This window comes from Azospirillum tabaci (assembly GCF_014596085.1).
Taxonomy (GTDB): domain Bacteria; phylum Pseudomonadota; class Alphaproteobacteria; order Azospirillales; family Azospirillaceae; genus Azospirillum; species Azospirillum tabaci.
The window spans coordinates 115,344-170,774 of sequence record NZ_JACCJY010000007.1 but is presented as its reverse complement, the minus strand read 5'-3'; the positions used below and the strand labels follow the sequence as shown (position 1 = coordinate 170,774).

The 55,431-nt window shown below is 69.3% G+C and carries 53 protein-coding genes (2 of these 53 running past the window's edge); 19 read left to right on the top strand and 34 right to left on the bottom strand.

Annotation, left to right across the window (positions count from 1 at the left end; genetic code table 11):
- Positions 1-208, bottom strand: partial view of a BON domain-containing protein gene (locus H0B54_RS11160; protein WP_188260353.1) — the start only. Its footprint begins 1,088 nt before the window's first position; only the first 208 of its 1,296 coding nucleotides appear in the window; the start codon lies at positions 206-208; the stop codon falls past the left edge of the window.
- A gap of 556 nt (positions 209-764) precedes the next feature.
- Between H0B54_RS11160 and H0B54_RS11155 the strand changes: the two genes are divergently transcribed.
- Both H0B54_RS11155 and H0B54_RS11150 read left to right on the top strand, forming a co-directional pair.
- Complete coding sequence (locus H0B54_RS11155) at positions 765-2,375, top strand: ribonuclease J (protein ID WP_246472467.1); 1,611 nt, start codon at positions 765-767, stop codon at positions 2,373-2,375.
- Between the two features lie 125 nt (positions 2,376-2,500).
- The gene (locus H0B54_RS11150; RefSeq protein ID WP_188260352.1) at positions 2,501-2,830 is read left to right on the top strand and encodes a hypothetical protein; all 330 of its coding nucleotides are present in this window, start codon (positions 2,501-2,503) and stop codon (positions 2,828-2,830) included.
- A gap of 27 nt (positions 2,831-2,857) precedes the next feature.
- Here the strand turns inward: H0B54_RS11150 and H0B54_RS11145 are convergent, their stop codons facing one another.
- Positions 2,858-3,187 (bottom strand): hypothetical protein, encoded by a 330-nt coding sequence (locus H0B54_RS11145; protein WP_188260351.1) that lies wholly within the window; start codon positions 3,185-3,187, stop codon positions 2,858-2,860.
- A gap of 159 nt (positions 3,188-3,346) precedes the next feature.
- Here H0B54_RS11145 and H0B54_RS11140 point away from each other — a divergent pair, with 159 nt between their 5' ends.
- On the top strand, positions 3,347-3,961 hold the full coding sequence (locus H0B54_RS11140; RefSeq protein WP_188260350.1) for a class I SAM-dependent methyltransferase: 615 nt from the start codon (positions 3,347-3,349) through the stop codon (positions 3,959-3,961).
- Between the two features lie 24 nt (positions 3,962-3,985).
- Here H0B54_RS11140 and H0B54_RS11135 read toward each other — a convergent pair whose 3' ends face one another.
- The 3 genes from H0B54_RS11135 to H0B54_RS11125 all read right to left on the bottom strand — a co-directional run bounded on the left by H0B54_RS11135 (position 3,986) and on the right by H0B54_RS11125 (position 8,297).
- Positions 3,986-4,951, bottom strand: a complete 966-nt coding sequence (locus H0B54_RS11135; RefSeq protein ID WP_188260349.1) for a hypothetical protein — start codon at positions 4,949-4,951, stop codon at positions 3,986-3,988.
- Between the two features lie 107 nt (positions 4,952-5,058).
- Positions 5,059-5,247 carry a hypothetical protein gene (locus H0B54_RS11130; RefSeq protein WP_188260348.1) on the bottom strand — a complete coding sequence of 63 codons (189 nt, stop codon included), beginning with the start codon at positions 5,245-5,247 and terminating at the stop codon, positions 5,059-5,061.
- 146 nt (positions 5,248-5,393) lie between these two features.
- Positions 5,394-8,297, bottom strand: coding sequence for a PAS domain-containing protein (locus H0B54_RS11125; RefSeq protein WP_188260347.1), 2,904 nt, complete (start codon positions 8,295-8,297; stop codon positions 5,394-5,396).
- A gap of 102 nt (positions 8,298-8,399) precedes the next feature.
- Between H0B54_RS11125 and H0B54_RS11120 the strand changes: the two genes are divergently transcribed.
- Positions 8,400-8,537, top strand: coding sequence for a hypothetical protein (locus tag H0B54_RS11120; protein WP_188260346.1), 138 nt, complete (start codon positions 8,400-8,402; stop codon positions 8,535-8,537).
- Positions 8,538-8,726: 189 nt separating this feature from the next.
- Here H0B54_RS11120 and H0B54_RS11115 read toward each other — a convergent pair whose 3' ends face one another.
- Positions 8,727-10,127 carry an amidase gene (locus tag H0B54_RS11115; RefSeq protein WP_188260345.1) on the bottom strand — a complete coding sequence of 467 codons (1,401 nt, stop codon included), beginning with the start codon at positions 10,125-10,127 and terminating at the stop codon, positions 8,727-8,729.
- Entirely contained in the window at positions 10,118-11,347 is a 1,230-nt protein-coding gene (locus tag H0B54_RS11110; protein ID WP_188260344.1) for an MFS transporter, read from the bottom strand. The genes H0B54_RS11115 and H0B54_RS11110 overlap by 10 nt, the downstream gene beginning before the upstream one ends.
- A 29-nt stretch (positions 11,348-11,376) precedes the next feature.
- Between H0B54_RS11110 and H0B54_RS11105 the strand changes: the two genes are divergently transcribed.
- Positions 11,377-11,733, top strand: coding sequence for a hydroxyisourate hydrolase (locus H0B54_RS11105; RefSeq protein WP_188260343.1), 357 nt, complete (start codon positions 11,377-11,379; stop codon positions 11,731-11,733).
- Position 11,734: 1 nt separating this feature from the next.
- Here H0B54_RS11105 and H0B54_RS11100 read toward each other — a convergent pair whose 3' ends face one another.
- The 4 genes from H0B54_RS11100 to H0B54_RS11085 all read right to left on the bottom strand — a co-directional run bounded on the left by H0B54_RS11100 (position 11,735) and on the right by H0B54_RS11085 (position 15,821).
- Positions 11,735-12,550 carry an ABC transporter permease gene (locus H0B54_RS11100; protein WP_188260342.1) on the bottom strand — a complete coding sequence of 272 codons (816 nt, stop codon included), beginning with the start codon at positions 12,548-12,550 and terminating at the stop codon, positions 11,735-11,737.
- The gene (locus tag H0B54_RS11095; RefSeq protein WP_103039463.1) at positions 12,543-13,433 is read right to left on the bottom strand and encodes an ABC transporter permease; all 891 of its coding nucleotides are present in this window, start codon (positions 13,431-13,433) and stop codon (positions 12,543-12,545) included. Before H0B54_RS11095 ends, H0B54_RS11100 begins: the two co-directional genes overlap by 8 nt.
- A 137-nt stretch (positions 13,434-13,570) precedes the next feature.
- Positions 13,571-14,617 carry an ABC transporter substrate-binding protein gene (locus tag H0B54_RS11090; protein WP_035679667.1) on the bottom strand — a complete coding sequence of 349 codons (1,047 nt, stop codon included), beginning with the start codon at positions 14,615-14,617 and terminating at the stop codon, positions 13,571-13,573.
- Positions 14,618-14,657: 40 nt separating this feature from the next.
- The gene (locus H0B54_RS11085; protein WP_211109312.1) at positions 14,658-15,821 is read right to left on the bottom strand and encodes an ABC transporter ATP-binding protein; all 1,164 of its coding nucleotides are present in this window, start codon (positions 15,819-15,821) and stop codon (positions 14,658-14,660) included.
- Positions 15,822-16,107: 286 nt separating this feature from the next.
- On the opposite strand from H0B54_RS11085, the gene H0B54_RS11080 reads away from it, so the two are divergent.
- From H0B54_RS11080 to H0B54_RS11065, 4 genes are all read left to right on the top strand, one after another.
- Entirely contained in the window at positions 16,108-16,374 is a 267-nt protein-coding gene (locus H0B54_RS11080; RefSeq protein WP_188260341.1) for a hypothetical protein, read from the top strand.
- Between the two features lie 308 nt (positions 16,375-16,682).
- Positions 16,683-17,864 (top strand): OpgC family protein, encoded by a 1,182-nt coding sequence (locus tag H0B54_RS11075; RefSeq protein WP_211109311.1) that lies wholly within the window; start codon positions 16,683-16,685, stop codon positions 17,862-17,864.
- Entirely contained in the window at positions 17,861-18,622 is a 762-nt protein-coding gene (locus tag H0B54_RS11070; RefSeq protein ID WP_188260339.1) for an SGNH/GDSL hydrolase family protein, read from the top strand. The genes H0B54_RS11075 and H0B54_RS11070 overlap by 4 nt, the downstream gene beginning before the upstream one ends.
- On the top strand, positions 18,619-19,434 hold the full coding sequence (locus tag H0B54_RS11065; protein ID WP_188260338.1) for a GDSL-type esterase/lipase family protein: 816 nt from the start codon (positions 18,619-18,621) through the stop codon (positions 19,432-19,434). Before H0B54_RS11070 ends, H0B54_RS11065 begins: the two co-directional genes overlap by 4 nt.
- A gap of 10 nt (positions 19,435-19,444) precedes the next feature.
- Here H0B54_RS11065 and H0B54_RS11060 read toward each other — a convergent pair whose 3' ends face one another.
- From H0B54_RS11060 to H0B54_RS11030, 7 genes are all read right to left on the bottom strand, one after another.
- Positions 19,445-20,857: an amidase family protein gene (locus H0B54_RS11060; protein WP_188260337.1), complete on the bottom strand. Its 1,413-nt coding sequence runs from the start codon at positions 20,855-20,857 to the stop codon at positions 19,445-19,447.
- Positions 20,858-20,888: 31 nt separating this feature from the next.
- Entirely contained in the window at positions 20,889-22,325 is a 1,437-nt protein-coding gene (gene hydA / locus H0B54_RS11055; protein ID WP_188260336.1) for a dihydropyrimidinase, read from the bottom strand.
- A gap of 218 nt (positions 22,326-22,543) precedes the next feature.
- Positions 22,544-23,275 (bottom strand): maleate cis-trans isomerase family protein, encoded by a 732-nt coding sequence (locus H0B54_RS11050; RefSeq protein WP_188260335.1) that lies wholly within the window; start codon positions 23,273-23,275, stop codon positions 22,544-22,546.
- 17 nt (positions 23,276-23,292) lie between these two features.
- The gene (locus H0B54_RS11045) at positions 23,293-24,624 is read right to left on the bottom strand and encodes an amidohydrolase family protein (RefSeq protein ID WP_188260334.1); all 1,332 of its coding nucleotides are present in this window, start codon (positions 24,622-24,624) and stop codon (positions 23,293-23,295) included.
- On the bottom strand, positions 24,621-25,403 hold the full coding sequence (locus tag H0B54_RS11040) for an ABC transporter ATP-binding protein (protein ID WP_149649003.1): 783 nt from the start codon (positions 25,401-25,403) through the stop codon (positions 24,621-24,623). Before H0B54_RS11040 ends, H0B54_RS11045 begins: the two co-directional genes overlap by 4 nt.
- Before the next feature lie 3 nt (positions 25,404-25,406).
- Positions 25,407-26,213 (bottom strand): ABC transporter permease, encoded by an 807-nt coding sequence (locus H0B54_RS11035; RefSeq protein WP_040136228.1) that lies wholly within the window; start codon positions 26,211-26,213, stop codon positions 25,407-25,409.
- A gap of 52 nt (positions 26,214-26,265) precedes the next feature.
- Positions 26,266-27,279, bottom strand: coding sequence for an ABC transporter substrate-binding protein (locus H0B54_RS11030; RefSeq protein ID WP_188260333.1), 1,014 nt, complete (start codon positions 27,277-27,279; stop codon positions 26,266-26,268).
- A 224-nt stretch (positions 27,280-27,503) separates the two neighbouring features.
- On the opposite strand from H0B54_RS11030, the gene H0B54_RS11025 reads away from it, so the two are divergent.
- The 3 genes from H0B54_RS11025 to H0B54_RS11015 all read left to right on the top strand — a co-directional run bounded on the left by H0B54_RS11025 (position 27,504) and on the right by H0B54_RS11015 (position 29,872).
- The gene (locus H0B54_RS11025) at positions 27,504-28,238 is read left to right on the top strand and encodes a GntR family transcriptional regulator (RefSeq protein WP_246472466.1); all 735 of its coding nucleotides are present in this window, start codon (positions 27,504-27,506) and stop codon (positions 28,236-28,238) included.
- Positions 28,239-28,819: 581 nt separating this feature from the next.
- The gene (locus H0B54_RS11020) at positions 28,820-28,987 is read left to right on the top strand and encodes a hypothetical protein (RefSeq protein WP_172428473.1); all 168 of its coding nucleotides are present in this window, start codon (positions 28,820-28,822) and stop codon (positions 28,985-28,987) included.
- A 150-nt stretch (positions 28,988-29,137) separates the two neighbouring features.
- Positions 29,138-29,872: a proteasome-type protease gene (locus tag H0B54_RS11015; RefSeq protein ID WP_188260332.1), complete on the top strand. Its 735-nt coding sequence runs from the start codon at positions 29,138-29,140 to the stop codon at positions 29,870-29,872.
- An 11-nt stretch (positions 29,873-29,883) separates the two neighbouring features.
- On the opposite strand, the gene H0B54_RS11010 is transcribed toward H0B54_RS11015, so the two are convergent.
- The 13 genes from H0B54_RS11010 to H0B54_RS10950 all read right to left on the bottom strand — a co-directional run bounded on the left by H0B54_RS11010 (position 29,884) and on the right by H0B54_RS10950 (position 44,232).
- Positions 29,884-31,986 (bottom strand): molybdopterin-containing oxidoreductase family protein, encoded by a 2,103-nt coding sequence (locus tag H0B54_RS11010; RefSeq protein ID WP_188260331.1) that lies wholly within the window; start codon positions 31,984-31,986, stop codon positions 29,884-29,886.
- Between the two features lie 27 nt (positions 31,987-32,013).
- Entirely contained in the window at positions 32,014-33,159 is a 1,146-nt protein-coding gene (locus H0B54_RS11005) for a THUMP domain-containing class I SAM-dependent RNA methyltransferase (RefSeq protein ID WP_188260330.1), read from the bottom strand.
- A gap of 58 nt (positions 33,160-33,217) precedes the next feature.
- A complete protein-coding gene (locus tag H0B54_RS11000; RefSeq protein WP_188260329.1) occupies positions 33,218-33,895 on the bottom strand; it encodes a GDSL-type esterase/lipase family protein in 678 nt (225 codons plus the stop codon).
- Positions 33,892-35,103, bottom strand: coding sequence for a hypothetical protein (locus H0B54_RS10995; RefSeq protein ID WP_188260328.1), 1,212 nt, complete (start codon positions 35,101-35,103; stop codon positions 33,892-33,894). The genes H0B54_RS11000 and H0B54_RS10995 overlap by 4 nt, the downstream gene beginning before the upstream one ends.
- Before the next feature lie 139 nt (positions 35,104-35,242).
- Positions 35,243-36,283: an SIS domain-containing protein gene (locus H0B54_RS10990; protein ID WP_188260327.1), complete on the bottom strand. Its 1,041-nt coding sequence runs from the start codon at positions 36,281-36,283 to the stop codon at positions 35,243-35,245.
- A gap of 49 nt (positions 36,284-36,332) precedes the next feature.
- Complete coding sequence (locus H0B54_RS10985) at positions 36,333-37,532, bottom strand: lipid II:glycine glycyltransferase FemX (protein ID WP_188260326.1); 1,200 nt, start codon at positions 37,530-37,532, stop codon at positions 36,333-36,335.
- 57 nt (positions 37,533-37,589) lie between these two features.
- Positions 37,590-38,678 carry an acyltransferase family protein gene (locus tag H0B54_RS10980; protein ID WP_246472465.1) on the bottom strand — a complete coding sequence of 363 codons (1,089 nt, stop codon included), beginning with the start codon at positions 38,676-38,678 and terminating at the stop codon, positions 37,590-37,592.
- Between the two features lie 470 nt (positions 38,679-39,148).
- Positions 39,149-39,889 (bottom strand): beta-ketoacyl-ACP reductase, encoded by a 741-nt coding sequence (phbB, locus tag H0B54_RS10975; RefSeq protein ID WP_188260324.1) that lies wholly within the window; start codon positions 39,887-39,889, stop codon positions 39,149-39,151.
- A gap of 291 nt (positions 39,890-40,180) precedes the next feature.
- On the bottom strand, positions 40,181-40,873 hold the full coding sequence (locus H0B54_RS10970; RefSeq protein WP_246472464.1) for a hypothetical protein: 693 nt from the start codon (positions 40,871-40,873) through the stop codon (positions 40,181-40,183).
- Positions 40,815-41,666: a hypothetical protein gene (locus H0B54_RS10965; protein WP_188260323.1), complete on the bottom strand. Its 852-nt coding sequence runs from the start codon at positions 41,664-41,666 to the stop codon at positions 40,815-40,817. The genes H0B54_RS10970 and H0B54_RS10965 overlap by 59 nt, the downstream gene beginning before the upstream one ends.
- A gap of 79 nt (positions 41,667-41,745) precedes the next feature.
- Entirely contained in the window at positions 41,746-42,222 is a 477-nt protein-coding gene (locus tag H0B54_RS10960; RefSeq protein WP_188260322.1) for a hypothetical protein, read from the bottom strand.
- Positions 42,223-42,356: 134 nt separating this feature from the next.
- Positions 42,357-43,214, bottom strand: coding sequence for a ParB/RepB/Spo0J family partition protein (locus tag H0B54_RS10955; RefSeq protein ID WP_188260321.1), 858 nt, complete (start codon positions 43,212-43,214; stop codon positions 42,357-42,359).
- Entirely contained in the window at positions 43,204-44,232 is a 1,029-nt protein-coding gene (locus H0B54_RS10950; RefSeq protein ID WP_188260320.1) for an AAA family ATPase, read from the bottom strand. The genes H0B54_RS10955 and H0B54_RS10950 overlap by 11 nt, the downstream gene beginning before the upstream one ends.
- A gap of 215 nt (positions 44,233-44,447) precedes the next feature.
- Here H0B54_RS10950 and H0B54_RS10945 point away from each other — a divergent pair, with 215 nt between their 5' ends.
- From H0B54_RS10945 to H0B54_RS10920, 6 genes are all read left to right on the top strand, one after another.
- Positions 44,448-45,083 (top strand): class I SAM-dependent methyltransferase, encoded by a 636-nt coding sequence (locus H0B54_RS10945; RefSeq protein ID WP_014242457.1) that lies wholly within the window; start codon positions 44,448-44,450, stop codon positions 45,081-45,083.
- A 315-nt stretch (positions 45,084-45,398) separates the two neighbouring features.
- A complete protein-coding gene (locus H0B54_RS10940) occupies positions 45,399-46,670 on the top strand; it encodes an ABC transporter substrate-binding protein (protein WP_188260319.1) in 1,272 nt (423 codons plus the stop codon).
- On the top strand, positions 46,667-47,569 hold the full coding sequence (locus H0B54_RS10935) for a carbohydrate ABC transporter permease (protein WP_425490027.1): 903 nt from the start codon (positions 46,667-46,669) through the stop codon (positions 47,567-47,569). The genes H0B54_RS10940 and H0B54_RS10935 overlap by 4 nt, the downstream gene beginning before the upstream one ends.
- 4 nt (positions 47,570-47,573) lie before the next feature.
- Positions 47,574-48,395, top strand: a complete 822-nt coding sequence (locus H0B54_RS10930; protein ID WP_094304652.1) for a carbohydrate ABC transporter permease — start codon at positions 47,574-47,576, stop codon at positions 48,393-48,395.
- A 4-nt stretch (positions 48,396-48,399) separates the two neighbouring features.
- On the top strand, positions 48,400-49,488 hold the full coding sequence (locus H0B54_RS10925; protein WP_188260318.1) for an ABC transporter ATP-binding protein: 1,089 nt from the start codon (positions 48,400-48,402) through the stop codon (positions 49,486-49,488).
- A 74-nt stretch (positions 49,489-49,562) separates the two neighbouring features.
- Positions 49,563-50,360, top strand: coding sequence for a DeoR/GlpR family DNA-binding transcription regulator (locus tag H0B54_RS10920; RefSeq protein ID WP_014242462.1), 798 nt, complete (start codon positions 49,563-49,565; stop codon positions 50,358-50,360).
- Between the two features lie 18 nt (positions 50,361-50,378).
- Here H0B54_RS10920 and H0B54_RS10915 read toward each other — a convergent pair whose 3' ends face one another.
- Both H0B54_RS10915 and H0B54_RS10910 read right to left on the bottom strand, forming a co-directional pair.
- The gene (locus H0B54_RS10915) at positions 50,379-51,878 is read right to left on the bottom strand and encodes an L-lactate permease (protein ID WP_188260317.1); all 1,500 of its coding nucleotides are present in this window, start codon (positions 51,876-51,878) and stop codon (positions 50,379-50,381) included.
- A 104-nt stretch (positions 51,879-51,982) separates the two neighbouring features.
- On the bottom strand, positions 51,983-52,573 hold the full coding sequence (locus H0B54_RS10910; protein WP_188260316.1) for an NADPH-dependent FMN reductase: 591 nt from the start codon (positions 52,571-52,573) through the stop codon (positions 51,983-51,985).
- Between the two features lie 368 nt (positions 52,574-52,941).
- Between H0B54_RS10910 and H0B54_RS10905 the strand changes: the two genes are divergently transcribed.
- Complete coding sequence (locus H0B54_RS10905; protein ID WP_211109309.1) at positions 52,942-54,948, top strand: methyl-accepting chemotaxis protein; 2,007 nt, start codon at positions 52,942-52,944, stop codon at positions 54,946-54,948.
- Positions 54,949-55,024: 76 nt separating this feature from the next.
- Here the strand turns inward: H0B54_RS10905 and H0B54_RS10900 are convergent, their stop codons facing one another.
- On the bottom strand, positions 55,025-55,431 hold the 3' portion of the coding sequence (locus H0B54_RS10900) for an L-2-amino-thiazoline-4-carboxylic acid hydrolase (protein ID WP_425490026.1). It continues 100 nt past the right edge of the window; the window shows 407 of its 507 coding nt (coding positions 101-507); the start codon falls outside the window, past its right edge — the gene reads right to left on this strand; it ends in the stop codon at positions 55,025-55,027.

Here is a 55,431-nt window from a genome sequence, read left to right as displayed (position 1 = left end):
GGCCCCCGCCACCCATCATGCTGGAACGGCCAGACTGGCCCGATCCGGATTGGCCCCAATTCGATTGACCGAACTCGTCACGGCCACGGTTCTGGTAAGAACCGGCGCTCCACTCGCGGCTTTCGCCGCGTCCGCGGTCGCGCTCCCACCGGTCGTCGTCGCGGCGGTAGCCCTGATCGTTCCTCCACCTGGATTCATAGTCGGACATGGGATGCTCCCCACTTGGACGGTGCCCGTTCGCCGGGCGTTCGAAAACAACAGGGGAGGCGGCGAAGGATCGCGGCCCGGCGGTGGCTTTGCCATGTCTTTGGCCACGTCTTTGGCCACGTCTTTGGTTATGTCTTTGCCATGCGCCCAGAACAGGCCAGCCAACCGGAGCGCTCTGAGGAGCCCGCAACCCCAGCATCCACGCCGCCTGCGCCGTTCCGCGCGAACGCAGCGGACGATCGGGGTCCAGCGCCCCCTTGAACGCCGCGGCGAAGGAAACATATGTGCAACATCGCCGGCGGATGGCCGTAACCTTCGGGTGACCGACCGGCGAACCCCTTTCCGGGTCATGATTCAGCGGTTGACCGGCGTCTTCATCTGGATTACTGGCTCGAACACCGCTCTCCCTGGCCGGTTCGGCCGGCCGCCTCGACCCATCCCCACGGTCCTGGCGCCGCCGATGGCCGGGGAGACCCCCGAGATCCGCATCGACACGCGATGCACGCCCGTCCGGCAGCGTTGAATGCCGGCTGAGATGTTGTGAAGCAGAAGGACGAATGACGTTTGATAACAAGCGCCGCCGCGCGGCGCCCAAGGGCGGCAACCGCCCGAACTCGAATTTTGGCGGCAACCGCCCGAACACGATTGTTGGCGATGTGCGCAGCGGCAAGTCCGGCGGCCCGCGTTTCCAGAAGAACCAGAACCCCAAGCCCTACGAGCGCCCAAAGGCGACCCGTCCGCCCGGCGCGCCGGTACCCGGCCCGGTGCCGGGCAACGACGAAATCCTGTTCATCCCGCTCGGCGGCTGCTCGCGCATCGGCATGAACATGGCGCTCTACGGCCATGCCGGAAAATGGCTGATCGTGGACGCCGGCGTCGCCTTCATGGGCGACGAGGCGCCGGGCATCGACAGCCTGATGGCCGATCCCTCCTTCATCGAGGAGCGGATGGACGAGGTGGTCGGACTGGTCGTCACCCACGCCCACGAAGACCACATCGGGGCCATCCACCATCTGTGGCCGGGGCTGGAATGCCCGATCTACGCGACTCCCTTCGCCGCGCACGTGATCCGTGACCGGCTGAAGGAGACCGGCGGCCTGCGCCACGCCCGCATCCGGGTGTTCGAGCCGGGCGCCTCCTTCGAGATCGGCCCCTTCGGCATCGAGACGATCACCGTCACCCACTCGATCCCCGAGCCGGTGTCGGTGGCGATCCACACCAAGGCCGGCACGGTCCTGCACACCGGCGACTGGAAGTTCGATCCGCACCCGCTGGTCGGCCCGACCATGGATCTGGACGCGCTGAAGCGGCTGGGCGACCGGGGCGTGCTGGCGATGATGTGCGACAGCACCAACGCCAACGTCGACGGCACCACGGGGTCTGAGGCGGACGCCCGCGCCGGCCTGATCGAGGCCTTCGCCGGGCGCAAGGGCGCCATCGCGGTGACCGGCTTCGCGTCCAACGTCGCCCGCATGCAGGCGGTGGCGGAGGCCGCGGCGGCCCATGACCGCAAGGTGGTGCTGGTCGGCCGGTCGATGCTGCGCATGGAGAAGGCGGCCCGCGCCAGCGGCTATCTGGAGAAGGCTCCGGAGTTCATCTCCATCATGGAAGCCTCCTGGACGCCGCGCCGGAACCTCGTCTTCCTGTGCACCGGAAGCCAGGGCGAGGAACGGGCGGCGCTCAGCCGGCTGGCCCGCGACGGCCATCGCGACCTCTGGCTGGAGAGCGGCGACACGGTGATCTTCTCCGCCCGCGCCATCCCCGGCAACGAGGTGGTGCTGGCCGACGTGCAGGACCATCTGAAGGCCAAGGGCGTGACGGTGGTGACCCCGGCCGACGCGCCGGTGCATGTGTCGGGCCACCCGAAGCGGGATGACCTGATCCGCATGTACGACCTGATCCGCCCGCGCTTCTCCGTGCCGGTGCACGGCACCATCGAGCATCTGGAGGCCCACGCCCGCCTCGCCCGCGCCTGTGGCGTGGAGCGGGCGCTGGTTCCGGAGGACGGCGACATCCTGCGGATCGCGCGGGAAGGCACCGCGGTGATCGGCCATATGGAGGCCAAGCGCCTCGCCAACACCGGGCGCGAACTGATCCCCTGGACGGGTCTCCCCGTCGCGGAGGATGCGGACGCCTTGGCGGAAGCCCTGGAATCGATGGCCGCCTGACGCGGCCATCCTTCCTTACCGTCACGTTTCATAGGGCCACGAAACACCAGAAGGGGGACACCCGCCCTCCGTTCGCGCGCACCAGGGGCCGGTTCACGGCCCTGTTTTTTCTTGGAGAGTTGCCCATGGCTGGCTATCCCGCCGACCGGCTTTCCTTTCCCGACATCCTCGATCCGGTGCTGGAAGCGCCGGAGGGGGATGACACAGCCCTCGATCGCGCCATCAACGAGGTGGCCGAGGCGCTGGCCGACAGCGGGACCCTGATCGTCGATGCTTTGGGCCAGGCGGCCTACGGCGTGACGGACGAGGAGGCCGTTCTCGGCCTGATCGACACCTACATCCGCGTCCTCCTGCATCTCGGCGAGGTGGAAGAAGCGGCGGACATGGGCGAAGTGATCGAGCGCATCCAGCGTTTTCAGCGCCGCCGCAAGCGCCGCGGTTCGCGCGCCTCCTGACCCTATGCCCTCCTTGGACCGGCCCTCTCAGACTGGTGGGACGGTTCCGCCGGTCAGCCAGCGGGTCGCCAGGGCGCGCAGCCGCGCGGTCTGCTGCCGCTGGCGGTAGACGGACACGGCGTAGCCGATCCAGGTGAAGCCGACGATCACCACCCAGAAGCCGAACAGATAGCGCCAGTCCGCCCCCGCGGTCAGCAGCACCAGCAGGACCAGCGTCACCACCCCCGCCACCACCCCGCCGATGATGCGCATCCGCAGGAAGGCGGCCTCGTCGCTCTGTTCGAAATCCTCGGCCAGCGCCTGGATTTCCAGTCCGGCCTGACGGCGGGCCTCCGCCGCCGGGTTCAGCGCATCCATGCCATCTCCATTCCGTTTTCGGGCTTTGGACCCCAGGCGCGATGATCCGTCACATTCGCCTGCTATGAAAGGAAGAACAGGCGAAACGCGCTTCCGGCCCTCCGCCTCTGAGGGGTGGGGTTGTGGCGCGCGTGGGCCGCTTCGGGGGAGTCTCGAACCATGCAGACCGGCTATGTGCGCACCTACGAACGCATCGCCCCGCTCTACGACGCCCTGGACCTCGGCTACGAGGTGATGTGGAAGCGGCGCCTGCGGCAGGGCACGTTCCGCGGCCTGTCCGGGCGCATCCTCGACGCCGGGGCGGGCACCGGCTGCAACATCCCCTTCTACCCCGCCGGCGCCCGCGTGACCGCGGTGGACGCCAGCCCGGCCATGCTCGCCCGCGCCGCGAAGCGGGCGGACAAGCTGGGGCGGGCGGTGGAGTTCCGGGTGCTGGATCTGGCCGCCACCGGCTTCCCCGACGGCCATTTCGACCATGTGGTGGCGACCTTCGTCTTCTGTGTCCTGCCGGAGGAGCTTCAGGTGCCGGTGTTGCGCGAGATGCGGCGCATCCTGAAGCCGGAGGGGACGCTGCGCATCCTCGACTACACCCAGTCGGAGCGCTCGGCGGCACGGCTGTGGATGCGCGTGGTGTCGCCCTGGCTGAGCTTCGCCTTCGGCGCCCGCTACACCGCCGGGTACGAGGCCCATCTGCCGCAGGCGGGCATGGGGGCGATGGACAGCCGCTTCGTGATGGGCGACTACGTGAAGCTGGTGGAGGCCCGCGCGGCCTGACCCGCCGGGCCTTTTCTCAGCCGCTCAGCCGGCGCGCCGTTGCTCGTGCGCCGGGCCGCCGCCGAAATGGTCGAGCGCCTGGGCGAGCGCGTCGTCGAACACCTCCGCCTTCTCGGTGAAGTAGTCGAAGTAGCCGTAATGGCGGCGCAGCGGCAGTTCGGTCAGGGAGCGGATGCGGTAGGCCGGGTCGTTCAGCGTGCCGCGCTCCATCAGTTCGATCACCCGGTGCAGCCGCGCCACTTCCGCCTTGTAGGAGTTGGCGAACCACTGGCGGATCTTCCAGTTCTCCACCTCCAGCTGGTTGCGCGGCACCGGCCCGATCCAGGAGACGGGGAAGGGGGCGGCCACCGTCACCTCGTCGAAGCCGTGCAGTTCCGACAGAATGATGCTGCGGTGGTAGGCGCCGTCGATCAGCCCGCCGGGGGCTTCCTCGAAACCGTAGAGATAGAGCCAGAGGGCGCTTTCCACCGCGTCGGCGGTGATGTCCTCCAGCCCGACCTCCCCGGCCATCAGGCGCCGGGCGGCGGCGTTGCCGTGAAGCAGCCCGTTGCCGGAGCGGAAATCGTAGGTGTTGAAGACGACGCCGACCTCGGCCTCGTTCAGGGTGCGGGCGATCTCGGCCACGGTGTCGCGGTCGCGCACCGGGGCGTATTGGCGGGCCGGCATCAGCCGTTCCAGCACCGCCGAGGGCGACAGCGGGACATCCAGCCAGCGCCGCGCATGCTCGCCCAGCACCGGGCGGAACACGCCCTTGTGCCCGAACATGGCGGTCTGCCAAGCCTGGAGCAGCCCGCCCGACGCCCCGGTGTGTTCGAGAAGCAGGCGGCGCACGTCCTCGCCGCGCAGCCAGGCGGCCAGCACGACGATCTGCCCGGAGGTCACCGTGAACAGGTCGGGCATCCGGTCCAGGCGGTCGAGCGCCGTCAGCACGCCCGCGCCGTGCAGGTTGAACCCACCGAAGCCACCCAGGGCGACCGCTCGTTTCTGCATGTCAAAAACTCCAACCAAAGACCAAACGTCCCGCGAGGCGCCGCTGTCGCGGATCGCCTGCGGGCCATTACTGCCGCTATGTCAGGGAAAATGAGGGCCGTCCGTCGTCAGCCGGCGGCCCGGCCGCCATCCAGGCGGTGAGGATCGAGGTCAGCCGTCCGCCCTGTCAGAAACGCGGCCAGCCGGCCCAGCAGGGACCGGACATGGTCGGCGCGCATCCGCGCGGCCTTGCGGCGGATGATCTGCATGTCGCGTTCGGAGGGAAGGGCGGAAGCGATAGTCGAAGGCGTGTTCATAAGGGACCTCCTCAAAGGATTGAGAAGGCGTCTCCCCCTCGGGAAAGGGCTTATCGTTATGTTGCAGTGCACAATGTAGGGCAGCGCCACTGCCCGGTCAAGGCTGGTCCGCTTTTTGTCCATCGCTCCCCGGCCGGGACAGGGGCTCAGTCCCCGGCCTGGCTCAACGGATTGTGGTTCAGAAGATCCTGGATGGCGCTTTGAAGCTGCCTCGGGGTGACCGGCTTGCGCACCACGGCCAGCCCGAGCGCCGCCGCGTCGCGGTCGCAGTCGGTGCCGATCTCGCCGGTCAGGATGATCGCCGGAATCGACGATCCGACGAACCCGCGGATTTGCACGATGGCTTCCGTCCCGATCCGGCCGTTGCGCAGCCGGTAGTCGGCAACGATCAGGTCCGGGCGGCGGTCCAATCCGCGCAGCCGCTCCATCGCCTGCTCGGCGGATCCGGCGATGGCCACCTCGTACCCCCATTCCTGGAAGATGGTCCGCAGCCCCATCAGGACGATGACGTCGTCCTCGATCAGAACGGCCAGCCGCCCTTCTCCGGATGGGGTGGCCTCGGCTTCGGGGGCAGGAAGGGGGACGGTCGGGGCGGTGGCGCGCGGCGCCTCGATGGAGAAGACCGACCCATGGGCCGGTTCGGAGCGAACCGACACCGGATGGTTCAGCAGCCTGGACAGCCGTTTCACGATGGCGAGTCCCAGGCCGAGGCCCTGGCTGCGGTCGCGTTCCGGGTTGCCGACCTGATGGAATTCCTCGAAGACCTTGGTCTGTTGCTCCGCCGAGATGCCGATTCCGCTGTCCTGCACGGTGATGCGGATCATGCCGTTCTGGGCTTGGCAGGACACGCGGACATAGCCCACCTCGGTGTAGCGGATGGCGTTCTCCACCAGATTGCGGAGCATCCGGCCGAGCAGCAGCCGGTCGCTGCGCACCGCCAGATCCAAGGCGGGGGGGACCACTGTGAACTCCAGCCCCTTGCTGGCGGCGATGGGGACATAGGCGGCCTCGATCTCCTCCAGCATCGGGCGCAGGGGAACCGTGCCAATCTGCGGAGTGATGACGCCGGCATCCAGGCGCGACACGTCCAGCAGGCTGTCGAGAAGATTTTTCAGCGTCTCCAGCGCGCGTTCCAGCGACGCCAGCGGGGCGCGGCCCTTGTCGGGATCGACGTGGCGTTGCAGGACGCCGGCGAACAGCAGGGCGGATTGCAGCGGCTGGCGCAGGTCGTGGCTGGCCGCGGCCAGGAACTTCGACTTGGAGACGTTGGCATCGTCGGCCTTGGCCTTGGCGTCGCGCAGGGCCTCCTCCATCGCCTTGCGCCCGGTGATGTCGATGTTCAATCCGCTGAGCCGGACCAGGCGTCCGTTTTCGTAGACGGGGCGCCCGATGGCCATGATCCAACGCACCCCATCGCGCGGATGGAGGATGCGGAACTCCCCCCGGTAGTCGGAACGCCGGGCCTCCAGCACGTCATTCAGAATCCGGCGCATCGAGTCCCGGTCCGCCGGGTGGACCAGATCGAAGAAGCTGTCCTCGTTGGGCGTGAAGCTTTCCGGGCTGACGCCGTACAGCCGGTACATGCCATCCGACCAGGCCAGCGTCCGGTCGCGCTGGTCGAAGTCCCAGATTCCGGCTTCCGACGCGGTCAGAGCAATGGTCAGCCGCTCCTCGCTGCGGCGCAGCGCCTCCTCCAGCGCCTTGCGCTCGGTGATGTCGAGGTTCAGGCCGCTGAAATGCAGAGGCGTGCCGTCGGGACCATAGTTGACGCGCCCGATCGAGGAGACCCAACGGACGGCGCCGCCGGGCTGGATGATCCGGTATTCCAGCCGGACGTAGGTCTGCTGCTTGGCAAGGATGTCCGACTGCGCCTTCAAGGTGGCGATGTCGATATCGTCGGGGTGGACCACCGACCGCCAAACGGCGCTTGTCGCCTCGTGCACGGCGGGATCGAGCCCGAAGATGCGGTAGGTTTCCTCCGACCAGTGGCCTTGGCCGGACGTCAGGTCCCAGTCGAAGGAGCCCGCCATGGCCGATTCCAGAGCGAGGCTCAGCCGGTCCTTGCTCTTGCGCAGATCGTCCTCGGCCTGACGCCGCCGGGTGATGTCCAGCAGATAGACCGACATCCCGTTCGCGTTGGGAAAGGCCCGCATCCAGAACCAGCGCCCGGTGCGCATGCCTCGGAACTCGGCGTCGGTGGGCACCTGCTCGGCCATCGCCTGATGGGCCTTGTGCCACAGCGGCGTGTCGACCAGTTCCGGAAAGGCATCCCACAGCGACCGGCCGCGCAGGTCGCGGCCCTGGGCGACCAGGGAAACCGCCTTGTCGTTCAGGTAGGTGAAGCGCCAGTCGCGATCCAGTTCGATCACGCCGTCCACCGTGCTCCCGAGCACCGCCGCCATGCGCAGCGCGTTGCTGCGCGCCAGCTCATGCGCGCGCAGGAAGCGCCAAAGGCTCCAGCCCGCGGTCAGCCCGGCGAACAGGAACAACCCGGCGAAGATGACGAGCGTGCGCCGGGCCGCCGCATTGACCGGCCGCATGGATTCGTCCTTGTCCAGGCTGACATGGACGTAGAGGTTCGGAACACCGGCGGCCAGCGGCGACACCGCGGTGATCCGCATCCGGCCATCCGACCCAGGCGCTTCGACCACGCGCCTCTCGCCCCGCTCCAGCAGAGCCTGATAGGGAGTGTGCAGCGGCCTGCCGACGGTGCCCGGTATTTCCGGCTGGTGCGCCAGCACGATGCCGGAGCGGTCGGCGATCACCACCTCCGCGTCGTCCGGCAGGCTCTTTTCGCGAAGGAACAGGTTCAGCCACGTGGTGTCGAGGAGCACCGTCACCACCCCCGCCGCTGCGCCGTTCTCATCCTTGTAGGCCAGGGCGAAGGGGATGGAGGGGCGCCCTGTGGTGCGGGAGGTCAGGGTGGCCCCGTTGGTCTGCTCCCCGGTGGTCAGCGCCTCCCGCCAATAGCTGCGGTCGGCGACCGAAAAGCCACGCGCCTGCGGTTCGGTGGAGCACCAGATGATCCCGGAGCGGTTGCTGACGCTCACCGCCAGATACGGGGGAAACTTCCCCTTGATCCGAAGAAGCGTATCCTGGCAGGCCGTTGGGGACAGCCGCCCTAAGCCCATCTCTGTAAGGGCAACCAAAACGTGTCCGATATCGTCGGCGATGCGCTGCTGTTCGGACTCGACCTGATCCAGAAGCTGCATCGACTCCAGACGGATTTCCGTTTCCCGGGACTTGCGCAATTCCAGGATGTTGTGCACTTCGAAGGCGATCAGTGGTAACGCAACCACAAGGAAAAGAATCGACAACCGACGCGCCGACCATCCAGGCCGCTGGTCCGGCTCGCTGGTCTTCACCCGTATCCCCCTACTCCACCTTTCCGCGGGCAAAGATTGCCAGAATACGATGGTGATTAAAACAGGCTGTCCGTTCTATCCCAATCGCCCTTTCTCCTTTTCTTCGCAGGGCTGTCAGGATACCAGGGCAGTGTAACCGCAGGTGGCTTCCGCCACGGCGGCCAGCCGCAGCACCGCAGCGTCGGACAGGCGCGGGCCGGCGATCTGGAGCCCCACCGGAAGCCCGCCGCTCTCCGTCAGCCCGCAAGGGACCGAGCAGGCGGGCGCGTAGCAGTGATTGAACAGCGGCGTGAAGACCGCGTGGCCGCGCGGCGTCACCGGACGCCCGTCGATGGTGGCAGGGCCGAGCCGGTCGAACGGCCATGCGGTGACCGGCGTCGTCGGGCAGACCAGCAGGTCGTAACGCGTGAAGAGGGCGGCCAGCGCGCGGTACGCCTCCTCCCGCAGATGCAGGGCGCGGGCGACCTCCGCGCCGCTGGTGCGCAGGCCGGCCTCAATCTGCTGCCCGATGTCCGGGTCGAACAGCTCCGGCGCGGTACGGTAGCGTTCGCCGTAAAGCGCGGCGAGGCCGGCGAACTGGAGGGGCATCAGGCCGCTTTCCCCGGCTCCGTCAGGCCAGACCGGGTCCGCCTCCTCGACGATGGCCCCCGCGTCGGCAAGGCGGTGGACGGCGCGCTCTACGCAGGCCGCGACCTCCGGATCGACCGGGGCGTCCAGCCCCAGCCGCCGGCTGTAGGCGACGCGCAGGCCCGCCGGGTCGGGATTGGCGGCGGCATGGGCGAAGGGGCTGGACAGGACCACGGATTGCGGGTCGCGCGGGTCCGGTCCGGCCAGCGCGTCGAGCATCAGCGCCACATCGGCGACGGAGCGGGCCATCTGGCCGATCACCGAGTTGCCGAACACCGGTTCGGCGAAACCGACGGGGTGGGGGACGATTCCGGCCGACGGCTTCATGCCGACCACCCCGACATGGGAGGCGGGCCGGCGCGTGGAGCCGCCGCCGTCGGTGCAGAGCGCCAGCGGTCCCAGACCCGCCGCCACGGCGCTGGCCGCCCCGCCGGAGGAGCCGCCGGGCGTCAGCGAGAGGTCCCAAGGGTTCCGCGTCGGGCCGTGGAGGAGATTGGTCGTCACCCCCTTGCAGGCGAACTCGGAGCAGTTGGTGATTCCGGCGAAGACGGCGCCCGCGGCGCGCAGCCGGGCCACCGCCACCGCGTCCTCCGGCGCCACGAAGTCCTCGAACAGCCGCGATCCCTGGCGGACCGGCTGGCCGCGCACCCAGATGTTGTCCTTCACCGTGAAGGGCACGCCCAGCAGGGGCAGCGCCTCTCCCCGCGCGGCGCGCGCGTCGGCGGCCCGCGCCTCTGCCCGTCCGGCCTCCGGGTCGAGATGGACGATGGCGTTCAGCCGCGGATTCTCCGACGCGATCCGCTCCAGCAGGTCGTCGTAGAGGGCGACGGCGCTGACCTCGCGGGCGGCGACCTGTTCGGCGATCCGGCGGGCGGTCATCATGCGCATGGGGTGTCCTCGGCAGCGGTGGAAAGGACCGGGGTGGGGGCCGGAGGAAGGGGGACGACCAGTGCCGCGGCGCCGGCCAGCGCGGCGGCGGCGGCGGCCAGATAGCCGGCGGAATAGCCGAAGCCCCCCGCGACCAGAAGGCTGAACAGCGCCGGTCCGGCGACCAGGCCGGCGTAGGCGATGGCAAGCATGCCCCCCGTCGCCTCGCCCGCCCGGCCCGGCGGGGCGAGACGGGCGACCTCCGCGACGAACAGGCCGTTCCAGCCGCTCGCCGACAGGCCGAAGGCCGTGCAGACGGCCAGGAAGGCGGGCACCGGCCAGCCGGGGGAGGCGATGGCGACGAGGGCGGCGGCCACGCTCATGGCGACGCCCAGCCCGGCGAGGATGACGCGGGGCGGCGCCCAGCGCGTCGCCACGAGGCCCCAGCCGACGCGCCCCACCAGCCCGGCGCCCTGCGCCACCGCCAGCGCCGTCCCGGCCAGCGGCAGGCTCCAGCCCAGGATCGTCACCGCGAAGCTGACCAGGAAGCCGTTCAGGCAGAGCTGCATGGCGGAGAAGGCGCAGACCGCCATGGCCAGCCGGCGCAGCGCCGGCTCCCCGGCGACCAGATCGAGCGCGCGCTTCAGCGTGCCGCGGCCGGCGGGGCGGGGGGCGGCGCGGTCGTCGCCGTCGTGGCGGCGGGCCAGCGGCTCCAGGGCGAGCGCCAGCACGGCGGTGGCGCCCGCCACCGCCAGCAGGCTCGCCTGCCAGCCGAAGGACAGGACCAGCAGCGGCACGGCGAATCCGGCGGCCATGCCGCCGAACTGGTTGCCGGTCTGGCGCAGGGAGAAGACCAGCGGCCGCTTCTCCGGCGGGGTCAGCCGGGACAGCAACTGCGTGCTGGCCGGCGTCTCCGGCCCGAAGGCGAAGCCCAGCGCCAGCGCCCCCAGCAGGAAGGCGGCGGGAACGGCGCTGGCCGACAGCAGCGCGGCCCCGGCGGCGGCGAGCAGGCAGGCTTGGCAGGTGCGGATCGCCCCCCAGCGCGCGATCAGCCCGCCCGCCCCCAGCGACGCGGGGATGGCGGCGGTGAAGACGACCGCGGTATAAAGGCCGAGCAGCCCCGGATCGACCCCAAGGTCGGGCGCCGCCTGCGGCGCGATCACCGGGATGGCGAAGAGACACAGCCCGACGAACGCCTGAACCGCCGCCATGGCGATCAGAGGCAGCAACCAGACGTTCATGGGGACTCCACAAGGAAAGGGACGGGCCGATGGCCGGCGGGATTTCGTTGCATGCGGTGGATGTGGCGCGCGGGGTGCCCGCCGAGGGGATGCGGGTGGAACTCTATGCTTTGCGGAACGGACAGCGGGACAGGCTAGCGGAAAGCCGTTTGTGTGCCAATGGTGCGCTTGACCATCCGGTGGTCGGCGGCGCGGGCGTGACGGCGGGCGTCTACGAGGCGGTGTTCCACATCGGCCCCTGGCTGCGCGCGCAAGGCGTGGGATCGGCGGAGCCGGCCTTCCTGGAGGAGGCGCCGTTCCGCTTCACCGTCACCGACGTGGCGCAGCACTATCATCTGCCGCTGAAGTTCACCCCCTGGGGCTACTCGCTGTTCCGGGGAGCGTAAGCTAGCGGAGCTGGCGCGACAGGCCGGCGACCCGTTCCATCACCACCATCGCCAGGACGGTGACGGCGATCAGCACGCCGGACACCGCCGCGGCGCGGACGTCCAGGCTGTTTTCCAGGATCTGCCACATGCGGATGGGCAGCACCTCGTTGCGGGCGTCGGCCATGAACAGCGACACCGGGATGTTGTCGAAGCTCGACATGAAGGCGATGAAGGCGCCGGCGCCGATGCCGTTGCGGATGGTCGGCAGCGTCACCCGGCGGAAGGTGTAGAGGCGCCCGGCCCCCAGGCTCTCGGAGCTTTCCAGGAGCGCGGGGTCGAGCTGGGCGAGGCTCGCCAGCGTGGTGCGCAGGACGTAGGGCACGCTGACCACGATGTGGCCGATCGCCAGCGTCAGGAAGGACAGCTCCACCCCCGCCGTGCTGAAGAACACCAGCGAGGCGAGGCCGAAGGCCAGCGCCGGCAGGACCAGCGGCGACATGAACAGCGCGTCCAGCCCGCGCGCCCAGGCGCGTTGGCTGCGTCCGATGGCGAGCGCTGCGGCGGTGCCCAGCACCACCGACACGGCGGTGACCACGGCGCCCAGCTTCAGGCTGACCAGCGCGGCGTCCTGGAGCTGCCACGCGTCGATCAGCGAGGCGTACCAGCGCAGGCTGTAGGACGGCGGCGGGAACTTCAGCGAGTAGCCGTCGGTGAAGGAGGTGACGAGCACCACCAGCGTCGGCGCTGCCAGCAGCAGCAATGCCGCACCGGCGAGCGTGCCCATGACGAGGCCGAAGGAGGCGCTTCCCAGGGTCGGGCGCTGCATGTCAGGCATGGACGTACCCCTTGCTGGCGCGGCCAAGCAGGTTGAACAGCATCACCACACCCAGCACCGACACCATGAAGACGATGGAGATGGCGGCGGCGAAGGGCCAGTTGTGGAGCGTGATCGTCTGTTGATAGATGTATTGCGGCATGAACAGCATCTGCCCGCCGCCGACCAGCGACTGGGTGATGAAGGCGGTGACCGCGGCGGCGTAGGTCAGCAGGCACCCCGCGACGATCCCCGGCAGGCTCAGCGGCAGCGTCACCTTGAGGAAGCCCCGCCACGGCCCGGCGCCCAGAGCCGCCGAGGCATCGAGCAGATTGGGGTCGAGGCGCGACAGGGTGGTGATGAGCGGCAGCACCATCAGCGGCATCTGCACCTGCACCAGAGCGGCGACCAGACCGCCTTCGGTGTAGAGCAGGCGCAGCGGTGTCTCCGCCAGCCCCAGCGACAGCAGCAGGTTGTTGACGATGCCGTCCCGCCCCAGGATGACGATCCAGGCGAAGGTGCGCACCACGACGGAAGTCAGCAGCGGCAGGATGATGACCAGGATCAGCGCCGACTGCATCCGCGGCCCGCTGCGGGTGTAGAGCCAGGCCAGCGGGTAGCCGAACAGCAGCGTCAGCGCCGTGACCTTCACCCCCAGCAGCAGCGTGCTGCCGAGCACGGCGAGATTGAAGGCGTCGCCGAAGAAGCGGATGTACTGGTCCAGCCCGAACCGGGTCATCTCCGCGTCGGCGTAGAGGCTGACGGCGACCAGCAGCAGCAGCGGCGTCACGAAGAACACCGCGAAGAAGGCGGCCAGCGGCAGCGCCAGCGTCCATTCCCGCCCGATGCGGGGCCGTGCGGCGGTCGCGGGTCCGGCGAGGCCGGGGGCGGTGATGGCGGTCATGGGGTGGGGTCCTGTGGGGGAATGGGGAGTGGCCGCGCCGGGCCCCCCTCCCAGCCTCCCCCCGCTTCGCAGGGGGAGGAGAAGAGCCCTCCCCTGCGAGAGCGGGGGAGGGTTGGGTGGGGGCCCGTTTCCCGCGCTTAAACCTTGATTTCCTTGTTGAACCGCTCGATCCAGCCGGCGCGGTTCTGGTTGATCACCGACCAGTCGTGGAACACGAAGGAGGCCTTCAGCTCCTCCTGGTCCTTGGCGATCATGCGGGCGATATCGCCGTCCATCTGCACCTTCGAGTTCGTCGGGATGACGTAGAAGGGCGCCTGCATCAGCTTGGTCTGGACCTCCGGCGCCATGGCGGATTCGATCAGCGCCGCCGCCAGCTTGGCGTTGGGCGAGTTCTTGGTGATGTGGGCGGTGGTCAGGAAGGCGATGGTGCCGGTCTTCGGCTTGGCGAACTCCACCGGCACGCCGCGGGCGCGCAGGATCTGGATGGCGTTGAAGTTGCCCGGCGAGATGTCGATCTGGCCCTGTTGGAAGAGCGTGGCAAGCGCGCCGGGGTTCGGCGCCACGGCGCCGAGGTTCGGCTGAAGCTCCTTGAGCGCGGCGAAGGCCGGCTCGATGTCGTTCTCGCCGCCGCCACGGGTCTTCGCCAGCTCGACCATGAAGGCGGTGCCGAGCGTCGAGTTCATGTTGGTGATGCCGACGCGGCCCTTGTACTCCGGCTTCCACAGGTCGTCCCAGCTCGTCGGCGGGGTCTTGACCTTTTCCGGGTTGTAGGTGATGCCGACCGCCTGGAAGAAGATGCCCGGCCCTTCGGGCAACTGTGCCACCGGCAGCAGGTCCTGGTAGTTCTTGCTGTCCGCGACGGGGAAGGGGGCGGCCAGATCCTGGCCGATCACCGACAGGCGCGGGCCGGGGTCCATCAGCATCACGTCGATCGGCGGGTTCGCCTTGGCGGCGGACACCTTGGCAATCATGTCCACCGACAGCATCGGGTCCAGCGCGATGTCGGCGTTGCCCGTGGCCTTGCGGAAATGCGGGACGATGACGTCGCGGTGGGCTTCCTCCCAGCTTCCGGTGAAGGTGGCGAACACCAGCTTGCGCGCCTGCGCCCAGCTCATGCCGGGGAACAGGGACATGGCGCCGAGCGTGAGGCCGGCGGCGAGGATCTGGCGGCGGTCGAGGGTCATCGGCAGGCACTCCAGGGGGGAGGAGAGGAGAGGGATGGGGTCAGGCGCCCGCGGGAACGGCGAAGGCGCGGCAGGTCTGGGGGGAAATGGGCTGCAGCCGGACCGCCGTGCCGGGCGCGCGCAGAGCGGCGCCGGCGACGCGCGGCTCGGTCACCTTCACCTGCCCGCCGTCGGCGGTGCGCACCTCGTAGACGACCACAGGGCCGAGCGGCAGGGCGAGTTCCACGGTGCCGGCGATCTGCTGGGGCGCCGCCTCGGTGGCGAGCCGCAGATTCTCCGGGCGCACGCAGAGGATGGCGGGGTCGCCGGCGGTCAGCACGGCGTCGGGGGTGACGGCGGAGAGCACAGTGCCGGCCTCCAGCGCCACCTCGGCGACGCCGCCGGAGGTGCGGACGACGCGGCCCCGCAACTGGTTGGCGCTGCCGACGAAGCCGTTGACGAACAGGGTCTCGGGGCGGTCGTAGACGTCTTCCGGCGTGCCGAACTGCTCCAGCTTGCCCCGGCTCAGCACGGCGATGCGGTCGGCCATGCTCAGCGCCTCCTCCTGGTCGTGGGTGACCATGATGGTGGTGATGCCGAAGCGGCGCTGGAGCTGCTTGATCTCGATCTGCATGTCCAGCCGCAGATTCTTGTCGAGCGCGGCGAAGGGCTCGTCGAGCAGGAGAATGCTCGGCTGGATCGCCAGGGCGCGGGCCAGCGCCACGCGCTGCTGCTGCCCGCCGGACAGCTGCTTGGGGAAGCGGTCGCGCATGGCGTCCAGCTTCACCAGACCCAGCATGGCCTCAACCCGCGCCCGCACCGCGTCGCGTGCGGCACCCCGTGCCTCCAGCCCGTAGGCGACGTTCTGCGCCACGGTCATGTGCGGGAACAGCGCGTAGTTCTGAAACACGATGCCGACGCCACGCCCGGCGGGCGGCAGGCTGTCGACCACCCGGTCGCCGATGACGACGCGGCCCAGCGTCTGCGCCTGGAAACCGGCAAGGATGCGCAGCAGCGTGGTCTTGCCGCAGCCGGATGGCCCCAGCAGCGCCACCAGCTCGCCCGCCTTGATCTCCAGCGTCACGTTGTCCACGGCGGTGGAGGCGCCGAAGCGGTGGGTGATGCCGTCCAGCGTCACCGCGACGCCCGCGGGCACGGCGGAGTCCTCCTCGGCGGGCTGCGGGGCCGGGTGGCGGTGTGAACGGGCGGACTGGAGTGCGGCCATGGGGCGTATCCTGGTGGGGCGCACCGGCGGGGACCCCCGGTGGCGCAGCGCAGGACACGAGGGTAGCAACCCGCGTGCCACTCCGGCGCGTTCAAGGACGGTCCGGTCCTGGCTTCCCACATACTCTGGTGTTCGCCCGGACAGCCCTGTTCGGGCGCGGCGCGAAGCTGGGCACTCTGCCCGCCAAATGTGCCTAAAATTTGAACAGGGCCTGGATCGTGGTCATGATGCCTGAAGCATGTGCAAAGCGGTGTGGTCAAAGGGGAGAGGATTGCGCCTTGAGGTCATGACACAACTCCGTGTCGCCTTCGGCGCCGCGACGGTGTCGCCACGCTTGCCTGGGGTCCTGCCGTTCAATGCGAATCTGGACGGTTGCTATCTCCCCTGTGACGACGGGTATGAGGATCTGACTTCCGTGATCGCCAAAGCGGATGACGTGACCCTGGAGGCGATCGGGCGCAATGCGGCGGACGTCTTCGAGCGCGCCTGCACGCCGGCCCGGCTGGTCGAATGGGTCGAGCGCTGCATCCATGCGCATGAGCGCTGCAATTGAAGGGAGCCTCGTGGCGTCGTTGCGATCCCAGGTATCGGGAGCGACCGGTCGGCGAAGCTGAGCGGCCAGTGGCGCAAAGCGGAACAGCCCGCGGGCGGTGGGTGCAAACACCAAGCTGGCGGACGAAGCGTTCGGCGGGCTCGGGATTGCCGGTCCGGCACGGTGCTGCAAGACGGCGTGGATATGTGCCGGGCGTCGGCGCGGGGCCGCTGTGCACCCTCCGCCGAGCGATTGCCAAGGCGGATACACCGTGCCACGGTGCGCCGCACGCGAAACCAGAGTGGGACGAGGCGGTGGCGTCGGGCGGGATGCGCGATCTTCGATTGGACTTTTTCCGCGGGCTGGCCCTGTGGTTCATCTTCGTGGACCACATTCCGGGCAACCAGATCGCCTGGGTGACGATGCGCAACTTCGGTCTCAGCGACGCGACCGAGGTGTTCGTCTTCATTTCCGGTTACACGTCGGCGCTGGTCTATTCCCGAATACTGGACCAGCACGGCTGGCGGTTCGCCGCGGCCAAGGTGCTGGACCGCTGCTGGACGCTCTACATCGCCTATCTTTTCCTGTTCATCGCCTTCACGGCGCAGGTCGCCTACACCGCGCGGGTCTTCGACAACCCGCTGTTCACCGAGGAAATGGGCATCGCCGGATTCTTCGCCGATCCCGCGGTGTCGCTGGTCCAGGCGCTGGCTCTGAAGTTCCGTCCGGCCAACCTGGACATCCTGCCGCTCTACATCGTGCTGCTGTTGTCCCTCCCTGTGCTGCTGCCGGTGCTGCGGCGCTGGCCGCTGGCCCTGCTGGCCGGGTCGGTCACGCTCTACGCGGCGGCGCGCGTCCTGGACTGGAACCTGCCGACCTATCCGGACGGGGGCGTCTGGTTCTTCAACCCCTTTGCTTGGCAACTCCTGTTCGTGCTGGGAGCCACCATGCAGCGGCTGCCCAAGGTGGCGGCGGCGCTGACGAAGCGCCGGGGGACGCTGCTGTGGCTGGCGGGGGGGTATCTGTTCGCCTCGCTGCTGCTGGTGACCTCCTGGCAGATCGCGCCGATGGCCGCGCTCATGCCGATGTGGCTGGCGGAGATCCTCTACCCGATCAGCAAGACCGACCTCGACCTGTTGCGGCTCGCGCATTTCTGCGCGCTGGCCTACGTCGTCCTCCAGATCGCGCGGTTCGACAGCGCGTGGCTGCGCTGGCCGGCGCTGGCCCCGGTGATCCTGTGCGGGCGGCAGTCGCTTCAGGTCTTCTGCCTCGGCATCTTCCTGTCCTTCGCCGGCCAGACCGTGCTGAACCACTGGTCCGCCTCGCTTTTGGCCCAGTTTTCGGTCACACTCGTCGGCATCGCCGTGATGGTGGCCGCCGCGCGGGTGCTGACCTGGTATCAGTCCGTGGGACGGCCGCCGCGCCAACCGGCGTCCGCCCCGCCCGCGGCACCTGCCGCTCCACTGGCCCCTGCCGCCCCAATGGCCCCTGCCAAGGACCCGAGCGCATGACGCGCGCGACCGTCTTGACCCTGGCCGTCCTTGCGGGACTGACCGCTCCTATCTCCGCAGGCATCGCTCACGCGGCGCCGGAGACGCCCGCCGATCCCTGCGCCGTTCCGGAAACCGTCTACACCGTCGATGGCGCCCTGCCGCGCGCCTGGGAGCGGCTGAGGCACGGCGGCGCGCTGCCCATTCTGGTGCTGAATTCGGCAAGCTCGCGCTCCGACACCGCCTATCCGGCATTGCTGGAAAAGGAGCTGGCGGCTCGGCTGCCTGACCGCAAGGTCAGCGTGACCGTCCGCAACGCGCCGGGGGCGACCGCGCAGGAAATGCTGCCCGTCCTGAACCGGGAACTGGCCTCCTCCTCCGCCTCCCTGCTGGTCTGGCAGGTGGGGACGGCGGACGCCATGCGGAACATCGGACCCGACAGCTTCGGGGAGGCGCTGGGCCAGGGCATCGCGGCGGCCCAGGGGCGCGGCGCCGACGTGATCCTGATGGACATGCAGTACAGCCCGCAGACGGCGCAGCTCATCACGTTCCAGCCCTACCTGGACTATATGGAGTGGGTGTCGCAGGACAGCGACGTGGTCCACTTCCCCCGTTTCGAGATGATGCGGCATTGGTTCGAGGACGGCCGCGTCGGCTTCACCCCCGATTCCAAGGAGGAAAAGCTGCAGGCCTACCAGTTCGTCCACCGCTGTCTCGGCCGCATCCTGGCCGACACCGTGTCCACCATGATCGACCGTGCCGGGAGACCCGCTCCGTGATCGGCGTCCACGCCCCCCGGACCCGTGGCCGGAGGGCCGCCGTCCTCTCCGCCGCCCTGCTTTCCCTCGCTCCATTCCTCGCCGGCCTGACGGCCGGGCCCGATCCGGTGAAGGGGGCGGCCTGCGCCGTGTCCGTTCAGACGGCCGACCTTGCCGGGCCGCTGCCGCGCAGCGCGCGGGCGCTGACCGCCGGTGGGCCGCTGCGCATCGTCGCCATCGGTTCCTCCTCCACGGCCGGGGCGGGTGCCAGCAAAGCGGAGCACAGCTACCCGGCGCGGCTGGCCGAGCATCTGGGGGCGCGCTACCCTGGTCTCGCCCTGACCGTTCTCAACAAAGGCGCCAACGGGGAGACCGGGCCCGACATGCTGAAGCGATTCCAGCGCGACGTGCTGGACGAGGCGCCCGATCTGGTGATCTGGCAGGTGGCGGCCAACACCGTCCTGCGCGGCGACGATCCCGACGCGGCGGAACAGGTGATCCGCAGCGGTGTGCGGATGCTGAAGGACGCCGGTCTGGACGTCGTGCTGATGGACCTGCAATACGCCCCGGCCATGCTGGCGAAACCCCGGCACGAGGAGATGGAGGCCCGCATCGCCCGCGTCGCGGCGGAGGAGGGTGTGGGCCTGTTCCACCGCTACGCGGTGATGCGCCAGTGGGTGGAGACGCGGCAGGCCGCCATGAGCGATCTGGTCGGGCCGGACGGCATCCACCAGAACGACTTCGGCTACGACTGCGTGGCCCGCACGCTGGCCGCATCGCTGCACGACGCGCTCAATTTGCGGACCGCGGGGACGGTGTCCGGGCGTCCGTGAGGGGCCGCCGTTACATCCCCTCCGGCCAGCGATGGCGGAACCCCAACTCCCGCTCCAGGAAACGGGCGCAGCGCAGCAGCCGGTCCTCCTCGTAGGGGCGGGCGATCAGTTGCAGGCCGATGGGCAGGCCGTCCGCCGTCCAGCCGCAGGGAATCGACAGGCAGGGGAAGCCGACCAGCGACACCGTGTAGGTGATCGCCAGATAATCGATGATGGTCGACAGGCGGAAGCCGTTGATCTCCGTCACGTCGCCCTGGGCGTTGGGGAAGGGCGGCACGCTGGCGCTCAGCGTCATCAGGATGTCGTGGTTGCGGAAGAAGGCGGCGAAGCGGCGGTAGAGCGCGCTGCGCTGGGCCTCCGCCCGCAGATAGTCGGCGGCGGTCAGCCCCTTGCCCCGCGCGATGTTCCAGGCGACCGACGGGCTCAGCCGGTCGCCGTCCTGCTCCAGCGTCCGGCCGTAGGTGTGGAAGATGTGCGCGGCGCGCAGCGTGCCGAAGGCGGCGCCGGCCTCCCGGCAGTCGGGCGTGGCCTCCACGAACTCCCCGAAACGGCCCTCCAGCCCGCGCATCACCGCCTCGAACCGCTCGGCCAGCCCGAGGTCGATCAGGGCGGAGCCGAGGTCCGTGCTCCAAGCCACCCGCAGCGACATCGGGTCGAGGGCGTCGAGGTCCGGCACCGTCCATTCCGGCACGGGGAGGGAGGTCGGGTCGCGCGGGTCCGGTCCGCTGACGGTTGCCAGAGCCAGCGCGGCGTCGGCCACGTCGCGGGCGAGGAACCCTTGAGTCGCCAGCCCGTCCCAGGCCAGCGCGCGGCCCGGGCTGGGGATGCGTCCCGGCGTCGGGCGCAGCCCGACCACCCCGCAGAAGCTGGCCGGCGTGCGCACCGAGCCGCCGAAGTCGGTCCCCTGGGCCAGCGGCACCAGCCCGGCGGCCACCGCGACAGCACTCCCGCCGCTCGACCCGCCGCTGGTCTTGTCGAGGTCGTAGGGGTTGGCGGTCGGGCCGCACAGCTCGTTCCCGGTGATGGCGCCGAAGCCGAACTCCGGCGTGTTGGTCTTGCCGACGACGATGGCGCCCGCCGCCTTCAGCCGGGCGACGCTGAGGTCGTCGGTGTCGGGGATCAGGTCGGCGTAGAGGGTGGAGCCGTAGGTGGTGCGCAGCCCCGCCGTCAGCGTCAGATCTTTGACGCCCACCGGCACACCGTGCAGCGGGCCGAGCGGCGCCCCCGCCTCGACCCGCCGGTCGGCCTCCTCGGCGGCGAGTGCGGCGTCGGGGGCGACGGTGATGAAGGACTTCAGCCCGCCGTCCAGCGCCGCGATGCGCTCCAGGCTCGCCGCCACGAGGTCGCGCGCCCGGAAGCGGCGGTTGCGCACGCCTTCCGCCATCTCGGAGGCGCTGAGGCGGAACAGGTCGGGTGTGCTCACGGGCAGGGTCTCCGGTTGCGGCGGGCCGAGTTTAGAACGGCAGAACGGGGGCCGGCGAGCCCTTGGGTCGCGCCGGGGCGGGCAGGCCGCAGGGCAGGAATTCGCCGCGGCCCGGCTCGGCCAGCAAGGCGCCGTCGCGGCAGATCACGTCGCCGCGGGAGAGCGTGACGACCGGCCAGCCGGTGACCTCGATCCCCTCATAGGGCGTGTAATCCACATTGTGGTGCAGGATGCCGTTGGTGATGGTGACCGTGCGCGACGGGTCCCACAGGGCGATGTCGGCGTCCGCCCCCACCGCGATGGTGCCCTTGCGCGGGTGCAGGCCGTACATGCGGGCGGGGTTGGCGGCGGTCAGCTCGACGAACTTGGTCAGCTCCATCCGGCCCTTCATCACGCCCTCGGAGAACAGCAGAGGCAGGCGCGTTTCCACGCCGGGGATGCCGTTGGGGACGCAGCGGAAGGACGCCTGTTCGCCATGGACCTTCTTGCCGCCCGGCCCGTCGAAGCGGAAGGGCGCATGGTCGGAGGAGAAGACCTGGAAGGCGCCGCCGGTCAGCCCATCCCAGATCACCTTTTGGTTCGCAGCGTCGCGCGGCGGCGGCGAGCAGATGCACTTGGCGCCCTCGAACCCCTCACCGCCCAGGTCGTCGGCGGTCAGGAACAGGTACTGCGGGCAGGTCTCGGCGTAGATGCGCAGGCCGCGCCCCTGCGCCCAGCGGATCTGCTCCACCGCGTCGGCGCCGGAGACGTGGACGATCAGGATCGGCACGTCCACCAGCTCCGCCAGGGAGATGGCGCGGTGGGTGGCCTCGCGCTCCGCGACGCGGGGGCGGGAGACGCCGTGGAAGAACGGCGCGGTCTGGCCGGCGCGCTCCAGCTTCTCGGTCAGCCAGGCGATGCAGTCGGCGTTCTCCGCGTGCATCATGACCATGGCGCCCTCGGCGCGGGCGATGTCCAGCACCTCCAGGATCTGGCGGTCGTTCAGCTTCAGCGCGTCGTAGGTCATGTAGATCTTGAAGGACGTGTAGCCCTCGCGGATCAGCGCCGGCAGCTCCTGGCCCAGCACCTGCTCGGTGGGGTCGGTGACGATGAGGTGGAAGGCGTAGTCGATCAGCGGCTTTCCGGCGGCCCGGCGGTGATAGTCGTCCACCGCGGCGCGCAGCGTCTTGCCCTTCTCCTGGCAGGCGAAGGGCAGCACGGTCGTGGTACCGCCGAAGGCCGCCGAGCGGGTGCCGGTCAGGAAATCGTCGGCCATGACAGAGTCATCGCCGGTCGGCTGGTCGAAATGGACGTGGCCGTCCACCCCGCCCGGCAGGACGAGCAGGCCGGCGGCGTCAATCTCCTCCCGCCCGGCGGCCAGCCCCTCGCCCAGCGCGGCGATCCGACCGCCGCGCACGCCGACGTCGGCCTTGAACACGTCCGACGCGGTGGCGACCGTGCCGTTGCGGATGACCAGATCGAAGTTCATGGCAAACCCTCACGTTGAATGACCCGTTTGTTCCCTCTCCCCTCCGGGGAGAGGGTTAGGGTGAGGGGGCAGCATGGGCGAAAGCCCATGCCAGGGGATGGCGAAGGGGCAGTATGCCCCTTCGCGGTGCGCACGCGCACCGGCCCCCTCACCCTCCCCGCCGCTTGCGCGACGGGTCCCCTCCCTCTCCCCGGAGGGGCGAGGGCATTTTCAGGCCTTCAGCCATGCAACTCGCGGAACAGGCTGCCCCAGCCCGCGACGCGGCGGGTGTCCACGCCGGTCATGCGCAGCGCCTTCCACACCACCGTGGACACCGTGTCGTACACGGGGATGCCCAGCGCCTTCTCCATGCGCTCCGCCACCGGGGCACCGCGCATGTTGGTGCAGATGATGGCGATGGCCTCCGGCTTCGCCTCCGCGACCTCCAGGCACATCCGCTCGATGGTCTCCTCGGTGACCTCGGAGAAGGAGAAGTTGCCGCGATCGTTCAGGTGCCGCTCCGCCACCACCTCGAAGCCGGCGGCGTTGTAGTTGGCGACCATCTTGTCCTGGATCTCGTCCAGATAGGGGCTGACGATGGCGAAGCGCTTGCGCCCGGTCGTCTCCAAAATCTCGTTCAGAGCGAGCATGGAGGTGCAGGCGGGAATGCCCGTCTCCGCTTCGATGGAGGCGCACAGCTTCTCGTCGGCCGCGAAGCCCAGCCAGCCGGCCGAGGTGCCGTTCCAGCCGATCACGTTCAGCCGGGCGTCGGCGAGCAGCCGGGCGGCGTCCAGGAAGGGCGCGTCGGTGAACTGGTCCAGCGCCGCGGCGCGCAGGGAAATCTCCTTCACCGTGAAGCGCCCGAAATGGGCGGTCACCTCCGGCAGGCCGCTCAGCATCGCGGAGGTGACGGGCTCCAGCACCGTGTTGGAGGAGGGGGTCAGCATGCCCAGAAGGACGCGGTTGCTCATATCCATGGTTCTCTCGGTCAGGCGCGCGCCCACAGCGCGCGGGCGGCCTTGTCGGCCTCGGTGCAGATCTCGTTCAGGTCGGCGCGGACGGGGCGCCCGTCCTCGACCAGCGTTTCGCCGTCCACCAGCACCATCTCCACGTCGCGGCCCTGCGCGGTGTGGACGAGCGTGCCGAGCGGGTTCATCAGCGGGCGCAGATGCGGGCGTCGGGCGTCGAAGACCACGAGGTCGGCCAGCTTCCCCACGGCCAGCGTGCCGATCTCGTCGGCCATGCCGACCGCCTGTGCGCCGCCCAGCGTCGCCATGCGGAAGACGTCGGCGGGCTGCCAGGCGGCGGTGACCCCGCCCTGCTGGATGCGCGCGGTGGCGAGCGCCCAGCGCATCGCCTCCACCATGTCGCCGTGCTGCGTGTCGGTGCACAGCGCGAGGTTCACGCCGGCATCCTTCAGCTTCGGCGTCGGCGCGAGCCGGCCCGAGGCGGCGTTGCACTTCGGCACATGCACCGCGTGCGCCCCGGCGCGGGCGAGGCGGGCGATGTCGGCGTCCTCCACATAGAGACAGTGGGTGGCGAGCAGCCGGTCGTTCATCAGCCCGCACTCGTCCAGCAGTTCCGCCGGGGTCAGGCCGGTGGAGGTCTTCACCCGCTCCACCTCCACCCGGCTCTGCGCCAGATGGGTGTTCACGCGCATGGAGCGCGCCGCAGCCTCGTCCGCCAAGGTGCGCAGGAAGGCGGGGGAGCAGGTGTCCGGCGCGTGGGCGGCCATCTGCACGCGGATGCGCCCGCCGTTGGCGCCGTTCCAGCGGGCATGCAGGTCCAGCGTCCGCAGCAGCAGGTCGCTTCCGATGGCCGGGTCGAAGCGCCATTCGCCCTGGGCCACGCGGGCGAAATCCACGTCGTGGACACGCCAGCTCGCATGGACGCGCAGGCCGAGGTCGGCGATGGCGTCCAGCGTCGCGTCGGCGTGGACGAAATGGTCGCAGATCAGCGTGGAGCCGGACAGCAGGGCCTCCACCGCGCCCAGCCGGGCCAACGCGCGGGCTTCCTCCGGCGTGGCGTCGGTGCCCTTGGGCACGCCCGGCGTGTAGGAGGGCGCGAAGCCGAGATCGGCGGCCACGCCGCGCACCATCACCAGGACGGCGTGCAGATGCGCGTTGACGAAGCCCGGCGTGACCACCCGCCCCGGCAGGTGGCGGACCTCGACGGCGGCGGGAAGCCCCTCCGATGCCGGGGCGAGATGGACGATGCGCCCGTCGCGGATGCCGATGGCGGCGTCGTCCACGACGCTGCCGATCGCCTCCCCGGTCAGGGCGGTGATGCCGGTCAGCAGCAGATCGAGCCGGCCGGTCACGCGACGGCGGCCTGCCGTTGCTGCATGCCCTCCTCACGGATCAGGTTGAGGATGTGGCGCTTGTGGTCGTTGAAGCGTGGGCCGGTGGTGTCGCGCGGGCGCGGCAGATCGAGCGCGATCAGCTCGCGGATGCGGCCCGGACGGCTGGTCATCACGGCGACGCGGGTGCCCAGCACCAGCGCCTCGTCCACGCTGTGGGTGACGAAGACGACGGTGCAGCGCTGCTTTTGCCAGATGGCGACCAGCTCCTCCTGCATGTCCATCTTGGTCTGGGCGTCGAGCGCCGCGAAGGGCTCGTCCATCAGGATGACCTGCGGGTTGAGCAGCAGGGCGCGGGCGATGCCGACGCGCTGGCTCATGCCGCCCGACAGCTCCGCCGGGAAATGGTTCTCGAAGCCGCGCAGGCCGACCATGTCGATGTATTCCTGGGCGGCGTCGCGCCGGTCGGCCTTGCGCCAGCCCTTCAGGCGCAGGTGGAAGGCGACGTTCTCCCACACCGGCAGCCAGGGCATCAGGTTGGCCTGCTGGAAGACCATGCCGCGGTCGGCGCCGGGGCCGTCCACCGGCTTGCCGCCCACCGTCACGGTGCCCTCGGTCGGCTTCTCGAAGCCGGCGATCATGTTCAGCAGCGTGGACTTGCCGCAGCCCGACGAGCCGAGCAGGCAGAGAAACTCGTTCTTCTCCACCGACAGGCTGACGTTATCGATGGCCAGCAGGTCGCGCTTGCGCTTGGCGTCGCGGAAGATCTTGGTGATGTTCTGAAGGTCGATGGAAGCCATCGCTCAGCCCTCCCGGCTCTGGAGCGTGGAGCCGTGCTGCCAGTGCAGCGCGGCGGACATCAGGACTTTGATGAGCGCGTCGGTCGCGTAGCCGAGCAGGCCGATGCTGGCCATGGCGGCGAGCACGAGGTCGTAGCGCAGGAAGTAGTAGCTGTCCCACAGCACGTAGCCGAGGCCGCTCTTCACCGCGACCATTTCCGCCGTCACGGTCAGCATCCAGGCGGCGCCGATGCCGATGCGCAGGCCGGCGAAGATGCTGGGCAGCGCCGCCGGGAAAACGACGTGGCGCAGCAACTGCTGTTCCGTGGCGCCCATCATCGAGGCGGCGCGGATCAGGTTGCGGTCGGCGGTCTTCACCCCGTGAATGGTGTTCATCAGGATCGGGAAGAAGGCGCCCAGGAAGACCAGGAAGATGGCCGGCTTGTTGGCGATGCCGAACCAGATGATCGCCAGCGGAATCCACGACACCGGCGGCACCGGGCGCAGCATCTGGATGGTCGGCTCCACCGTCCGCTCGACCCAGCGCCACCAGCCGATGGCGATGCCCAGCAGCACGCCGCTGACCACCGCGATGCCGTAGCCGGCGGCGACGCGCGTGGCGCTGGACAGGGCGTCGGCGAACCAGCGGCCGGTGTTGCCCTGCGAGGTCTCGTCGAAGCCGAAGATCCAGTCGCCCCAGGTGTGCAGCACCACCGACGGGGCCGGCAGCAGGGCCGCCGGCAGGAAGCCGGACCGGGAGAACACCTCCCAGGCGGCAAGGATGAAGAGGGGAACGACGGCGCGCTCCCATGATTTCGACAATGCCGTCATGGCCCGGTTTCCCTGTCCCGTCAAAAAAACAATCGTGATGTAAAAGGCGCTCTTAGAAGCCCAGCTCGCTCTTCGGCTTCTTGGTGACGGCTTCGAGGAAGGTGTAATTCAGGTTCTTCTCCGCGGCGGCGGTGACGTCGTTGGAGATGTACTTCAGCTCGCGCATCATCGTGGCGATGGCCAGCGTGCTGTCCTTGTGGATGGCATAATCCGGGGAGGCGTTCTTCAGCGCCTCGCTGGCGACGGCCTTGTCCATGCCGGTGTATTTGTTGATGACGTCCACCCACACGGTCTGGTCGGACTTCAGCTTGTCGACCAGGGCGACGACCGAGCCGACGGTGGCCTCGACCGCCTTCGGGTGGTCCTTGATGACGTCGGAGCGGGTGACGATCAGGTTGGTCAGGTTGCCGGCGGCTTGATCATAGGGCAGGGCGAAATGCGTGCCGACGCCGGTCTGGCGGATCTGCGAGGCGAAGGGCTCCACCGTGCAGATCACGTCGACCTCGCCGCGCTGGAGGGCGGCGGCGTGGTCGGACGGGTTCGGGATGTTGATGAACTGCACGTCCTTGTTGACGTTGATGCCGTGCTTCTGGAGGGCGCCGCGCATGTGGATGTCCTGCGCGTTGCCGCGGGACGCCGCGACGCGCAGCGGCTCGCCCTTTTCCTTGCGCTCGGCGATCAGCTTTTTCAGCCCGTCCCAATCATCGGCCTTCAGGGTGATGCCCTTGCCGACGACGATCTCCGACCCACCGTTCACCTGACCGGATACGGCCACCACGTCGAAGCCCTTATCGAGCGCCGTGATGTAGTGCAGGTAGGTGACTTGGGCCATGTCGATGCTCTTCGACACCAGCGCGGTCAGCACGTCGTTGCCGGAGTTGAAGTTGATCGCTTCGATCTCCACGCCCTTGGCGAGTTCCGGGGTCAGCGCCATCGGCAGGCAATGGGCGCATTTGGCGAAGCCCAGCTTCAGCTTCTCCGCGTCGGCCGCCTGGGCGGTGGCAGCGGCGGAGAGGGCGAGGAAGGCGGCGGTGACGGTCGTCAGGGTGAGGGACCGGAACGTCATGAAAGGAGTGCTCCCGATGCGGTTGCGTCCCTGAACCTTTCGCAAGGTCCGTGCCAGATTGTATACAATATTATAACCGCCAATTTATTGGCTACTTTCAGCCGTTTAGGGCATAGTAACGGCGGGTGGCCGCACGGGAGCGAGGCTGCCTTAATTTTGGGCATGACGCACCATTTCGGTATGCATGCCGAATTATGAAGCACTTTCGGGGGTGGTGGGTCAGGATGGACAGGATCAAGACCATGAAGGCGCCGGCCCGGCCGATCCGCCGCGCGACGCTGCATCATTCCGCGGTGGAGGAACTGCGGGCGATGATCCTGGACGGGGAGCTGCCGCCCGGCGTCCGCGTGCCGGAGGTGCAGCTGTGCGAGCAGTTGGGGATCTCCCGCACGCCGCTGCGCGAGGCGCTGCGGGTCCTGTCGTCGGAAGGGCTGGTGGAGCTTCGCCCGCACCGCGGCGCCATCGTTGCTCCGGTGGACCCCGGCGAGATCGGCGCGATCTTCGAGGTGATGGATGCGCTGGAGCGGCTGGCCGGGACGCTCGCCTGCCGCAACGGCTCGGACGCAGAGTTCGCGAAGCTCGACCGGATGCACGACCAGCTCGTTACCCAGCACGAGGCGGGGGAGCGCGCGGCCTACTTCCTGACCAACCGGCAGATCCACACCCAGATCGTCGCCATGGCCCGCAACCCGGCGCTGGACGCGACCTATGCAGGCTTCGCCGCCAAGATCCTGCGCGCCCGCTCGCTCGCCAATTACGACACCGGCCGCTGGCAGGAGTCCGTGGACGAGCATGAGGGCTTCATGAAGGCGTTCCGCCGCCGTGATGCCGAGGAGGCCGGCGCCTTGCTGGCCGATCACAGCCGCCGCACCGCGGTCGCGGTCATTCAGGCCTTGCGCCAGCCGTCGGTTCAAGAGGGCGGGGCGGTCACCGATGCCGAGCCGATGGACGTGGAATGATTCGTTCGATTAAGGCTTGAATTATGCTGCACTGCAGAATATATTAGTTCCACTGACGCCTTTTCGGGCGTTTCCTCCCTAGACTCAGGCCGCCGGAGCAATCCTGGCGGCCTTTTTCTTTGCGCGCCGGGCAGCCGTTGTCCCAATGCGCCGCAGCAAAAAAACCGCAATGTCTGGTGGAAAGCACGACCCTGAAAGTGAAACACGCTGCCGCCGTCAAAGCCCTGCGGGGGTGCTGGGGCTTGAGGCATGCAGCGTGTTGCATTGTGTGCGCGCCTTTGTTTTTGTGCGGCGCGCCCCTGCTTTCACGGACTACCGAGTCCTCCCTAGACTCCGGCCTGACGCTGTTCGCAGCGCTACGAAAGATAGACCATACGTACCCGCATGATGTCAATGGGCATGGCGGCCGGAGGAGTATATTTTTCAGCCTATGACCTTGCGGCGCGGCCCGCAGGCTCCAAGCGAATCGGGACATGATCGACTGCAAACGTAGGATCAGGCCGATCGCAGCGCGTACCATCGCCTTCTTGGTTCACGTCATGCCCGCCGGGCATCGGAACCGACAATGCGGAGGAAGCACCATGGCCGACGAACGGAACCCGAACCAGATGGGCAGCCAGGACGAGCGGAAACAGGGGCAGCAGACTCAGGACAATCCGAAGAACCGGCAGCAGGGGCAGGACCAGGCAAACCGGCGGCAGCAGGACATGGACCTTGATCGGGACGAGAAGGGCGGTCAGCAGCGCTGACCTCCACGTCGCGCGGAGGCGGGACATGATGTCCCGGTCCGTGCGACGGGTTTGCGGCTTACTGGTTTTTTCGGCATACACTGGGGCGGCCGGTCGGTCGCCCCTTTTCGTGTGGGCGGTCCGGCTTCCGCTGGGACGAGAGGACGGACCATGACCTACTGCGTCGCCCTGTATCTCAAGGACGGCTTGGTGATGCTGTCGGACACGCGCACCAACGCGGGGGTGGACCACATCTCCATCTTCAGCAAGATGCATGTCTTCGAAGAGCCGGGCGACCGCATGATCGCCTTGATGACCGCCGGGAACCTGTCGCTGACCCAGTCGGTGGTCGCGCTGATCCAGGAGGGGGTGGAACTGGACGGCGAGGTCCGGACCATCTCCAGCGTGAACGGCATGTTCCAGGCGGCCCAGCTCGTCGGCGCCGCCGTTCGTCAGGTGTGGAAGCGGGACGGCCACGCGCTGAAGGAGCAGCGGGTGGATTTCGACCTGTCGATCATCCTCGGCGGTCAGATCCGAGGCGACCGGGTGCGGCTGTTCCACGTCTACGCCGCCGGCAACTTCATCGAGGCGACCGCCGACAACGCCTTCTTCCAGATCGGGGAGCACAAGTACGGCAAACCGATCCTCGACCGGGCGTTGACCCACAACACGCCGCTTGAGGAGGGGATGAAGCTGGTGCTGATCTCCATGGACAGCACGCTGCGCTCCAACCTGACGGTCGGGTTGCCGCTCGACCTGATGGCCTACCGCCGCGATTCGCTGAAATTGGAGACGCGGCGGCGGATCGGTGAGGACGATCCCTGCTTCAAGGAGATCAGCGACGGCTGGTCACAGGCGCTCCGCGAGGCCTTCCGCTCCCTGCCGCCGCCCAAGTGGGCCGATTGAGACTGGACTGATTAAGCGGCGGCGTCCGCCTTGCGCACCCGCACATGGTTGTCGTGGAAGGCGGCCCCGCCGAAGGGCGCCACCGGGTCGGCGCCGGTCAGGCTGTTGATCCCGCGCCCGCCCTCGTGCGCGGCGTTGGGCCAGATGGATTCGGCGATGACCACGCCGGGTCGCACCCCGTCGAACAGCCGCGCGTGCAGGAGCACCGCGCCACGTCCGTTGGCGGCCTCCACCCGGTCGCCCTCCGCGATGCCCAGCGCCGCCGCGTCGTCGGGGTGCAGCATCAGGCTCGGGCGGCGCTCCCGCCCAGCGGAGGTCGGGGTCTCGGTGAAGCTGCTGTTCAGGAAGTTGCGGGCCGGCGCGGTGACCAGCCGGAAGGGATGCTCGGCGTCCGCCTCCTCGGTCACCGCCCAATGGTCGGGGAAGGTCGGCATGGAATCGACGGGGCCGAAGGTGGACGGGGCGGCGTAGGGCACCGTCGGCCAGTCCGGCTTCAGGCGGAACTTGCCGTCTGGCCAGCGGAAGCCCTTCACGAAATGCGCCGTCTCGAAATCCGGCTGCACGTCGAGGAAACGCGCGGTCTCCAGCGCCTCCAGCGTGCCGTGGCCGGACGCGCGCAGCGTGGCGTCGATCAGCTCCCGCTCGGTCATGCCGAAGCCGGGGTGGGAGTCGCTGCCCAGCCGCCGCGCCAGTTCGCCGATGACGGCGTGGTTGGGCCGGCAGTCGCCGGGGGGATCGACCAGCTTGGGCCCGAGCAGGATGTGCTGGTTGCCGCCGGCCTGATAGAGGTCGTCGTGTTCCAGGAACATGGTGGCGGGCAGCACGATGTCGGCCATGCGCGCCGTCTCGGTCATGAACTGCTCGTGCACGCAGACGAACAGGTCGTCGCGGGCGAAGCCGCGCCGCACGCGCGCCTGATCGGGGGCGATGGTCACCGGGTTGGTGTTCTGGATCAGCAGCGCCGTCACCGGCGGGCCGCCGGCCAGCGCGTCCGGGTCACCCTCCAGGATCGGGCCGATGCGCGACTGGTCGAGCATGCGCACGGTCGGGTCGCGCAGGTCCAACCCCTCGATCAGCGTCTTGTTCCAGCCGTAGATGCCGCTGTTGGAGTGGAAGGCCCCACCGCCCTCGACTTTCCAGGCGCCACTGACCACCGGGATGCAGGAGGCGGCGTGCATGTTCACCGCCCCGTTGCGCGAGCGGGTGAAGCCGTAGCCCAGCCGGAAGTAGCTGCGCGGCGTCTGTCCGACCAGCCGGGCGAAGGCCTCGATCTCCGCCGCCGGCAGGCCGGTGATGGCCTCAGCCCATTCCGGCGTCCGGCTGGCGAGATGTGCCTCCAGCCCGGCGGGGTCGTCGGCGTGGCTGGCGAGATAGGCGCGGTCGGCCAGCCCGTCGCGGAACAGCACATGCATCACCGCGCAGGCCAGTGCCCCGTCGCTGCCTGGACGGATCAGCAGGGGTATGTCCGCCTGCTCCATGGTCGGGGTGCGGTAGACGTCGACCACGGCGATCTTGGCCCCGCGCTCCTTGCGGGCTCGGACCGCGTGGGTCATCACGTTGACCTGGGTGGAGACGGCGTTGGTGCCCCAGATCACCACGAGGTCGGACTTGGCCATCTCGCGCGGGTCGGCCCCGGCCAGCTTGCCGGCGCCGGCCAGCCAGCCGGCCCAGGCCGGGTTGGTGCAGATGGTGGCGAAGAAGCCCGACCAGCGCCGGGCGTGGCGCAGCCGGTTGATGCCGTCGCGCTGCACCAGCCCCATGGTGCCCGCGTAGTAGTAGGGCCACACCGTCTCCGGCCCGTGTTGCCGCTCGGCCTCCAGGAACCGGTCGGCGACGATGTCCAGCGCCTCGTCCCAGGAGATCGGCGCGAACTGGCCGGAGCCCTTGGGGCCGGTGCGGCGCAGCGGCCGGGTCAGCCGGTCGGGATGGTGCACCCGCTCGGCGTAGCGGGCGACCTTCGCGCAGATCACCCCGGCGGTGTAGCTGTTGTCGGCCGCCCCGCGGATGCGCCCGATGCGGCGCTCGTCCAGCACCTCGACCTCCAGCGCGCAGGTGGACGGGCAATCGTGCGGGCAGGCCGAGGCTTGCAGGCGGGGAGCGGTGCGGTTGGACATGGTTCTACAGATGGGTGCGGGAGGGGGTCAGGGAAGGGCGGCGGTGCTGTGCAGCGTCACGCGCAGGCCGCCGTGCGACACCGACGGGCCGGACGGTTGGAAGGGCAGGCCGGTCGCCTGGGCGAGCGACGCCTCGTTGGTGACGAGGCCGACCCGCCAGCCGGAAAAGCGCGACAGCAACGTCTGGCCCAGCGCGCCGTAAAGGGCGAACAGCGGCTTCTTCTCGCCGATCCGCGCGCCGTAGGGCGGGTTGACGATGACGAGGCCCGGCGGCCCTTCCGGCGGCATCAGGTCGCTGACCGCGTGCTTCTGGAAGTCCGTCAGGGCGGCGACGCCCGCGCGCTCGGCGTTGGCGCGGCTCATGGCAACGGCTCCGCCATCGCGGTCGCTGCCATAGAAACGGACAGTGGGCGCGGCGCCCGTGCCGCCCGCCGTGCGCATCGTCTGCCACGCCGCGTCGTCGAAGGAGGCGAGCTGTTCGAAGGCGAAGCGGCGGCTGCGTCCGGGATGCAGGCCCGCGGCGATCTCCGCGGCTTCGATGACGAAGGTGCCGGACCCGCACATCGGATCGACCACCGGCTCGCTGCCGTCGAAGCCGCAATGGCGCAGGAACAGGGCGGCCAACGTTTCGCGCAGCGGCGCCTTGTGGATCTCCTCCTTGTGGCCGCGCTTGTGCAGGGACTCGCCCGAGGCGTCGACGCTGATGGTGCAGAGGTCGTCGTCGATGCGGGCCTTGATGGAAACCTCGGCCTCCGCGGAGATCGGAGCGCCCAGTTCCTCGGTGATGGCGCGCTCGATGCGCTGGGCGGTCGCCCCGGCGTGGTAGATGCGCGAGCCCTTGCAGGACGCCTCGACGCGGACCGGCACGTCGGGGCGCAGGAACTCGGCCCAGGGCACCCGGCGCGCCCGTTTGTCGAGCTGGGCGAGGTGGAAGGCGCGGAAGGAGGCGACGCGCGCCAGCACGCGGGTCGCTCCGCGCAGTTCCAGGTTCGCCCGCCAGACCTCCGGCCAGCCGCCGCGGACGGTGACACCGCCCTTGATGGCGGTGGCGTCGCGGAAGCCCTTGGCCTTCACCTCGTCGCAGAGCACGGCTTCCAGGCCCGGCGCGGTGACGATGAAGATCTCGAAATCGGTGCCGGTACGGTCGGCGGCGGCGGCGGTGTCGCTGGTCATGGCCCCTAGATATCCCGAAGCCCCGCCGTCTTCGACATCTTTCTAGCAACCGGCCCCCTTAACAACCGGCCTTGCCGATGGCGGTGGTCAGACGCTCATAGCCGGCGCGGGTGAGATGCACCGGGTCCTTGTAGAGCGGGCAGGCGCCCTCCGCAGGGCAGGCGTCGCGCAGCGGGGTGCTCGCGTCCACCACGCGCAGGCCGGGGCCGGCGAGAGCGGTCAGCCGCCGGTTCACGTCCATAATGCGTTCGGCGAAGGCGGCGTTGCCGTCGCGCCGCGGCAGCAGGGTGAGCAGCATGACGCAGGCGCCGGGAGCGGTTCGCTTCACCTCCGCCGCGATGGTCCCGATGGTGCCGGCGATCTCCGCCGCGGAGCGGTTCGGCAGGTCGTTCGTCCCGACCAGGACCAGCGCGGACTCCAGCCCCATGCCCGGCCCGAAGGAGTGCCGCACCCGCCACAGCAGGTTTCCCGTCGTGTCGCCCCCGGCCCCGAAATTCATCGGCTCCGCGTCGAACAGCCGGCGGGAGAGGTCGGGCGGCCAGCCGGCGATCAGGGAATCCCCCAGCAGCATCGCCTTCGGGTCCTGCCGCCGCAGCGTCTCCATGCGCTTGGTCAGCCAGTCCGGGTAGGGAGGCTGCGTGCGCGGCCCGATGGTCGTCTCGCCCTGCGCCGGAATGGACAGGAACGCCAGCAGTGCGGCGACCCCGGCCCAACCCGCTCGGGTGATCCGACTCACGCCGCCTTCGCCGGCAGGGCGACGGCCGGGACCTGCTCCGGATGCAGGGCGGGCGGCGAGAGGTCCAGCACGGCGCGCTCCCCCTCGGCCAGAGCGCGCAGGGCGTTCACGGTCAGCGCGACGGTCAGCGGACCCTTCGGCGCGGGGGCGTCGAGCACGAGGTCGGTGGTCCGGCCGGGATGCACCTCGAACCGCTCCTCGGCCAGCGTCGCGCCGTCCTCCGCGGCGATGGTCACGGCGACGCGGAGCGGGACGGAGTCCCGCAAGGGGCAGCGCAGGGTGGCACCGAGATGGAAGGCGCCGGGCGCATGCACCCCCGTCCAGCGCAGCGTGGTGCCGGGCCGCTCCGGATCGGGGCCGTGCAGGCGGAACAGGCCCTCATAGGGGCGGCACCAGCTGTTGCCGTTCAGCAGGCGGGCGGTTCCGGCGCGCAGGTCGCCCGCGATGGGCTTGCTCATGTCCTGATCCGGAGCGAAGGGGAAGCGGAGCTGAACCAGCGCGTCCGGCGTGCCGATGCGCAGGGCGGCGTGGCGTTGCGCCCAGTCGTGGCAGGGGAACAGGCGCAGCGCTCCCTGGACGATGGAGAACCACGCCGCGGCGTCGATGTCGTCCGCCCGATGATAGGGGGCGAAGCGGGTGACGTAGCCGCGCATCAGGCCGGGCCGCTGCCAGTCCACGTTGCCGATCCGGGCGGGGTCGTCCGTCGCCTGCACCTCCAGCAGGGCGAAGTCGTCGTGGCCCGCCAGGGCGGTCAGCGCCTCGTAGAGGCCGTCGATGGTCGCGGGGGCGATGCCTGGGTTTGACTTCACGACGAAGATCACCCCGCCCATCGCCGTCCGCGCGGTGAACTTGGCCTGGAGATACTGGATCTTGCGCGTTTCCCGGCGGTGCAGGGCGCGCCGCGTCGCCTCGTCGTCGCAGAAAAGCAGCCGCCCGCCGCTCATGTCGGACTTCATGTCGCTGTGCCAGCCGATGCCGTAGGCGGAATCCAGCACCATGCCGGTGCGCAGCGGCGACAGGTTCTCGAACCGGTACATGCCTTCGAAATTGGCGCGCAGCTTGGCCAGAAGCTGGTCGGGCTTCATGGAGGCCCAGCGGAACAGGCTCCCCGCCTCGCAGGACAACCGGCGCAGGACGAAGCCGAACTCGCAATTGTCGCCGAGACTCTCGAACCGCAGAAGGTCGTCCGCACCGATGCCGATGGTCATGCTCTTGTCCCGTCTCACTGCCAGGCCGTGGTTTCGACAAGCCTAGCGCGAGCCGGTCGGGCTGCGTCAACGGGCGGTGGCGGCGGCGCCGAAATGATCACCGCGAATTCGAGGCAATCCGTTCAGACTGTCCGGCCGTTCAGACTGTCCGGGTGACCTTGCGCAGATGGCGGGGCCGGTCCGGGTCGAAGCCGCGCGCCACCGCCAGCCGGGCCATGAAGGGGTAAAAGCCTTGGATCGCCGCGATGGGGTCCAGCACCGGATGCAGCGGCGGCGGCAGGGGCAGGGGGGTGTCGGCCAGATCGAGCGCCCGCTCCTCGGATGAGGCGACCAGCAGATGGGCGCCGGCCCGCTGCAACGCGCGGGCGGTGTCGAGCACGCCGTCCAGCGTCTCGTCCCGCACCGCGACGACCAGCACGGGGAAGCCCGGCTCGACCAGCGCCATCGGGCCGTGCATCACCTCCGCCGCGCTGAAGGGTTCGGCGTGGGCGGCGGCGGTCTCCTTGAACTTCAGCGCCATTTCCTGGGCGATGGGGTAGCTGCGGCCCCGCGCGACGATGAGCAGGCTGGACACGCCCTCCAGCACGGGCTGCGCCGCCGACCAGTCCGCAGCACCGGCCCGTTCCAGCCTCTGGGGCAGCCGGGGAAGGGCGTCGAGAAGCGCTTCGTCGCCTGTCCAGACGGCGGTCAGCCTAGCGATGGCGGCGAGGCTGGCGACGAAGCTCTTGGTCGCGGCGACGCTCAGTTCCGGCCCGGCGTGGAGCGGCAGGGGATGGACGACCCGCTCCGCCAGCGGCGAGTCCCCGACGTTGACCAGCGCGGCGGTCAGAGCGCCGCCGGCCCGCGCCGCTTCCGCGACGCGCAGCAGGTCGGGGCTCTGGCCCGATTGCGAGATGGCCAGAACGAAGGCGTCCTTCACCCGCAGGTCGGCGCCGTAGGCCGTGAGCACCGAGGGCGCCGCCGAGGCGGTGACCAGCCCCAGCGCCGTCTCGAACAGGTAGCGGGCGTAGCCGGCGGCGTGGTCGCTGCTGCCCCGCGCGATGGTCATCGCGAAGGGCGGCGGCACGGCCCGCAGACGGTCGGCGAGGGCGGCCACCGCCTCGGCGCCGGAGTCCAGCAGGCGCCGCACCGCCGCGGGGGCGGCTGCGGCCTCCTGCATCATCAGGGGAGTGCTGGTCATGGGTCGGCCTCCGTTCCAGGCCGATCATAACACGGTCTTCCGGCCAACCTCACGCCGGGCCGGTCGGGGCCTTCGCCAGCACGGCGGCGGCGGCGGGGTCCATCTCCTCCGCCGGGGTGGGCTCGGCCTGGGGTGGCTTCCAGTTGCGCAGCCGGTTCACCATGGCGCCGGCCTGGGTCTTCCAGCGGTCGGCGTGGATGCGCATCGATTCGCCACTCTGGACCAGCAGGCGGCTGGGCAGGGGACCGGGCGTCTCGAAGGTGCCGAGATGGACCGTCTCGACCGGATGTTTGCCGGCGAGTCCGCGCTTGAACTGGTAGACGCCGGGGTTGGTCTGGGCATTCACCCCGTGCAGGTCGTAGCGCAGTCCGCCGTTCGCCTTGATCCACAGGAGCGCCCGCCATTGCAGCAGATAGGCGGCGTTGACCCGCAGACCGGCCTCCAGCGTGGCGGAGTTCTGCATCTGCCCGGTGGTTCCGAACAGCGACACGACGACCCCGGCCACCGGCCGCCCCTCGTGCATGGCGAGGAAGGCGCGCATCTTCCGCCGCGGCGGCAGCGCCTCGTTGATCCGGGTGAAGGTGCGGCTGTCGTACGCCTTGAAGCCCTTGCGGCGCTGCGTCTCGACGAAGATGTCGTCGATGGTTTCCAGCAGTTCGGCGTGGGAGCCTTCAACGACCTCGATCCCCATCCGCTCGGCCTTGTTCAGCCCGCGCCGCCAGTGGTGGGACAGGTTGGAGCGCAGGCCCGCCTCGTCCGCGGTCAGGTCGGTGATGAAGGTGCGGTAGGGAGCCTTCTCCTCCCGGAACTGCATCCCCAGCGAGGCCAGGGCCTCCGTGACCGCTCCCCCGTCCGCCTGAGAGACATGGGGCAGCAGGCGCAGCAGCAGGCCGCGCCGGTCGGTGTATTCCGCCTTCAGCGCGTGCAGCGCGGTCATCAGGGCGGCGTGGTCCGGCCCCTGGCCGCGCGGATGCCACATCGGCCCCCACATGACCAGCGCCAGGCCGCCGATGCCCGGCACGCGGCGCAGCAGCACCTGGACCGCAGCCACCGGGCGCCCGTCGCGCCGCACGACGAGGTGGCTCAGCTCGCGCCCGGCATGGGCGATGCGGCCATAATCCCATGTCTGGAAGATGTTGGCGTCGTCGAAGCCATCGAGGATGGCGTACCAGCCGCTGCGGTCGACCCGGTCGATCTCGATGGAGGACGCGGGGCACAGGACATCGCCGCCAAGCGCGTCGGTGTACATTCAGTTTCTCCCCTGGAGTTCACGGCGATCGTTTTTTGTGGAAGTGTTCGGTAACGGTCAGACGGTTCCGCCGGAGCGGTAGAGGGTGCTGAAGGCGGGGCGGGCCGAGAAGGCGGCCTGCGGAATGTCGAGCAGACGGCGCAGCCGGTCGCGCACCGCCGGTTCCAGGACCGCGGCGACCAGCAGGGCAACGGCGATGGACAGGGCGCCGCCCGTCACCGCCCCGGCCATGGAGGAGGCCCCGGCCTGCATCGCCAGCGCCTTGGCCGAGCCGCCGATCACCTCGTGCAGCAGGTAGAGCGGGTAGGTGGCGAGCCCGACCACACGCAGCAGGGACAGGATGGACGGCGGCAGCGTGGCGATCTCCGCCCGCCAGCGCGCCGAGGCGACGATGGCGAGAAGCGACACGCCCCAGATCAGCAGCGGGTTCATCCACAGATCGGCGAGGTTCAGCGGGACGGGCGAGCGCTCCACGAACTCCACCGAGCGGGCGGTGATCTCCAGCGGCGCGGCGATCAGGGCCAGCAGGGCGGCGGCCATGCCCGTCCGGGTCAGCTTGCCGCGCGACCACAGCCACAGGAAGATCCCCAGCGCGAAGAACACGCCGTGGCGCAGCAGCGTCATGTTCAGCATGCCGTACTCGAACTCCAGGAACGGCAGGTTGACGACGCCGAAGACGTGCAGGCTGTAGACGCCGAGATAGGCCGAACTGGCGGCGGTCAGCGCCAGGGCGAACAGCGGCAGCCGGTGGAAATTACCGCTGAACAGCAGCAGGAAGACCGCGCCGTAGAAGGCGATCTCGACCGGCAGCGTCCAATAGGCCGACGCGACGTAGGGGCCGGCGGGCGCCAGCGTGAAGGAGGCGATGAAGCGCCGCGCCAGATCGGGATCGGGACCGGGCATGAGCACAAGGGCGACGAGGCACAGGATGGAGCAGACCCAGGCCGCCGGATAAAGTCGCAGCAGACGCGACCGGATGAAGGCGATCGGGGTGGCGTTGTTGGCCGAATTGGCGATGACGAAGCCCGACACCACGAAGAAGACCTGCACCCCGGCCCAGCCGGACCACATGACGTCGGCGACGGCGGGGTCGCGCCAGGTCAGGTGAAAGCCGGTGACCAGCAAAGCCGCGGCGAACCGCACCATGTCGATCCCATAGACGTAATCGGCCCCGGACCTGTGACGGGCATGCCCGCCCCCCGGCAGAGTGTGCTTTATCGGCGTTTCAGGCACGATTCCTCCCTTCCTGCATGGGGAGTGCCCATGTGCAGGTTCTCGACGTCTGTTGATTCCGGAAGACGAGCGCGGTGCGGCCTCGGGACGCAACTTGCGTGCTGCTGGGGAGCATACTCGCTGGAGGGCGCGGATACAGGGGCCCGAACGGATTCAACAGGAAATCTGCGGGAGTATACTGTTCAGATGACCGTCCGGTGCCGAAGCCATGGCACAATGGGGAGGTGTCTGGCGCGAACGGTCCGCCCGGCCCCGGGCGTTTTACCGTGAAGGGATATTACGGGGAGCGAATGGCAAACGGCCCGTCCCCGGTTTTAAGACCGGGGACGGGCCGTGTGATCGCCGGCTGGGCGACTTGCCGCCAGTGACTTGCTGCCAGTGGTTTACTGGTAGTGCAGGCCGCCGTTGATGTTCAGGGTCGAGCCGGTGATGTAGCCGGCGATTTCCGAGGCGAGGTAGGACACCGCGCCGCCGATCTCGTCCGGACGGCCCAGGCGCTTCATCGGAACGGTGTCGATGATCCCCTGGCGGATGTCCTCGCGGATCGCCATGACCATCTCGGTGCCGATGTAGCCCGGGGCGATGGCGTTGACGGTGACGCCCTTGGTCGCCAGTTCGGCGGCCAGCGCCTTGGTGAAGCCGATCACGCCGGCCTTGGCGGCGGAGTAGTTGGTCTGGCCGGCCTGGCCCTTCACGCCGTTCACCGAGGAGATGTTGATGATGCGGCCCCAGCCGCGCTCGGCCATCTTCGGGGAAACCTGCTGGGTGACGTTGAACAGGCTGCTCAGGTTGGTGGCGATGACCGCCTCCCACTGGGCCTTGTCCATCTTGGCGAAGAACTTGTCGCGGGTGATGCCGGCGTTGTTCACCAGGATGTCCACCGGACCCAGGTCGGCCTCGATCTTGGCGACCATCGCCTTGCAGCTTTCGAAGTCGGAAACGTCGCCTTCCGCCACGTAGAACTTGAAGCCGAGGGCTTCCTGCTGGCCCAGCCAGGCCGCGGCCGGCTCGAAGTTCGGCAGGCAGTTCGCCGCCACGATGCAACCGTCCTTGGCCAGGGCTTGGCAGATGGCGGTGCCGAGACCACCCATGGCACCGGTGACGAGCGCGATCTTCTGAGACATTACAATCGCTCCAGTAATAGAAACGGCCAGCTCCTGGTGAGGCAAGCCCGCTGGTGAACCGCAGAAGCAAAGGGGTTGCTTCTTGTTACGGATGCTGTCGTGCCAATGGTCCCGGTGGGGTGCCCATCAACCGCGGCGGCAGGCATAACATAGAACAAGTCCGGCTCCGGGCCAATGCGCTGCAACATCGCAGATGCGTGCAGAGGCGATTTTTCACAGGAATGTCAATAAGAAATGAATTTTCAGACCCTTACTGCACCGCACCAAACGGGGTACCCAGCCGGATTCGGCTCAAATCCGCACGATTTGTTCGCCGGCCTTGAGCGCGAGCGGGAACAGCTTGGGCGCCACCGCTCCCAAAAGCCAGGGCCGCAGCTTCGCCAGCGCGGCCGGCGCGGCCAGCAGGACGAGCGTCGCGCCGCTGTGCGCCCATTGGCCGGCGGTCATCTGCTCGAACCCGTTCCACAGCAGGACGGTGCCGCTGCACAGCCCGGCCACGGCGGTGACGGCTTCCCCCAGCGCCTGAAGCGCGTCGATCTCCCACAGCGGGTTCGTCGTGGTGACCCGCCCCACCAGCCGGCGCAGTTGCGCGGTCAGTCGCGCCGCGGATGCGGCGTCGAACCGTCCGTCCTCGACCTCGGCGCGGGGCAGGGCGACCAGCACGTCGCCGTCGGGCTGGATCGACACGCGGACCGGGACGGTGCGCAGGCCGCTGCTGCCGGGCGATGGCGAGGCCACCGGCACGCGCAGGCCGATCGTCCGCCCGCCTTGGGCGAAGAACTGAAGGGCAAGCGCGATGCCATGCCCGCGCCGCGGGATCAGGCCGGCCTTGCCCCGACGCATCCGCCCGGCCATCTCGGCCAGGGCGTCGCGTCGCCAGACGAAGCCGTGCGGCAGATCGCTCAGAAGGCGCCGGCGCAGCGGGCTACCCCGTGTCTCCCACCAGGGTGTTGACGGCTTTCCCGGCGAACCGCCCCAACGCATCGATCAGGAAGCTCCAATAGCGGAACGAGACGTCCACCGCGTCCTTGTGGACGCCGATCATGACGCTGCTGCCGGCGTTGTCCCGGCCCTTCAGCAGGCGGGTGACCACATCGCCGTCGATCTGGATCGTGGACTGCATGACCACCAGCTCGGTCCCCACGTCCCACGCCTTGCGGATGGTCACCACATCCGCGGTCTTCAGCGCCGGCATGCGGCGGACCTCTTCGTCCATGCCGCGCAGATAGCTGACGCTGTCCAGCCCGCGCCGCCGCAACACATCGTTGATCTGGTCGGAGTTGCGCTGGATGCGCATCAGGATCGGCGGCGCGTCCCGGTCGATCATCGCCGCGGCGGACACCACCTCGGCGGCGGCGCCAGGCTGCCGGGCGGCGTCAAGGGTGCGGTCGGTCATCTCGCGCAGCCAGCTCGCCACCTCGCGCAGGTCGTCGAAGACCTTCAACGTGGTGCCACGGGCGGGATCGTTGCCCGGCAGGTCGCGGCTGAAGAAGAACGGGTCGTAGCGGTCGGGCCGGGCGGCGTCGGACGGCGGTGCGAAGGGCGCCAGCCCCCAATGGAAGGTTTCCGATATCCGGTCGGCCCAGGGGGCGAGGATCGACGCCTCGCGGCTGCCGAAGGTGTCCAGCTGCTCGCACAGGAAGACATAGTATTCCTGCGCCAGATCGATCAGCGCGTCCCCGGCCAGCGGCATCTTCTCCGCCGAGATGCCGGTTTTCAGCACGGTGTTGATTTCGAGCGCGAGAAGGTTGCGCGCCAGATCGACGAACTGGGACATTGGCCACCGTGCTGGGTTGGGAAGGGCGTCGGCGGTGGCGGCGGGGGAGGGAACGGCCCCCCGCCGGCCCGGGTGCGGGTCAGCCCGGGCGGCCGGAGATCTGGACGGCCAGATCGCGGATCGCCTTCAGGTTGGTGCTGACGATGTCGCTGCTCTTGGTCACCTGGGCGAGATGGAACTCGGTCAGGCTGTGGTAGGCGGTGTTGGTCGCGAAATCGCGGCTGATCAGGTTCTCGATGTCGCCGGTGACCAGATTGACCTGGGTCTGGAACGCCTCGATGGTTGTGCCGGCCTTCGGACGGCAGGTGAAGCCGACCTGATTGGGATCGTCCTGAACCACGTCGATGTCGGCGATCGCCGTCACCACCGTCAGCGTGACCAGCCGGTCCAGCTTGTCCGCGATGGTGTTCAGCAGGGAGTTCGCCTTGCCCTGCTCGTTCTGGATGACGGCGGCGCCGCTCGGCGGGGGGGCGGACGGCGCCGCCGGCGACTGGACGGCCGGCAGCTGGGCCGGCGACTGGATGGCGGCGGAATCGGCGACGGCGGTATCGGACATGGCAGCACCTTTTGGAGACGGATGGCGCAACATTGACCAAGCGTCACGCAAGAGTCGAGTTCCGTCTAGAGACTGCCAGCAAGACGAAAGTGTGACGAGAAAATTCCATTTCACGTCGGTTCGCCGCCACGCCGTCACTCACGCAGAAGAGCGTCGATGGCGTCGCGCAGGTCGCGCAGCTCCTGTCGCTGGTCCTCGGCCAAGGCGTGGCCCGAGGCGCGGAGGCTGTGGATCCTGTCCACATTGCTGCGCAGCGCACGCAATGCGGGTGCTGCGGAGGGGGCGGCCGGGCGGGCCGCCCTGCGCTCTTGCTTGGCGCTGCGCACGTCCTTCACGGTCAGGCCGTCGCCGGCCCGTGCCCAGAGCGCGAGTTGGACGTCCTCGTCGGGCAGTTCCGCCAGCTCCATCAGAAGGGAGACGGTGACGGCGGGACGGTCGGGGGCCTCCTCCAGGATGCGGGCGGGCAGGCGCAGGATGCCCAGCAGCCGGGCCACATACTCCTGCGACTTGCCGACCAGGACGGCGGCCTGCTCCTGCGTCAGCCCCTTGTCCCCGATCAGTTTGGCGAGCGTCACGGCAAGGTCGATGGGGTGCAGGTCGACGCGCTGGGCGTTCTCGATCAGGGCCAGCGCCTGCACGTCGTCGGTGTCGATGACCAGCGCCGGGATGGTCTCCCGCTCCAAGACGCGGAAGGCCCAGTAGCGCCGCTCCCCCGCCACGATCTGGAAGCGGTCGGGGGCGACCTCCCGCACGTTGATCGGCTGCAGCAGGCCCCGCTCGCCGATCGAGGCGGCCAGCGCCGCGATGTCGGCCCCGCGGGCGTTGCGCCGCGGCTGGTCGGGGTTCGGCTCCACCTGCTCCAGCGGGATCTCGCGGTGGCGCATCTTGCCGGACAGGCCGAACAGGGCGGCGTTGCTGCCTCCGCCGCTGCCGGTGCGGCTGAGCGCCCGCTTGAACAGGCCGGCGTTGGAAGTGTCGAGCTTACGCGCCATGGCGGATCTCCTCCCCGGCGAGCGCCAGCAGGGCGTCGGCGATCTCGCGGTAGCTCTCCGCGCCCGCGGAGTTCGGGTTGTAGGCGAGGCCGGGGCGCCCGGCCATCACGCTCTTGGAATAGTCGGCGGCCCGCTTGACCGGCGAGAAGAGGTGGAGCTGCTCCGCCGCCGCAAGCTCGCGCAGTTCCTTCATCACCGTCTCGTCCTGAAGACGGCGCGGGCTGTACATGGTCGGCAGGATGCCGAGGATCTGCAGGCGCGGGTTCACCAGCTCGCGCACGCCGGCGATGGTCTCGAACAGCTGCGGGATGCCCATCATGGACAGCATCTCCGTCTGGGTCGGAATCAGCAGCTGGTCGGCGGCGTTCAGCACCGAGACGGTCAGCTCGCCCAGATGCGGCGGGCAGTCCAGCACCACGAAGTCGTACTGGCCGGCGAGCTGCGCGATCTTGGCGCGCAGGATCAGCGTGCCGTTGGGCTGGCGCAGCAGCTCCCGGTCGGTCGCCGCCAGCGAGATGGAGGAGGGCAGCAGGTCGAAGGCCCCGTCGCAGACCGGAGTCATGAACTCCCGCATCGGCCGGCTGGCCTTCAGCGCGTGGGTGAGGGTCGCCTTGGCCAGTTCCCGCTCGTGTGGATCGACGCCCAGATGCACGGTGGCGTTGGCCTGCGGGTCGCAGTCGATCAGCAACACGCGCCGCCCCGACTGGGCGAGCAGCCACGCAACGTTGACGCAGGTGGTCGTCTTGGCGACCCCGCCCTTCTGGTTGGCGGCGCAGAACACCACCGGGGCGGCCCGCACCGCCGCCGCGGCGGGGATGCCCACCGGCTCCGTCGCTGTCTTCAGGGCGCCGGCGACGATCTGCGGAATCCGCTCCGCCCCGGTTTCCCAGCGGGAGACCTTGGCGCGGTCGTAGCGCCGGTTCAGCCGTTCGTTCAGCCAGCCGACCAGAGCCTGCTGGTTCATGCCGCGCTGTTCGCGGTAGCGGCGCAGCTCCTCGCCGCTCATCTCGTGGGCCACGGGGGCATCCCTTATTTCGGGTGATCGCGCGGGCACCATGAGTCATGTTGATGGTGGTGTCAACATCCGTGCAGCACATGTGATGACGCTTCGGAACGGACAGGGAAGTGCGCCTCGGTGTGGAACACGGGGGCGCGCTGCGGCTTTCCTGTGGTGCGAAAGGCCGCTATGGTCGCGGCCGAAAAATCTGCGCCAGGAATCGTGAGGGAGACCCAATGGACGCCGACTCCATCCGCGCCGCCTACCGGCGCTACGCGCGCTTCTACGACCCCGTCTTCGGGAACCTGCTGGCGTCGGGCCGGCACGCTGCCGTGAAATGGATCAACCGGCGGGGCGGCCTGCGCGTTCTGGAGGTGGGCGTGGGCACGGGCATCTCCCTGTCCGACTACCGCAAGGACAACCGTGTGGTCGGCATCGACCTGTCCTCCGAGATGCTGCGCGTCGCCCAGGACCGGGTGGACCGCGAGCGGCTGGAGAATGTCGAGGGGCTGCTGGAGATGGACGCCGGCAAGCTGGCCTTCGCCGACGGCAGCTTCGACCTCGTGGTCGCCATGTATGTGATGACCGTGGTCCCCGACCCGCAGGGCACGATGAACGAGTTGGAGCGTGTCTGCCGTCCCGGCGGCGACATCCTGATCGTCAACCACTTTGCCGCCGACAAGCCGGGCATCCGCCGCTCGGTGGAGAACTGGATGGCGCCCTTCTCCAAGAAGCTGGGCTGGCGGCCCGACTTCACGCTGGACACGCTGATGTCCGGTTCCCGCCTGAAGGTGGAGGAGTTGCAGACCGTTCCGCCCTTCGGCCTGTTCAGCCTGCTGCACTGCCGCCGCGAGGCCGCCACCCCCGCCTGATGCCTGTTCCTTCTCGCCCTGCTCACGCGCAAACGAAGTTTGCGCTGACGCGACAGGCGGACCGTTGGTCCGCCGAAAGCGGGGAGAAGCAGGATGAAGGGGGCGCCGAAGGCGGTCCACTTCACTTTGCGAAGCGCGAACTTTTCTCCGCCCGGCCGGGCGTAAATCCCCCTCACCCAACCCTCTCCCCAGGGGGGAGAGGGCTTTGTCGTTCGGCTGCAATTCGGGCACAGGGAACTCGACCGCGGCCATTGGAGTTTCCAATCCGGACCTGGATGAACCGGGCCAGAATGAACCGGAAACGGGTGGGCCTCCATGGCGCGGCTGTGCGCGTTGCTCTTGGCTGGGGTGTTGACGGCCCTTGCGGCGCTGCCCGCCACCGGGGCGACGGTGACCCTGGCCTGCAGCGGGCTCGGCATCAGCTTCGACCTGTGCCGCGACGGCGCGCAGGAGTGGGCGCGGCGCAGCGGGAACGAGGTCCGCTTCGTCTCCCCGCCCAAGGGGGCGAGCGAGCAGCTGGCGCTCTACCAGCAGCTTCTCGCCGCCGGGTCGCCGGACATCGACGTGTTCCAGATCGACGTGGTCTGGCCAGGCATCCTCGGCAACTACTTCATCAATCTGACGGACCGCGCCGGGCCGGACGTTGTCCGCCAACATCTTCCGGCGATGGTCGAGGCCGCTACGGTCAAGGGCCGGCTGGTCGCGATGCCCTGGTTCGCCGACGCCGGAGTCCTCTATGCCCGCAAGGACCTGCTGGAGGCCCACGGGCGCCCGGTGCCGGAAACCTGGGAGGAGCTTCAGGACACCGCCGCCCTGATCCAACGGGAGGAGCGCGCCGCCGGGCGCGACCGGATGTGGGGTTATGTCTGGCAGGGCCGCGCCTATGAGGGGCTGACCGTCAACGCGCTGGAATGGATCGCCAGCCGCAACGGCGGCACCATCGTGAACCCCGACGGCGCCATCACCATCGACAACCCGCAGGCCGCCGAGGCGCTGGCCATAGCCCGCGGCTGGGTCGGCTCGATCAGCCCGCCCGGAGTCCTCAATTACATGGAGGAGGAGGCGCGCGGCGTCTTCCAGTCCGGCAACGCCGTCTTCATGCGCAACTGGCCCTACGCCTGGACGCTGGTCAACGCGGCGGACAGCGCGGTCGGCGGCAAGGTCGCCGTGGTGCCGTTGCCCAAGGGTGGGCCGGGCGGGCGCCACACGTCCACGCTGGGCGGGCAGTTGCTGGCGGTCAGCAAATTCTCCGCCCATGCGGACGAGGCCGCGGATCTGGCGCTGTACCTGACCAGCGTGGCCGAGCAGAAGCGGCGGGCCATCCACGGCGCGTCAAACCCGACCATCCCGGCGCTCTACGAGGATGCGGAGGTGGTGGCCGCCAACCCCTTCTTCGCGGAGCTGGCGGACTCCATCGCCAACGCGGTCAACCGCCCGGCCCAGGCGACGGGCATGCGCTACAATCAGGTGTCGGCGGAGTTCTACGCCAACGTCCACGAGGTGCTGACCGGACGGCAGGACGCCAAGGCGATGCTGCCGGACCTCAAGGAGGCTCTGGTTCGCATCAGCCGGGGAGGGCGCTGGTGAGCGGTCTTCCGCACTCCAGCCTGGAGCGGCAGAGGCGCCGGGCGGCGTGGCTGTTCCTGCTGCCGATGCTGGTGGTGCTGACGGGGGTGGCCGGCTGGCCGTTGTTCCGCACCGTCTTCTTCTCCTTCACCGACGCGACGCTCGCCACGCTGGACGGCTTCCAGGGGGTGGGGCTGGACAATTACCTGTGGCTGATGCGCGATCCCGTCTGGTGGCGGGCGGTGTGGAACACGCTGGTCTTCACCGTGGTGTCGGTGGGGATCGAGACGGCGCTGGGGCTGGGCATCGCGCTGATCCTGAACGCGCATCTGCCGGGGCGCGGGCTGCTGCGCGCCGCCGTGCTGATCCCTTGGGCGATCCCCACGGTGGTGTCGGCCCAGATGTGGGGCTGGATGTTCCACGACCTCTACGGCGTGGTGAACGCGATCCTGATGGGACTGGGGCTGATCGCCGAACCGAGGGCCTGGACCGCCGATCCCGATCTCGCGCTGCCGGTGGTGATCGCGGTCGATGTCTGGAAGTCCACGCCCTTCATGGCGCTGCTGATCCTGGCCGCCCTCCAGATGCTGCCCCGCGACCTTTACGAAGCGGCGCGGGTGGACGGGGTGCATCCGGTGAAGGTGTTCTTCCGCATCACGCTGCCGCTGATCCGTCCGGCGCTGATGGTGGCGGTGCTGTTCCGCACGCTGGACGCGTTGCGCGTGTTCGACCTGATGTATGTGCTGACCGGCAACAGTCGTTCCACCATGTCGATGTCGGTCTATGCCCGGCAATATCTGATCGACTTCCAGGACGTGGGCTACGGCTCCGCCGCGGCGACCCTGCTGGTCCTCGTGCTGGCGGTGGCGACCGTGCTGGCGGTGACGCTGGGCCGCGTCCGCGTCGACGCGGGGAGGTGAGGGGATGGGCCTGAGACGCATCGCCTTTGCTCTTGTGGTTCTGGGGATCGTCGTCTGGGCGGTGTTTCCCTTCGCCTGGGCCATCGTCACCTCGCTGAAGGCCGGCAGCGCGCTGTTCACGGTGGAGGCTTGGCCGTCGCAGCCGTCGCTGGCGAACTACGGGGCGATCTTCAAGGAGCAGCCCTTCGGGCGGAACATCCTGAACTCCCTGCTGGCCGCTTCGGCGGTGGTCGCGCTGTCGCTGGGGCTGGCGGTGCTGGCGGCCTACGCGCTGGGGCGGGTGCGCTTCCGCGGGCGGGGGCTTCTGCTGTTCGTGGTGCTGGGCGTGTCGATGTTCCCGCAGGTCGCCGTGCTGTCGGGCCTGTTCGAGCTGGTGCGCTGGCTCGGCCTCTACAACCGGATCGGCTCGCTGGTGCTGTCCTACCTGATCTTCACGCTGCCCTTCACCGTCTGGGTGCTCACCACCTTCATGCGCGAGCTGCCGAAGGAGCTGGAGGAGGCCGCCATGGTGGACGGCGCCGGTCCCTTCGTGATCGTGACGAGGGTGTTCCTGCCGCTGATGGGGCCGGCGCTGGCGGCGACCGGGCTGCTCGCCTTCATCGCCGCCTGGAACGAGTTCCTGTTCGCCCTGACCTTCACCCTGACCGACGACGCGCGCACCGTGCCGGTGGCGATCGCGCTGATGTCGGGGGCCAGCCAGTACGAGCTGCCCTGGGGCCAGATCATGGCGGCGTCGGTGGTGGTGACGGTGCCGCTGATCGGGCTGGTGCTGCTGTTCCAGCGGCGGATCGTCTCCGGCCTGACCGCCGGCGCTGTGAAGGGGTAGGGCGATGGCGGGCGTCACGCTGCGCGGGGTGCGCAAGAGCTTCGGGCGGATCGAGGTCATCCATGGCGTCGATCTGGATGTCGCGGACGGCGAGTTCGTCGCCTTCGTCGGCCCGTCCGGCTGCGGCAAGTCCACGCTGCTGCGTCTGATCGCCGGGTTGGAGGAGCCGAGCGGCGGGGACCTGTCCATCGGCGGGCAGCGGGTGAACGACCGGCCGCCGGCGGCGCGCGGGATCGCCATGGTCTTCCAGTCCTACGCGCTCTACCCCCACATGACGGCCTACGACAACATGGCCTTCGGCCTGACCCTGTCGCGGACCGACAAGGGGACCATCGCGGAGCGGGTGCGCGCCGCCGCCCGCCAGCTGCAGATCGAGGATCTGCTCGACCGCAAGCCGCGCGACCTGTCCGGCGGGCAGCGCCAGCGGGTCGCCATCGGACGGGCCATCGTGCGCGAACCGCAGGTCTTCCTGTTCGACGAGCCGCTGTCCAACCTCGACGCCGGCCTGCGCGTGCAGATGCGCCTGGAGATCGCCAAGCTGAAGGCGGATCTGCGCGCCACCATGATCTACGTGACCCACGATCAGGTGGAGGCGATGACGCTGGCCGACCGCATCGTCGTGCTGAACGCCGGGCGGGTGGAGCAGGCCGGTACGCCGCTGGACCTGTACCACCGCCCGCGCAACCGCTTCGTCGCCGGCTTCATCGGCTCGCCGGCCATGAACTTCCTGGATGTGGTCTCGGAAGGGCGGGCGGACGGGTCGGTGCGGGTGTGGCTGCCCGGCGGGGTGCCGCTGGACATTGCTGTGGATGGCGCCGTGGACGGTGCCGTGCCGCCGGCGGGCTCACCCCTGACCCTCGGCGTCCGGCCGGAGCATGCCGGTTTGGCCGATGGCGGGGCCGGGCTGCTCGCCACCATCCTGGCGGTGGAGCGGCTGGGCGGCGAGACGCATTGCCACGCCGCGCTGGAGGACGGGCAAAGGCTTCTGGTCCGCCTCGACGGCGACCGGCCGGTGGCGGCGGGCGAGCGCTTGCGCTTGAACCTGCGGGGCGAAACCGCCCATCTCTTCGGTCCCGACGGGCAAAGGCTCTGAGCGGGCGGGGGTGCCACGCCGCTTCGCTTTCGAATGAACTTGCCGGCGAAGCGGCGGTCGGCTTGAATGCCGCCATGGACATCATGACTCCCCGGCAGACCGACATCCTGGCGCTCGCCCGCACGCAGGGGCGCGTGCTGGTCGACGATCTGGCCGCCCGCTTCAACGTCACGCCGCAGACCATCCGCAAGGACCTGAACGAGCTGTGCGACCGCCGCCTGCTCCAGCGGGTCCACGGCGGCGCCGTCGCCGGGTCGGGAGTCGAAAATCTCGGCTACGAGGCGCGGCGTCTGATCGCCCAGGACGAGAAGCGCGCCATTGGCCGCCGCGCGGCGGAACTGGTGCCCGACAGCTCCTCCCTCTTCATCAACATCGGCACGACGACGGAGGAGGTCGCCCGCGCCCTCCAGGGGCGCAGCGGGCTGGTGGTCATCACCAACAACATCAACGTCGCCAACCTGCTGCGCCCCGAGCCGCACATCGAGGTGATCGTGGCCGGCGGGGTGGTGCGGCGGTCGGACGGCGGCATCGTCGGCGAGGCCGCCATCGACTTCTTCAACCAGTTCATGGCCGACTTCGCGGTGATCGGCGCCTCGGCCATCGACGAGAGCGGGGCGCTGCTCGACTTCGACTACCGCGAGGTGCGGGTGTCGCAGGCGATCATGGCGAACGCCCGCCACGTCATCCTGGTCGCCGACCGCGGCAAGCTGGAGCGCACCGCCCCGGTGCGCATCGGCCACATCTCGCAGGTCCACACCTTCGTCACCGACGTCCTGCCCTCCGACCGGCTGGCCCGCATCTGTCGGGAGTCCGGCGTGCGGGTGGAGGAGCTGTTCCCCGACCGCGCGACGGAGCCGGAACCCCAGGACTGATTGAGGAGAGGCGGGGGATCACACCAGCCAGACCCAGGCGGCCACGACGGCGAGCAGCGACGCCGTGGAGGCGCCGCCGATGGGCAGGGCCAGCCGGTAGATTGCGGATTCCGCCTTGGTGATCCCCAGGATGCTGGAGGCCAGCACGATCCGGCCCGGGGTCAGCAGCGTGCAGACGCTGCCGGCCACCACCTGGATGGCGGCGGCGGCGATCAACGGCAGGCTGCTGCCGGACGCCAGATTGATCTGGATGTGCATCATCAGGGCGTTCGACGCCGTGTTGGAGCCGGTCAGCATCCCCGTCGCCGCCCCCAGCACCGGCACCGCCAGGACGGCGGCGGACCCCGCCACCTCCTGCCACGCCTGCCCGAAGGCCGCCGCCCCGCCGGAGGCTGCCATGAAAGCGGCCAACTCCACGAAGACCAGCGTCGCCGCCATCGGCACCAGCGCCGCGCGCAGGGCGGGGCCCGCCACGTGCAGGGCGCGCCCGCGCGGCAGGCCCGCCAGCATGACCAGGGCGATGGCGACCAGCCACGTCGACGGGTGGCGCAGCAGGGGCATCGGCGCCAGCCCTCCGAAGGGGTCGAGCACCAGCCAGTTGGCCGTCCAGCCCGACAGCGGCGGCAGCAGACGGGTCGCCATCAGCCCGCCGACCAGGACCACGTAAGGCCACAGCAAAGCCAGCAGCCGCGACAGGCCGGCGGCGTCGCGCGGCAGCCGCCGCGCTTCCACCGCCACCAGCAGCACCGCCGTCGCCAGCCCGCCTCCCAGCTCCGGCGCGACGAAGCGGTTGGTCAGCCAGAGCAGCCCGGCCAGCGCCAGCATCAGGGCGACGTCCCTGGCCCGGTCGGTCAGGCTGGAGGTCAGTCCGGCGCCGTGGATCAGCCGCCAGAACACCAGCAGCAGACTGGGCAGCACCACCACCATCAGGGCGGCGCTGGCCGTGCCCAGCTCGGTGAAGGAAACCCCGATCAGCTCCGCCCCGACCCGCGTGCCGACGCCCAGCGCCCCCCAGGGGGCGAGCATCTGGCTGAACAGGCCCAACGCCGCGGCGTGGGCCGGCGGCAGGTTCAGCGGGCGCAGCATGGCGAGCGCCACCACCAGCCCGACGCCGAACCCGGTCACCGATTCGGCGAAGGGACCGGCGAGCAGGCAGGCGACGAAGACGGCGCGGCGGCGCTCGGCCGGTGTCTTCGCTTCGACCTGCGCCTCGGCCTTGACGGCGCGGGCCTCGAAGGCGCGGTGGAACAGCAGGCCCGCCGCGATGATCGACATGGCGTGCCACGCCAGCCACGCTCCCTCGCCGGCCTTCAGCGCCACGGCGGGGAGCAGGCCGGGCAGCTGGGCCAGCCAATCCGGAGCGGCGCCGCCGCTCGGCTGCGCCACCATCAGTGCCGCCATGAGCACCCCGGCGGCCAGCGCCATGCCCGCGGTCCCGGCGGTCAGCATGCTGACGCGCCGCGATACCAGAAGGGCGACGGTGGCGGCGAGTGGCAGCAGATGGAGGGTCAGAGGCATGATCGACACTGGGGACCGTGAATGAAGCGTGCTGATATACTAATATCGGCATGCTTCGGCCAGCCCCATCGGTCTTTGCGCGGCTGCTCCGCTTTCCAGGAGGCTCAGGTTCCCTTGGCCCCGCGCAGCAGGGCGATTTCCGCCAGCAGATCGTCGATGGCGGCCAGCGCGAAATCCAGCGCGGCTTGGTCGGTCAGCCGGCCGTCCTTGATCTTCTCGTGAACCATGCCGATGACCACCTGCGGGCGGGCGATGACCCGACCCATCATCCCGGACAGCGTCTCGCGCATCTCGTGCTGGGCGCGCACGCCGCCGGTGAAGGCGGGGGAGGCGGTCATGATGAGGATCGGTTTGCCCCGCACCGGCGATTTCATGGCCGGGCGCGACGCCCAGTCCAGCGCGTTTTTGAGCACGCCCGACATGCCGTAATTGTATTCCGGGGAGATGACGACCAGCCCGTCGGCTGCGGCGATGGCGTCGCGCAGCGCGGTGGCCGGGGCGGGGGTGTTCTCCGCGTCGAGGTCGGGATCGTAGGGCGGAATGTCGTTCAGGGGGAACAGGGTCATCTCCGCCTTGCTGCCCGCCTTGTTGCCCAGCGAGTCGGCGAGCGTGCTCAGCACCGCGGTGCAGTGGGAGTGACGGCGGATGCTGCCGGAAAGGCCGAGAAGGCGGGCGGGCTTGGCGGTGTCGGTCATTGTGGCGGTCCTGTTGTGGTGAGAGGAGTGTCCGTTCCAACGGCGCGCGTGGCGGATGGTGCCGCCCCCATCATCGCGCCGCAACCCGCAGGATCGGAGGCCGGATCCCCCGGCATCCACCCTGGATCGCAGCGGACTCCGTAGAATCCACAATAGGGAGAACAGCGCTGCGAATACGCATAAAATACAAGATAAATCGATGATTTTCTCAGCGTTTGCAGTGGTCTAACGGGTGGGCTTCGGCCCAGGCGAACCTGACGATGGAGGGAGGCGGTGCGACAATATGGTGATGTTTTTCGGCCATTAATACAGTAGAAGTAGCACTTAAGTAGTGTTTGTGCGTGTTCTCCGCGACGGGGTGCTGGCTTATGCGCGATAATGGACCGGTTACGAACCGCGAACTCGAAATGACCGACGACATGCTGCTTGTGTCGCGGACCGACACCCGCGGCAAGATCACGTTCGTCAATAAAGCATTCGTTGATATTAGCGGTTTCTCAGAGACAGAATTAATCGGCGCCCCCCACAATGTTGTTCGCCATCCGGACATGCCCCCGGCGGCCTTCGCCAACCTGTGGGAAACCATCAAGGACGGCAGGCCGTGGGAAGGTCTGGTCAAGAACCGCTCCAAAACCGGTGACCATTACTGGGTCAAGGCGAACGTCACCCCGATCACCGAGAAGGGCGTGGTGACGGAGTACATCTCGATCCGCACCAAGCCGAGCCGCGAGGCCGTGGCGGAGGCGGAGCGCATCTACGCCGAGATCCGCGCCGGGCGCGGCCAGCAGTACGGCCTGCTGGACGGCCAGATCGTCCGCCGCGGCTTCGGCGTCTGGCTTGGCAATCTGACATCGAGCATCGCCGGCCGCATCCTGGCGACCACCGGCCTTCTGCTGCTGACTGTCATGATCCTTGGCTGGCTGAGCCTGACCGGCAGCGACAGCGCCGAAATCTTCGCGGGGCTGATGCTGTTCGGGCTGCTGGTGGCCGGCGTCGGCACGCTCAGCGTGCTGGGGACGGTCCGCCGCCCGCTCGGGCTCGTCGAAACCCATCTCGACGCCATCGCCCGCGGCGATCTGATGACCAACGTCCCCAGTTCCGGCGTGGCGGAGTTCGCCCGCATCCGGTCGCAGATCCGCGCCGTGAAGGCGAAGCTGAGCTACTCCATCCAGGAGCGTGCGGAGCGCCAGCGCCAAGCGGAGGAGGAACGCATCACCGCCCTCCAGGCCATGGCCGAGACGGTGGAGCGCGAGGCCAGCCACGCGGTGGAGCAGGTGGCCCTGCGCACCGGCGGCATGGCCCAGGACGCCGACGCCATGGCGACCTCCGCCGAGCGGGTCAGCATCAACGCGCAGAACGTCGCCGCGGCGGCGGAAGAGGCGCTGGCCAACGCCCAGACCGTGGCGGCGGCAACGGAGGAGCTGGCGGCCTCGATCCGCGAAATCTCCGCGCAGATCGCCCATTCCAGCGCGGTCACCCGCCGCGCCGTGGAAAACGGTCAGCGCACCCAGGGGACCATCCAGTCGCTGTCCGAGGCGGTCGGCCGCATCGACGAGGTGGTCAAGCTGATCACCGACATCGCCAGCCAGACCAACCTGCTGGCGCTGAACGCGACCATCGAGGCGGCGCGTGCGGGCGAGGCCGGCAAGGGCTTCGCGGTGGTGGCCCAGGAGGTGAAGAACCTCGCCAACCAGACCGCCCGTTCGACCGAGGAGATCACCCGGCTGATCGCGGAAATCCAGGGGGTGACGAGCACCGCCGTGGGCGCGGTGGCGGAGATCGGCGACACCATCGGCGAGATCGACCAGATCTCCAGCGCCATCGCCGCCGCGATGGAGGAACAGGCCGCCGCCACCCAGGAAATCAGCCGCAACGTGGTGGAGACCTCCAACGCCGCGCAGGAGGTGTCGGTGCGCATCGCCGCCGTCTCCAGCGACGCCGACCAGACCGGTTCGCAGGCATCGGGCGTGCGGGCCGGCTCGGACGAGGTGGCGACCAGCATCGACGAGCTGCGCCGCGTGCTGGTGCGCGTCGTCCGCACCTCCACGACCGACGCCGACCGCCGCCGCAGCCCGCGCTACCGGGTGAACGAGGCGTGCAGCGCCGTGGTGCAGGGGCGCGACCAGTCCTGTACCCTGACCGACCTGTCGAACGGCGGCGCCATGCTGAGCGGGATCGGCGGCCTGGGCGTGGGGGACCGTGGCACGCTGCGGCTCGACCGCTTCGGCCTGACCGTCGCCTTCGAGGTTCGGGCCATCGACAAGACGGCGGTCCATGTCCGCTTCGCCGAGGCCGACGTTGCCCAGGGGCGCTTCCGCGATGTCTTCGCCCAGCTGACGCGCGGCCTCCAGCCGGTGGCGACGGCGGCGGCCTGACGAAGGGCGGCATTGCCTGGAAAAAAGACGGGCCGGCGTTCCGCACGCCGGGCCGTCGTCGTTTTGGGCTCTCTGTTCAGCCTTGCGGTTTGTCCACGCGGTAGCGGAAGTCGCAATGGCTGGCGCCCTGCATGATCGTCTGCGTCCGCTCCATCTTGATCGACGGGTCGTAGCCGGTGCAGAAGGCGGCGTCGCGGTTGCAGGACAGCAGGTGGCCGATGTGGCCCAGCCCCATCTCCCGGTACATCTCGGCGTAGCGGCAGCGGGTGACGTTGTAGTCGAACCGCGTCTCGTCCTGGTGCAGCACCTCCAGCCGCAGCGCGTCGTCCTTGGTCCACAGGGGCTGCAGCTCGGCGAAGCTGGTCAGGCTGGTGCCGTTCGGCTCGGTCGCGGCGAAGGCGGCGGCGGATTCGACGGCGGCACGGGTGATGGCGGCGCCAAGAATCTCCTGCGCCACCGCCTCGCCCAGCCGAGCGGCCATCT

Excerpts from the sequence above, each read along its gene's own strand:
- H0B54_RS11155 (WP_246472467.1), top strand. The coding sequence starts at position 765 with ATGACGTTTGATAACAAGCGCCGCCGCGCGGCGCCCAAGGGCGGCAAC.
- H0B54_RS11150 (WP_188260352.1), top strand. The coding sequence starts at position 2,501 with ATGGCTGGCTATCCCGCCGACCGGCTTTCCTTTCCCGACATCCTCGAT.
- H0B54_RS11145 (WP_188260351.1), bottom strand. The coding sequence starts at position 3,187 with ATGGATGCGCTGAACCCGGCGGCGGAGGCCCGCCGTCAGGCCGGACTG.
- H0B54_RS11140 (WP_188260350.1), top strand. The coding sequence starts at position 3,347 with ATGCAGACCGGCTATGTGCGCACCTACGAACGCATCGCCCCGCTCTAC.
- H0B54_RS11135 (WP_188260349.1), bottom strand. The coding sequence starts at position 4,951 with ATGCAGAAACGAGCGGTCGCCCTGGGTGGCTTCGGTGGGTTCAACCTG.
- H0B54_RS11130 (WP_188260348.1), bottom strand. The coding sequence starts at position 5,247 with ATGAACACGCCTTCGACTATCGCTTCCGCCCTTCCCTCCGAACGCGAC.
- H0B54_RS11115 (WP_188260345.1), bottom strand. The coding sequence starts at position 10,127 with ATGCGCATGATGACCGCCCGCCGGATCGCCGAACAGGTCGCCGCCCGC.
- H0B54_RS11110 (WP_188260344.1), bottom strand. The coding sequence starts at position 11,347 with ATGAACGTCTGGTTGCTGCCTCTGATCGCCATGGCGGCGGTTCAGGCG.
- H0B54_RS11105 (WP_188260343.1), top strand. The coding sequence starts at position 11,377 with ATGGCCGGCGGGATTTCGTTGCATGCGGTGGATGTGGCGCGCGGGGTG.
- H0B54_RS11100 (WP_188260342.1), bottom strand. The coding sequence starts at position 12,550 with ATGCCTGACATGCAGCGCCCGACCCTGGGAAGCGCCTCCTTCGGCCTC.
- H0B54_RS11095 (WP_103039463.1), bottom strand. The coding sequence starts at position 13,433 with ATGACCGCCATCACCGCCCCCGGCCTCGCCGGACCCGCGACCGCCGCA.
- H0B54_RS11090 (WP_035679667.1), bottom strand. The coding sequence starts at position 14,617 with ATGACCCTCGACCGCCGCCAGATCCTCGCCGCCGGCCTCACGCTCGGC.
- H0B54_RS11085 (WP_211109312.1), bottom strand. The coding sequence starts at position 15,821 with ATGGCCGCACTCCAGTCCGCCCGTTCACACCGCCACCCGGCCCCGCAG.
- H0B54_RS11080 (WP_188260341.1), top strand. The coding sequence starts at position 16,108 with ATGACACAACTCCGTGTCGCCTTCGGCGCCGCGACGGTGTCGCCACGC.
- H0B54_RS11075 (WP_211109311.1), top strand. The coding sequence starts at position 16,683 with ATGCGCGATCTTCGATTGGACTTTTTCCGCGGGCTGGCCCTGTGGTTC.
- H0B54_RS11070 (WP_188260339.1), top strand. The coding sequence starts at position 17,861 with ATGACGCGCGCGACCGTCTTGACCCTGGCCGTCCTTGCGGGACTGACC.
- hydA (WP_188260336.1), bottom strand. The coding sequence starts at position 22,325 with ATGAACTTCGATCTGGTCATCCGCAACGGCACGGTCGCCACCGCGTCG.
- H0B54_RS11050 (WP_188260335.1), bottom strand. The coding sequence starts at position 23,275 with ATGAGCAACCGCGTCCTTCTGGGCATGCTGACCCCCTCCTCCAACACG.
- H0B54_RS11040 (WP_149649003.1), bottom strand. The coding sequence starts at position 25,403 with ATGGCTTCCATCGACCTTCAGAACATCACCAAGATCTTCCGCGACGCC.
- H0B54_RS11035 (WP_040136228.1), bottom strand. The coding sequence starts at position 26,213 with ATGACGGCATTGTCGAAATCATGGGAGCGCGCCGTCGTTCCCCTCTTC.
- H0B54_RS11030 (WP_188260333.1), bottom strand. The coding sequence starts at position 27,279 with ATGACGTTCCGGTCCCTCACCCTGACGACCGTCACCGCCGCCTTCCTC.
- H0B54_RS11025 (WP_246472466.1), top strand. The coding sequence starts at position 27,504 with ATGGACAGGATCAAGACCATGAAGGCGCCGGCCCGGCCGATCCGCCGC.
- H0B54_RS11020 (WP_172428473.1), top strand. The coding sequence starts at position 28,820 with ATGGCCGACGAACGGAACCCGAACCAGATGGGCAGCCAGGACGAGCGG.
- H0B54_RS11015 (WP_188260332.1), top strand. The coding sequence starts at position 29,138 with ATGACCTACTGCGTCGCCCTGTATCTCAAGGACGGCTTGGTGATGCTG.
- H0B54_RS11010 (WP_188260331.1), bottom strand. The coding sequence starts at position 31,986 with ATGTCCAACCGCACCGCTCCCCGCCTGCAAGCCTCGGCCTGCCCGCAC.
- H0B54_RS11005 (WP_188260330.1), bottom strand. The coding sequence starts at position 33,159 with ATGACCAGCGACACCGCCGCCGCCGCCGACCGTACCGGCACCGATTTC.
- H0B54_RS10995 (WP_188260328.1), bottom strand. The coding sequence starts at position 35,103 with ATGACCATCGGCATCGGTGCGGACGACCTTCTGCGGTTCGAGAGTCTC.
- H0B54_RS10990 (WP_188260327.1), bottom strand. The coding sequence starts at position 36,283 with ATGACCAGCACTCCCCTGATGATGCAGGAGGCCGCAGCCGCCCCCGCG.
- H0B54_RS10985 (WP_188260326.1), bottom strand. The coding sequence starts at position 37,532 with ATGTACACCGACGCGCTTGGCGGCGATGTCCTGTGCCCCGCGTCCTCC.
- H0B54_RS10980 (WP_246472465.1), bottom strand. The coding sequence starts at position 38,678 with ATGGTGCGGTTCGCCGCGGCTTTGCTGGTCACCGGCTTTCACCTGACC.
- phbB (WP_188260324.1), bottom strand. The coding sequence starts at position 39,889 with ATGTCTCAGAAGATCGCGCTCGTCACCGGTGCCATGGGTGGTCTCGGC.
- H0B54_RS10970 (WP_246472464.1), bottom strand. The coding sequence starts at position 40,873 with ATGCGTTGGGGCGGTTCGCCGGGAAAGCCGTCAACACCCTGGTGGGAG.
- H0B54_RS10965 (WP_188260323.1), bottom strand. The coding sequence starts at position 41,666 with ATGTCCCAGTTCGTCGATCTGGCGCGCAACCTTCTCGCGCTCGAAATC.
- H0B54_RS10960 (WP_188260322.1), bottom strand. The coding sequence starts at position 42,222 with ATGTCCGATACCGCCGTCGCCGATTCCGCCGCCATCCAGTCGCCGGCC.
- H0B54_RS10955 (WP_188260321.1), bottom strand. The coding sequence starts at position 43,214 with ATGGCGCGTAAGCTCGACACTTCCAACGCCGGCCTGTTCAAGCGGGCG.
- H0B54_RS10945 (WP_014242457.1), top strand. The coding sequence starts at position 44,448 with ATGGACGCCGACTCCATCCGCGCCGCCTACCGGCGCTACGCGCGCTTC.
- H0B54_RS10940 (WP_188260319.1), top strand. The coding sequence starts at position 45,399 with ATGGCGCGGCTGTGCGCGTTGCTCTTGGCTGGGGTGTTGACGGCCCTT.
- H0B54_RS10930 (WP_094304652.1), top strand. The coding sequence starts at position 47,574 with ATGGGCCTGAGACGCATCGCCTTTGCTCTTGTGGTTCTGGGGATCGTC.
- H0B54_RS10925 (WP_188260318.1), top strand. The coding sequence starts at position 48,400 with ATGGCGGGCGTCACGCTGCGCGGGGTGCGCAAGAGCTTCGGGCGGATC.
- H0B54_RS10920 (WP_014242462.1), top strand. The coding sequence starts at position 49,563 with ATGGACATCATGACTCCCCGGCAGACCGACATCCTGGCGCTCGCCCGC.
- H0B54_RS10915 (WP_188260317.1), bottom strand. The coding sequence starts at position 51,878 with ATGCCTCTGACCCTCCATCTGCTGCCACTCGCCGCCACCGTCGCCCTT.
- H0B54_RS10910 (WP_188260316.1), bottom strand. The coding sequence starts at position 52,573 with ATGACCGACACCGCCAAGCCCGCCCGCCTTCTCGGCCTTTCCGGCAGC.
- H0B54_RS10905 (WP_211109309.1), top strand. The coding sequence starts at position 52,942 with ATGCGCGATAATGGACCGGTTACGAACCGCGAACTCGAAATGACCGAC.